Annotated in this window: 48 protein-coding genes, 2 pseudogenes and 1 riboswitch (2 of these 51 cut by a window edge); of the genes and pseudogenes, 24 read left to right on the top strand and 26 right to left on the bottom strand. The window is 58.1% G+C overall.

All coding sequences use genetic code 11. The features are described from left to right. A protein-coding gene (gene ltaE, locus AC1RMX_RS16855; RefSeq protein WP_493072571.1) for a low-specificity L-threonine aldolase crosses the window boundary here: on the bottom strand, positions 1-104 show its start. Its footprint begins 901 nt before the window's first position; 104 of the gene's 1,005 nt are visible here — the first part of the coding sequence; it begins with the start codon at positions 102-104; its stop codon lies off the left edge, out of view. A gap of 197 nt (positions 105-301) precedes the next feature. Beyond that, a riboswitch (FMN riboswitch) is annotated at positions 302-473 on the top strand. Between the two features lie 102 nt (positions 474-575). Here ltaE and AC1RMX_RS16850 point away from each other — a divergent pair. After that, a complete protein-coding gene (locus AC1RMX_RS16850; RefSeq protein ID WP_011335530.1) occupies positions 576-1,085 on the top strand; it encodes a 6,7-dimethyl-8-ribityllumazine synthase in 510 nt (169 codons plus the stop codon). A gap of 43 nt (positions 1,086-1,128) precedes the next feature. Here AC1RMX_RS16850 and astE read toward each other — a convergent pair whose 3' ends face one another. From astE to AC1RMX_RS16815, 7 genes are all read right to left on the bottom strand, one after another. Next, positions 1,129-2,139, bottom strand: a complete 1,011-nt coding sequence (astE, locus tag AC1RMX_RS16845; protein WP_192558775.1) for a succinylglutamate desuccinylase — start codon at positions 2,137-2,139, stop codon at positions 1,129-1,131. Positions 2,140-2,151: 12 nt separating this feature from the next. Next, positions 2,152-2,442 (bottom strand): topoisomerase II, encoded by a 291-nt coding sequence (locus AC1RMX_RS16840; RefSeq protein ID WP_192558776.1) that lies wholly within the window; start codon positions 2,440-2,442, stop codon positions 2,152-2,154. A gap of 62 nt (positions 2,443-2,504) precedes the next feature. Next, positions 2,505-3,851: an N-succinylarginine dihydrolase gene (gene astB / locus AC1RMX_RS16835; RefSeq protein WP_493072570.1), complete on the bottom strand. Its 1,347-nt coding sequence runs from the start codon at positions 3,849-3,851 to the stop codon at positions 2,505-2,507. A 73-nt stretch (positions 3,852-3,924) separates the two neighbouring features. After that, positions 3,925-5,394 carry a succinylglutamate-semialdehyde dehydrogenase gene (gene astD, locus AC1RMX_RS16830; RefSeq protein ID WP_493072594.1) on the bottom strand — a complete coding sequence of 490 codons (1,470 nt, stop codon included), beginning with the start codon at positions 5,392-5,394 and terminating at the stop codon, positions 3,925-3,927. After that, on the bottom strand, positions 5,391-6,416 hold the full coding sequence (gene astA / locus AC1RMX_RS16825) for an arginine N-succinyltransferase (RefSeq protein ID WP_096818101.1): 1,026 nt from the start codon (positions 6,414-6,416) through the stop codon (positions 5,391-5,393). The genes astD and astA overlap by 4 nt, the downstream gene beginning before the upstream one ends. Positions 6,417-6,467: 51 nt before the next feature. Beyond that, positions 6,468-7,487 carry an arginine/ornithine succinyltransferase subunit alpha gene (gene aruF, locus AC1RMX_RS16820; protein WP_096818103.1) on the bottom strand — a complete coding sequence of 340 codons (1,020 nt, stop codon included), beginning with the start codon at positions 7,485-7,487 and terminating at the stop codon, positions 6,468-6,470. A gap of 131 nt (positions 7,488-7,618) precedes the next feature. Then, positions 7,619-8,839 (bottom strand): aspartate aminotransferase family protein, encoded by a 1,221-nt coding sequence (locus tag AC1RMX_RS16815; protein WP_096818105.1) that lies wholly within the window; start codon positions 8,837-8,839, stop codon positions 7,619-7,621. A 306-nt stretch (positions 8,840-9,145) separates the two neighbouring features. On the opposite strand from AC1RMX_RS16815, the gene AC1RMX_RS16810 reads away from it, so the two are divergent. Next, positions 9,146-15,268 (top strand): dermonecrotic toxin domain-containing protein, encoded by a 6,123-nt coding sequence (locus AC1RMX_RS16810; RefSeq protein WP_493072569.1) that lies wholly within the window; start codon positions 9,146-9,148, stop codon positions 15,266-15,268. A gap of 50 nt (positions 15,269-15,318) precedes the next feature. Beyond that, complete coding sequence (locus tag AC1RMX_RS16805; protein WP_493072568.1) at positions 15,319-16,782, top strand: leucine-rich repeat domain-containing protein; 1,464 nt, start codon at positions 15,319-15,321, stop codon at positions 16,780-16,782. A 48-nt stretch (positions 16,783-16,830) separates the two neighbouring features. Here the strand turns inward: AC1RMX_RS16805 and argR are convergent, their stop codons facing one another. From argR to acs, 7 genes are all read right to left on the bottom strand, one after another. Beyond that, positions 16,831-17,811: a transcriptional regulator ArgR gene (gene argR, locus AC1RMX_RS16800; RefSeq protein WP_085709719.1), complete on the bottom strand. Its 981-nt coding sequence runs from the start codon at positions 17,809-17,811 to the stop codon at positions 16,831-16,833. A 111-nt stretch (positions 17,812-17,922) separates the two neighbouring features. Next, positions 17,923-18,687: an ABC transporter ATP-binding protein gene (locus AC1RMX_RS16795; RefSeq protein ID WP_016983952.1), complete on the bottom strand. Its 765-nt coding sequence runs from the start codon at positions 18,685-18,687 to the stop codon at positions 17,923-17,925. Between the two features lie 23 nt (positions 18,688-18,710). Beyond that, entirely contained in the window at positions 18,711-19,823 is a 1,113-nt protein-coding gene (locus AC1RMX_RS16790; RefSeq protein WP_432217503.1) for a succinylglutamate desuccinylase/aspartoacylase family protein, read from the bottom strand. Between the two features lies 1 nt (position 19,824). After that, positions 19,825-20,523, bottom strand: coding sequence for an ABC transporter permease (locus AC1RMX_RS16785; RefSeq protein WP_102621033.1), 699 nt, complete (start codon positions 20,521-20,523; stop codon positions 19,825-19,827). Continuing rightward, the gene (locus AC1RMX_RS16780) at positions 20,520-21,209 is read right to left on the bottom strand and encodes an ABC transporter permease (RefSeq protein WP_096818114.1); all 690 of its coding nucleotides are present in this window, start codon (positions 21,207-21,209) and stop codon (positions 20,520-20,522) included. Before AC1RMX_RS16780 ends, AC1RMX_RS16785 begins: the two co-directional genes overlap by 4 nt. A gap of 91 nt (positions 21,210-21,300) precedes the next feature. Beyond that, complete coding sequence (locus tag AC1RMX_RS16775) at positions 21,301-22,074, bottom strand: ABC transporter substrate-binding protein (protein ID WP_192558781.1); 774 nt, start codon at positions 22,072-22,074, stop codon at positions 21,301-21,303. Between the two features lie 560 nt (positions 22,075-22,634). Next, positions 22,635-24,590, bottom strand: a complete 1,956-nt coding sequence (gene acs, locus AC1RMX_RS16770; protein ID WP_114884931.1) for an acetate--CoA ligase — start codon at positions 24,588-24,590, stop codon at positions 22,635-22,637. A 463-nt stretch (positions 24,591-25,053) separates the two neighbouring features. On the opposite strand from acs, the gene AC1RMX_RS16765 reads away from it, so the two are divergent. The 6 genes from AC1RMX_RS16765 (at position 25,054) to AC1RMX_RS16740 (ending at position 34,050) form a co-directional block, all read left to right on the top strand. Then, positions 25,054-25,314, top strand: a complete 261-nt coding sequence (locus AC1RMX_RS16765; RefSeq protein WP_102621035.1) for a DUF2790 domain-containing protein — start codon at positions 25,054-25,056, stop codon at positions 25,312-25,314. A 561-nt stretch (positions 25,315-25,875) separates the two neighbouring features. Next, positions 25,876-27,123 (top strand): ribonucleotide-diphosphate reductase subunit beta, encoded by a 1,248-nt coding sequence (locus tag AC1RMX_RS16760; protein ID WP_096818122.1) that lies wholly within the window; start codon positions 25,876-25,878, stop codon positions 27,121-27,123. Between the two features lie 346 nt (positions 27,124-27,469). Continuing rightward, the gene (locus AC1RMX_RS16755) at positions 27,470-28,000 is read left to right on the top strand and encodes a BRO-N domain-containing protein (RefSeq protein WP_493072593.1); all 531 of its coding nucleotides are present in this window, start codon (positions 27,470-27,472) and stop codon (positions 27,998-28,000) included. 114 nt (positions 28,001-28,114) lie between these two features. Beyond that, positions 28,115-28,828: an HNH endonuclease gene (locus AC1RMX_RS16750; protein WP_493072567.1), complete on the top strand. Its 714-nt coding sequence runs from the start codon at positions 28,115-28,117 to the stop codon at positions 28,826-28,828. A gap of 595 nt (positions 28,829-29,423) precedes the next feature. Then, entirely contained in the window at positions 29,424-32,354 is a 2,931-nt protein-coding gene (locus AC1RMX_RS16745; RefSeq protein ID WP_493072566.1) for an ATP-binding protein, read from the top strand. Further along, positions 32,347-34,050 (top strand): response regulator receiver domain, encoded by a 1,704-nt coding sequence (locus AC1RMX_RS16740; protein WP_493072565.1) that lies wholly within the window; start codon positions 32,347-32,349, stop codon positions 34,048-34,050. The genes AC1RMX_RS16745 and AC1RMX_RS16740 overlap by 8 nt, the downstream gene beginning before the upstream one ends. Before the next feature lie 55 nt (positions 34,051-34,105). On the opposite strand, the gene AC1RMX_RS16735 is transcribed toward AC1RMX_RS16740, so the two are convergent. Further along, positions 34,106-35,266 (bottom strand): DNA cytosine methyltransferase, encoded by a 1,161-nt coding sequence (locus AC1RMX_RS16735; RefSeq protein WP_493072564.1) that lies wholly within the window; start codon positions 35,264-35,266, stop codon positions 34,106-34,108. A 484-nt stretch (positions 35,267-35,750) separates the two neighbouring features. Between AC1RMX_RS16735 and AC1RMX_RS16730 the strand changes: the two genes are divergently transcribed. Then, complete coding sequence (locus AC1RMX_RS16730; RefSeq protein WP_096818135.1) at positions 35,751-36,737, top strand: hypothetical protein; 987 nt, start codon at positions 35,751-35,753, stop codon at positions 36,735-36,737. Between the two features lie 3 nt (positions 36,738-36,740). Here the strand turns inward: AC1RMX_RS16730 and AC1RMX_RS16725 are convergent, their stop codons facing one another. The 3 genes from AC1RMX_RS16725 to AC1RMX_RS16715 all read right to left on the bottom strand — a co-directional run bounded on the left by AC1RMX_RS16725 (position 36,741) and on the right by AC1RMX_RS16715 (position 40,111). After that, positions 36,741-37,931, bottom strand: coding sequence for a hypothetical protein (locus tag AC1RMX_RS16725; protein ID WP_493072563.1), 1,191 nt, complete (start codon positions 37,929-37,931; stop codon positions 36,741-36,743). Positions 37,932-38,057: 126 nt separating this feature from the next. Further along, positions 38,058-39,299: a hypothetical protein gene (locus AC1RMX_RS16720; RefSeq protein WP_493072562.1), complete on the bottom strand. Its 1,242-nt coding sequence runs from the start codon at positions 39,297-39,299 to the stop codon at positions 38,058-38,060. Further along, complete coding sequence (locus AC1RMX_RS16715) at positions 39,296-40,111, bottom strand: sulfite exporter TauE/SafE family protein (protein WP_493072561.1); 816 nt, start codon at positions 40,109-40,111, stop codon at positions 39,296-39,298. Before AC1RMX_RS16715 ends, AC1RMX_RS16720 begins: the two co-directional genes overlap by 4 nt. A gap of 112 nt (positions 40,112-40,223) precedes the next feature. Between AC1RMX_RS16715 and AC1RMX_RS16710 the strand changes: the two genes are divergently transcribed. Continuing rightward, positions 40,224-40,991: an AraC family transcriptional regulator gene (locus AC1RMX_RS16710; protein WP_493072560.1), complete on the top strand. Its 768-nt coding sequence runs from the start codon at positions 40,224-40,226 to the stop codon at positions 40,989-40,991. 93 nt (positions 40,992-41,084) lie between these two features. Next, entirely contained in the window at positions 41,085-41,396 is a 312-nt protein-coding gene (locus AC1RMX_RS16705) for a helix-turn-helix domain-containing protein (RefSeq protein ID WP_493072559.1), read from the top strand. Between the two features lie 38 nt (positions 41,397-41,434). Here AC1RMX_RS16705 and AC1RMX_RS16700 read toward each other — a convergent pair whose 3' ends face one another. Continuing rightward, positions 41,435-42,487, bottom strand: coding sequence for an MBL fold metallo-hydrolase (locus AC1RMX_RS16700; RefSeq protein WP_493072558.1), 1,053 nt, complete (start codon positions 42,485-42,487; stop codon positions 41,435-41,437). Positions 42,488-42,701: 214 nt separating this feature from the next. Here AC1RMX_RS16700 and AC1RMX_RS16695 point away from each other — a divergent pair, with 214 nt between their 5' ends. The 5 genes and pseudogenes from AC1RMX_RS16695 to AC1RMX_RS16675 all read left to right on the top strand — a co-directional run bounded on the left by AC1RMX_RS16695 (position 42,702) and on the right by AC1RMX_RS16675 (position 46,603). Next, on the top strand, positions 42,702-43,310 hold the full coding sequence (locus AC1RMX_RS16695; RefSeq protein ID WP_096818148.1) for a TetR/AcrR family transcriptional regulator: 609 nt from the start codon (positions 42,702-42,704) through the stop codon (positions 43,308-43,310). Between the two features lie 147 nt (positions 43,311-43,457). Further along, positions 43,458-44,510: a diguanylate cyclase gene (locus AC1RMX_RS16690; protein ID WP_096818646.1), complete on the top strand. Its 1,053-nt coding sequence runs from the start codon at positions 43,458-43,460 to the stop codon at positions 44,508-44,510. 184 nt (positions 44,511-44,694) lie between these two features. Further along, positions 44,695-45,468 (top strand): annotated as a pseudogene (locus tag AC1RMX_RS16685) (PAS domain-containing protein); the annotation flags it as partial. Between the two features lie 87 nt (positions 45,469-45,555). Continuing rightward, the gene (locus tag AC1RMX_RS16680) at positions 45,556-46,014 is read left to right on the top strand and encodes a methyl-accepting chemotaxis protein (RefSeq protein WP_493072592.1); all 459 of its coding nucleotides are present in this window, start codon (positions 45,556-45,558) and stop codon (positions 46,012-46,014) included. A gap of 61 nt (positions 46,015-46,075) precedes the next feature. Further along, complete coding sequence (locus AC1RMX_RS16675) at positions 46,076-46,603, top strand: DUF1003 domain-containing protein (protein WP_096818152.1); 528 nt, start codon at positions 46,076-46,078, stop codon at positions 46,601-46,603. Here AC1RMX_RS16675 and AC1RMX_RS16670 read toward each other — a convergent pair whose 3' ends face one another. Next, a complete protein-coding gene (locus AC1RMX_RS16670; RefSeq protein WP_096818154.1) occupies positions 46,604-47,545 on the bottom strand; it encodes a LysR family transcriptional regulator in 942 nt (313 codons plus the stop codon). A 15-nt stretch (positions 47,546-47,560) separates the two neighbouring features. Here AC1RMX_RS16670 and AC1RMX_RS16665 point away from each other — a divergent pair, with 15 nt between their 5' ends. Beyond that, positions 47,561-48,268: a CTP synthase C-terminal region-related (seleno)protein gene (locus AC1RMX_RS16665; protein WP_493072557.1), complete on the top strand. Its 708-nt coding sequence runs from the start codon at positions 47,561-47,563 to the stop codon at positions 48,266-48,268. Then, a complete protein-coding gene (locus tag AC1RMX_RS16660; RefSeq protein ID WP_102621059.1) occupies positions 48,265-48,585 on the top strand; it encodes an antibiotic biosynthesis monooxygenase family protein in 321 nt (106 codons plus the stop codon). Before AC1RMX_RS16665 ends, AC1RMX_RS16660 begins: the two co-directional genes overlap by 4 nt. Here AC1RMX_RS16660 and AC1RMX_RS16655 read toward each other — a convergent pair whose 3' ends face one another. Then, positions 48,586-48,912, bottom strand: coding sequence for a DUF2025 family protein (locus tag AC1RMX_RS16655; RefSeq protein WP_085730336.1), 327 nt, complete (start codon positions 48,910-48,912; stop codon positions 48,586-48,588). Between the two features lie 215 nt (positions 48,913-49,127). On the opposite strand from AC1RMX_RS16655, the gene AC1RMX_RS16650 reads away from it, so the two are divergent. Then, positions 49,128-50,255: a glycerophosphodiester phosphodiesterase gene (locus tag AC1RMX_RS16650; protein WP_493072556.1), complete on the top strand. Its 1,128-nt coding sequence runs from the start codon at positions 49,128-49,130 to the stop codon at positions 50,253-50,255. Next, positions 50,255-50,938: a helix-turn-helix transcriptional regulator gene (locus AC1RMX_RS16645; protein ID WP_493072555.1), complete on the top strand. Its 684-nt coding sequence runs from the start codon at positions 50,255-50,257 to the stop codon at positions 50,936-50,938. The genes AC1RMX_RS16650 and AC1RMX_RS16645 overlap by 1 nt, the downstream gene beginning before the upstream one ends. 1 nt (position 50,939) lies before the next feature. On the opposite strand, the gene AC1RMX_RS16640 is transcribed toward AC1RMX_RS16645, so the two are convergent. Next, complete coding sequence (locus AC1RMX_RS16640; RefSeq protein ID WP_493072554.1) at positions 50,940-51,818, bottom strand: sterol desaturase family protein; 879 nt, start codon at positions 51,816-51,818, stop codon at positions 50,940-50,942. 154 nt (positions 51,819-51,972) lie between these two features. On the opposite strand from AC1RMX_RS16640, the gene AC1RMX_RS16635 reads away from it, so the two are divergent. Next, positions 51,973-52,278, top strand: a complete 306-nt coding sequence (locus AC1RMX_RS16635) for a PepSY domain-containing protein (RefSeq protein WP_065259299.1) — start codon at positions 51,973-51,975, stop codon at positions 52,276-52,278. 60 nt (positions 52,279-52,338) lie between these two features. Here the strand turns inward: AC1RMX_RS16635 and AC1RMX_RS16630 are convergent, their stop codons facing one another. The 3 genes and pseudogenes from AC1RMX_RS16630 to AC1RMX_RS16620 form a co-directional block, all read right to left on the bottom strand. Further along, entirely contained in the window at positions 52,339-52,782 is a 444-nt protein-coding gene (locus AC1RMX_RS16630) for a hypothetical protein (protein ID WP_096818166.1), read from the bottom strand. A gap of 112 nt (positions 52,783-52,894) precedes the next feature. Continuing rightward, positions 52,895-53,599, bottom strand: coding sequence for a methyl-accepting chemotaxis protein (locus AC1RMX_RS16625; protein WP_371858321.1), 705 nt, complete (start codon positions 53,597-53,599; stop codon positions 52,895-52,897). Between the two features lie 228 nt (positions 53,600-53,827). Next, a pseudogene (locus tag AC1RMX_RS16620) lies at positions 53,828-53,938 on the bottom strand (hypothetical protein); the annotation flags it as partial. 855 nt (positions 53,939-54,793) lie between these two features. Here AC1RMX_RS16620 and AC1RMX_RS16615 point away from each other — a divergent pair. Beyond that, positions 54,794-55,816 carry a transporter gene (locus AC1RMX_RS16615; RefSeq protein ID WP_096818170.1) on the top strand — a complete coding sequence of 341 codons (1,023 nt, stop codon included), beginning with the start codon at positions 54,794-54,796 and terminating at the stop codon, positions 55,814-55,816. Between the two features lie 247 nt (positions 55,817-56,063). After that, a protein-coding gene (locus tag AC1RMX_RS16610) for an inorganic phosphate transporter (protein WP_096818172.1) crosses the window boundary here: on the top strand, positions 56,064-57,671 show its 5' portion. Its footprint extends 6 nt past the window's final position; only the first 1,608 of its 1,614 coding nucleotides appear in the window; the start codon lies at positions 56,064-56,066; its stop codon lies beyond the right edge, outside the window.

Here is a 57,671-nt window from a genome sequence, read left to right as displayed (position 1 = left end):
TCTTCGCCATACACATCATCACCGGTGGCCGCAGCGGTCATCGCGTCGAGCATGGCGGGAGTCGGTTGGGTGACGGTGTCGCTGCGAAGATCGATAACACTCATGAACCTGGCCTCTAGTCAGCAGGGGAAATCCCTTTTCGTAGAGGAATTACTGCGGGCATGGCGCGGATTAATCAACCCTCGCGCAAGGAAAAGTCGTTTCCACGCTTCGAAAAATCCGATGGCAATCATCACAAAGGCGCAATGCACAGCCCGCCGATCTGTGTTAAAAACGCTGCGCCGCCCGATAAAGGGTGGCGAAACGTTCTCAGGGCGGGGTGCAATTCCCCACCGGCGGTAATTGCGCGCAATGCGCATAGCCCGCGAGCGCTTGGTGTCAGGCACGGCAAAAGCCGTGAGCGGCGGCAAGGTCAGCAGACCCGGTGTGATTCCGGGGCCGACGGTCATAGTCCGGATGAAGAGAGAACGGGATTGACGCCAAAGGGCCGTCCGCCGTGTTCGCGCGAGCGTGCGTACCCTTGAATCCCTTTCGATTCATAACGCCCTGTTTTTCACACAAACAGGAGTCAGAACATGCAACCCACCGCTATCGACAGCAAAAGCAAACACACTCACGGCGAGCGCGTCGCGTTCATCCAGGCCTGCTGGCACAAGGAAATCGTCGACCAGAGCCGTAAAGGCTTCCTCGCCGAAATGATCGCCCAGGGCTATCAGGAATCGGACATCGATTTCTTCGAAGTCGGCGGCGCCTTTGAAATGCCTCTGCACGCCAAGCTGCTGGCCAAGACCGGCCGTTATGCCGGTATCGTCGCGGCCGCCCTGGTGGTGGACGGCGGGATCTACCGTCACGAATTCGTCGCCCAGTCGGTCGTCAGCGGCCTGATGCAGGTTCAGCTGGAAACCGAAGTGCCGGTGTTCTCGGTATCGCTGACCCCGCACCACTTCCATGCCGGCGAAGAACACCAGAAGTTCTTCTTCGAGCATTTCGTGCACAAGGGTCAGGAAGCGGCGAAGACGTGCGCGGATACGCTGCAGAAAGTGCGTGCGTTGCGCCGCACCGAGCCACGCGCCGTAGCGGTCTGATGCAATAACGATCTCCCCCGCGCTGCGCGGGGGAGATTCAGTGTCAGGCCAACTGCGCGTCAGTGGTCGGCACAATCAAAATGCCCGCCCGCAGGCCGTTCTTGACCTTGGGATTGGGGAAGATGATCCGCGCGCCCTGCTCCTCGATGATCCAGCGGGTATTGGCCAGGTCTTCGGCCAGCACATAACCCACATCCAGTTCCGAAAAGTTTTCGATGTCCGCCGGCAGGTTCAGGCGGAACGCATCGCTGTGCTTGATGATTTCCCGGGCCACGCTGAACAGTTGCAGACCGTCCAGACCTTGCTCGGCCATCTCCGGCTCGGTACCTTCGATGATCTGCTTCAGACGGGTTTCCAGCAGCGACACATTGACCCCGGCGTTCTGCCCGAACGGCCGCGCCTTGCCCAGTTCCAGGGTGAAGGACTCGGCACCGAGCTTGTCGTAGGTGTAGGAGCTGAACACGATCGACGGCTTGTTCTGCAACAGCACCGCCTCCATGCCGGCCGCACGCAGACGGGACAGTTCAAGACGGGAATGCTGGCGACCTTCCTTCCACGGATACAGGGCGAACTGCTCGATCTTCGAACCGCGAATCGCCGTGTGCAGGTCGTAGTGCAGACGCTGACGATCCGGCACGCTGAAGAAGCTCGCCGCCAGGCGCTCCAGCTCGCAGGCGCGCAGGGCTTCGGAGCCGCTGCTTTGTTCGTGACGGCCGTTGAACAGCCGATTGACGTCCTGCTCGATGAAACGCTCGCCCTTGCGAATCGCTTCCGGGTTGCCGAACAGGAACAGAATGCGTGCGCGCGGCTTCAAGTCGCCGCGGGCGATGTCATGCAGCAACCGGTCGAGCAATTCGATCGGTGCCGTTTCGTTGCCGTGGATCCCTGCCGACAGCAGCAGGTCCAGGCCATTGTCGCGTGCTTCGGGTGGCCGGACTTCCAGCGCACCCTCGCTCAACCAGCGCATGCGCACGCCTTCGACAGTCAGTTGAGTCTTCTCCGCCGGTTCGCGGCCGGCGAGGGTCAGTTCAAGCAGTTTGCCGAGGGCGAGCATAGAGCGGTTTCCTTAGTGGTCGTGGTTGCAATCCGGGCCGTGCACGTGACCGTCATCGTCGCCGAGGTCAGCCGGTTCCATCTCCAATTGCAGACTTACCAGATTAGTCGCCAATGGGCGCAACAGCAGGTTGGCGTATTCAGCATCGCCTTCTTCGACGTCCACGCCGATCAACAGTTGGCCGCGGCCGTCCTGCTGGATCCACAGCTCTTTGCCTTGCCACATGACCGCGACGCGGGTGCAGGAAGTTTCCAGTTGCTTGCCGTCGGTGTCTTCAAGGATCAGCCGCAGGGAATCGCTCATGTCTTTTTTACGCTCTGTTGGGGTGACAAGCCGCGCGCCGCGTTCAGGCGGCGCGCCGGCCATCAATTGATCTGGAATGGATAAACCGCGCCCAGTTTAAGGATTTGCGTCAGTTCATCCAGTGCCGTCCGGCATTCAAGCAGCAATTGCGGGTCCGCCAGATCGCTTTCGCTCAGGCGGTCGCGGTAGTGCTTTTCAACCCATGCGGTCAACGAACCGTACAACGGGGCGGTCATGATAACCCCTGGGTTGACGGCCGCCAGCTCGGTTTCGTTGAGCGCGACGCGCAGTCGCAGGCACGCCGGGCCACCGCCGTTCTGCATGCTTTGCTTGAGGTCGAAGACTTTCACTTCGCCGATCAGGCCGCCGGAGCTGGTCAGGCCTTGCAGGTAATTCCACACGCGCTCGTTGCCACGGCACTCTTCCGGCACGATCAGCAGCATCGAACCATCAGGGCGCGACAGCAACTGGCTGTTGAACAGGTAGGAACGCACCGCGTCGTCCACGGTGACCGCCGAGCGTGGCACGCAGACCGACTGGAATTTGCCGCCGACCTTGGCCAGTTTGGCTTGCAGTTCGGCCAGCATCTGTTCGGTGTCGAGGAACGCGTCCTCGTGATAGAACAGCACCTCACCATTGCCTACCGCGATCACGTCGTTGTGGAACACGCCCTGATCGATCACCGCCGGATTCTGCTGCGCGTAGACCACGCCTTCGTCACGCAGGCCGTGCAGACGGGCAACGGCTTGCGAGGCTTCAAGGGTCTGGCGCGCCGGGTACTTTTGCGGCGCCGGGTAACGGGTGTCGAACGCACTGCGACCGAAGACGAAGAACTCGACGCCAGCCTCGCCGTACTCACGGCAGAAACGCGTGTGGTTGGCCGCGCCTTCGTCGCCGAACTGCGCCACCGCCGGCAATGCGGCGTGGTGAGCAAAGCGTTGCTGGTCAGCGAACATCGCACCGAGCACGCGGCTGGTGGTCGGGTGCTCGATGCTGCGGTGATATTTGCAATTGAGGTTGGCGGCGGTGAAATGCACGCGACCGTCAGCGGTGTCGGCACTCGGGCTGACCGTGGCGGCGTTGGCCACCCACATGCTCGACGCCGAGCAGCTGGCGACCAGCAGCGGCATCGCGTCTTTCGCGGCGCGCTCGATGACCTGGGCGTCGGTGCCGCTGAAACCCAGACGGCGCAAAGCGGCTACGTCCGGACGCTCCTGCGGTGCGAGAACGCCCTGCTGAAAGCCCATTTCCATCAGCGCTTTCATTTTCGCCAGGCCTTGCAGCGCCGCTTCCTTCGGATTCGAGGACTGCTGGCTGTTGCTCTGGGACGCAACGTTGCCGTAGGACAGACCACCGTAGTTATGGGTCGGCCCCACTAGACCGTCAAAATTGACTTCATAGGATTTCATCAGCGAGGCTCCACGAGAATCTGTTTTTATAGGCATCAAATAACAATCGAGTGCAATCGAGGCGCGACGCGCCTCACGCCATCTTCACGCCAGGCGTCAGGGCCGCCGGCATCACCAGGCTCGGGGTTTCCAGCGAGGCCACCGGGTACGCGCAGTAATCCGCCGCGTAGTAGGCACTGGCGCGGTGGTTGCCCGAAGCGCCGACACCGCCGAACGGCGCGCTGCTCGCAGCACCCGTCAGCTGTTTGTTCCAGTTGACGATACCGGCACGGCTTTCCAGCCAGAACTGCTGGTAGCGCTCTTCGGAATCCGACAGCAGGCCAGCGGCCAGACCAAACGCGGTGTCGTTGGCTTCGGCAATCGCCGCCGCGAAATCGGCGTAGCGGATCACTTGCAGCAACGGGCCGAACAGTTCTTCGTCGGAGCGATCGGCAACCGCCGTCACATCAACGATGCCCGGGGTCAGCAGCGCCGACTGCGCCTGTGGCTGAGTCATTGCCAGCAGCGACACTGCGCCATTGGCCAGCAGATGTGCCTGGGCATCCATCAACGCTTTCGCCGCGCCGAGGGAAACCACCGAGCCCATGAACGGCGCCGGCTGCTGATCGAACGCGCCGACCTCGATGGTCGAGCTCACGCCCACCAGACGCTTGAGCAGACTGTCGCCCCACGCGCCTTGCGGCACCAGCAGACGACGGGCGCAGGTGCAACGCTGACCGGCGGAAATGAACGCCGATTGAATGATCGTGTACACCGCCGCATCGAGGTCAGCGACCTGATCGACCACCAGCGGGTTGTTGCCGCCCATTTCCAGCGCGAGGATCTTGTCCGGACGACCGGCGAACTGCTGGTGCAGGTGATTACCGGTACGACTCGAACCGGTGAAGAACAGACCGTCGATGCCCGGATTCGCCGCCAGAGCGATCCCGGTTTCACGGGCGCCTTGCAGCAGGTTCAGCACGCCGGCCGGCAGACCGGCTTCGATCCAGCACTTGACCGTCAGCTCGGCGACTTTCGGCGTCAGCTCGCTTGGCTTGAACAGCACGCTGTTACCGGCCAGCAGCGCCGGCACGATGTGGCCGTTCGGCAAATGCCCAGGGAAGTTGTAAGGGCCGAACACCGCTACCACGCCGTGGGGCTTGTGGCGCAACACGGCGGTGGCGTCGCCCAATGGGCCGCTCTTCTCGCCAGTACGTTCGCGGTAGCTTTGCACCGAGATCGCGATCTTGTTGACCATGCTGGTGACTTCGGTCGCGGCTTCCCACAGCGGTTTGCCGGTTTCCTCACCGATGGTGCGGGCCAGCTCGTCGGCGTGGTTTTTCAGCGCGGCGGCGAAAGCCTCGAGCACGCTGATGCGATCTTCCAGGGTACGACGGGCCCAGCCCGGGAACGCCTGACGCGCAGCCTGCACGGCCGACTCGACCTGAGCGGCGGTGGCACCCTCCCCCGACCACAGCACTTGCTGGGTCACCGGGTTCAGCGATTGAAAGGTCTCGCCCTGACCGGCCAGCCACTCACCTGCGATGTATAGCGAATTCATTATTTCGACTCCCGAGCAGCGGACAACGCCACGGCGCGAACCTGATCGCCAGCGTTGAGTTGAAGACGTTTGGCGGTCAGCGGATCGACCACCAGCGTGCCGGCGGCCAGACGGGCCGGCGCAGCCGTGATGCGGCAGTCTTCGCGTTTGCGGTTATGGATGATGAACGGCGTGGCGTCTTCGCCCGGCGTGCCGATGGCCAGCACCAGCGCCTCGCTGTCACGCACTGCGCGGATCTTGCTGGTCTCGCACTCGATGGCCGGGCCGGCATCGAAGATGTCGACATAGCCCTGATAGCTGAAACCTTCGCTCTTGAGCATCGCCAGCGCCGGCTCGGTGTCCGGGTGCACCTGGCCGATGACGTTGCGCGCGTCCGGCGACAGGAAGCAGGTGTACAACGGGAATTTCGGCATCAGTTCGGCGATGAACGCCTTGTTGCCGACGCCGGTCAGGTAATCGGCCTGGCTGAATTCCATTTTGAAGAAGTGACGGCCCAGACTTTCCCAGAACGGCGAACGGCCGGCTTCATCCGACACACCGCGCATCTCGGCAATGATCTTGTTGCCGAACAGCTGCGGGAATTCGGCGATGAACAGCATCCGCGCCTTGGACAGCATGCGACCGTTGAGGCCGGTGCGGTAGTCGGCGTGCAGGAACAGCGAGCACAGTTCGGAGTTGCCGGTCAGGTCGTTGGCCAGGAACAGCGTCGGGATCTCGCGATAGATGTTCAGCTCCTGCGAGGCGCTGACGGTCAGGCCGACACGGAAGTTGTACCAAGGCTCGCGCAGACCGACGGCGCCGGCGATGGCGGAAATCCCCACCACGCGACCGTTGTCGTCTTCGAGCACGAACAGGTAGTCCGCGTCGCCACGGCCGGCTTCACCGCGAAAGGTCTTCTCGGCCCAGCCGACCCGGTGGGTCAGGCGCTCTTCGTTGGCCGGCAACGTGGTCAGGCCGGTGCCGGTGCTGCGGGCCAGGTCGATCAGAGCGGACAAATCGCTGCTGCGTACGGGACGAACAATCATGCTATCTCCTCAAACGGGCCGCCGTGGCCACCCGTGAAACTCGCTAAGGCGTTAAACCGCCACCAGGCGCACGCTGGCACCTTCACCGACGCCCAGGGCTTCGGCCGCTTCCAGATCCAGGGTCACCGGTTTGCCCGGCGCGTAATCCAGTTCCAGCAATACCGCGCGGTAATCCTGCAACTGGGCATTGGCCACCAGATACTGGCGCCCGGCACCTTTGACCGGCTCGCCGATCTTCACCGGCACCACACGGCTCTGGGCGATCGAACGGATCCCCGAGACGCGTGCATGCAGGGTCGGGCCACCGTCGAAAATGTCGATGTAGTGATCGGTCTCGAAGCCTTCGCGCATCAGGATGTCGAAGGTGATCTGCGCACGCGGGTGAACCTGGCCCATCGCTTCCTGAGCAGAATCCGGCAGCAGCGGCACGTAGATCGGGTAATGCGGCATCAGTTCGGCGAGGAACGTGCGGCTTTTCAGGCCACACAGACGCTCGGCCTCGGCGTAGTTCAAGTCGAAGAAGTTGCGACCGATGGCGTCCCAGAATGGCGAGTCGCCGTTCTCGTCGCTGTAACCGACGATCTCGGTCACCACCGAATCAGCGAACCGCTCCGGGTGACTGGCGACGAACAGCAGACGGCCACGGGAGTTGAGTTCCGAGAACGGCGAACCCACAAGCTCGCGCTGCACGTAGAAACTGGTCAGCAGACTGTTGCCGGTCAGGTCGTGGCATTGCGAGAGCACGTGGATCTTGTTGTGGATCTTCAGCTCGCGGGAGGCATGCACGAAGGTCTCGTTGCGAAAGCTGTAGAACGGCTCGGAATAACCGGCCGAAGCGACGATCGCCGAGCAGCCCACCAGTTTGCCGGTGGCGGTGTCTTCAAGGACGAAGAAGTAACTCTCTTCACCGTTGAAGCTCACTTCGGCAGCAAACGAGGCTTCGCTCGCGGCGATCTTGTCGCTCAGGCGTTCCACGTCATCCGGCAAGGAAGTGACACCAATCGGGCTGTCCGCAGCCAGACGCTGTACCTCGCCCAGATCAGCCATTTGCGCGGGGCGCATCACCAGCATGGTGTCACTCCTTTCTCAACTTCAGGTCGGCGAAAGCGCCGACTCGGGAAAAAAATGCCGGGCAGGCCCGGCACAGGAAAATTGTCCCGCCACCAGTCCATGACGACAGGCGGCGGGCGGTCTTGCATGAATCAGGCTTGGGTCAGTTTCGCTGCAGCACGTTCGAAGCGATCCAGACCGGCGTCGATATCCGCGTCTTCAACCACCAGGCTCGGGGCGAAACGGATCACGTCCGGACCCGCCTGCAGAATCATCAGGCCTTCTTTTTCAGCGGCGTTGAAGATGTCCTTGGCCTTGCCTTTCCAGGCATCGCTCAGCACACAACCGATCAGCAGCCCGAGGCCACGCACCTGGGTGAACAGGCCGTACTTCTCGCCGATCTGTTGCAGGCGGGTCTTGAACTTGTCGTGCTTGGCGTTGACGCCGTTCAGCACCTCAGGGGTGTTGATCACGTCGATCACCGCTTCGGCCACGGCGCACGCCAGCGGGTTGCCGCCGTACGTGGTGCCGTGCGTGCCGACGACCAGGTGCTTGGCCAGCGCTTCGGTGGTCAGCATTGCGGCGATCGGGAAACCGCCGCCCAGGCTCTTGGCGCTGGTCAGGATGTCCGGAACCACACCGTAATGCTGGTAGGCGAACAGGTTGCCGGTACGGCCCATGCCGGTCTGCACTTCGTCGAACACCAGCAGCGCGTTGTTCGCGTCGCACAGTTCACGGGCACCTTGCAGGTAAGCCAGCTCGGCCGGCAGTACGCCGCCCTCGCCCTGGATCGGTTCCAGAACGACCGCGCAGGTCTTGTCCGAAACAGCGGCTTTCAGAGCCGCCAGATCGTTGTACGGCACGTGGGTGATGCCGGTGATTTTCGGGCCGAAACCGTCGGAGTACTTCGACTGGCCACCGACGTTCACGGTGAACAGAGTACGGCCGTGGAAGCTGTTGAGCGCAGCGATGATTTCGTACTTCTCGGTGCCGAAACGGTCGAACGCAACGCGACGGGCCAGCTTGAAGGCGGCCTCGTTGGCTTCGGCGCCGGAGTTGCAGAAGAACACGCGCTCGGCAAACGTGGCGTCGATCAGCTTGTGCGCCAGGCGCAGGGCCGGTTCGTTGGTGAACACGTTGGACACGTGCCACAGCTTGTTCGCTTGCTCGGTCAAGGCACCGACCAGCGCCGGGTGCGCATGGCCCAATACGTTGACGGCGATGCCGCCGGCGAAGTCGATCAGCTCGCGGCCGGCCTGGTCCCAGACGCGGGAACCGGCGCCACGCACCGGAATGAAAGCGGCAGGCGCGTAGTTGGGAACCATAACCTGGTCGAAATCGGCGCGTTGTACCGCAGCGTGCTCAACGGACATCGGAGTCTCCTGATGAGGGCCACCCGCCTGAAACTGGCGAGCGATGGGGGGATTGTAAGGACAGTTTTCAGCCCGGCCTTGCCGCCAAGCGACAACTTCTTATAGCGCAAACCCCGGATTTTCCCGGGTTTACGGCAATGCGACATATAGCGTCGCAAAGGCGCAGTTTAAACTGCCGCCGGCCATTGCAGCACTCCTGCGAGCTTATCAATTACGAAGGCGCTTGCTGTCATACATATGTACCACCGGACACGGGATGCATTTTGCTCTGCTTGAGCTCCTTATCGACGCTCAAGGACGCCAACGATGTCTTCCACCACCGGGCAATCGCTCAACCCCGCTTCTCACTATGAACCGCTGGCCAAAGCGATCCCCGAATGGCTGGGCAAGGCCTCTCCCGCCCGACGCTCCGCATTGAAGAACAGCCGTCTCTCCCTCACCGACTCGCTCAAGGCAGCCCCGCGACCGCAGCACGATGCCCTCAGAAACGCCATCACCCAGCACATGACGGCACAAAATGCTGTCGATCAAATGCTCGACCGCGTGCAAAACGCCAGTACCTTCGCCGAGCCTCTGCTGACCGAGGCGCTGAAGTCGCGCTTCGACCTGGATCTGAATGTCAGGGAAACCTTTTTGCAGTTGTATATCCCCGTCACAGCGGCTGGCATGACCACCGGCACCCGGACGTGGACGGTGTCTCTGCTGGAGGCGGCACTGCATAACTTCGAGGTTGGCGAAACAGAAGCCGGTGCGTATGCCAGCGGCTCCTCGTTCATCACCCGCCCGTCGGCGACGGGGCAATTCGAAACGCTGGCGCCGCTCAATGCGAAACCCGGCATCCCGGCCTTTACCCGTCTTTGCCGGGAGCTGGATATCGGCGCCCGCTACAAGATCTATCTCGAGGAAAACCTCACGATTTCCAATCCGGTGGCGGCTGCGGTGCTGAGACACAAAGTCAACGCGACGCAAAAAACCGCACTGCGAGTCGCACTCAAGATGGCCCGGATGAAGGGCGATATCAGTGAAGCGAATCTGCTGTCGATTGAGAGCCTGCTGGATGGCGCAACCACCGTATTGATGAACGGCCAGCCAATGCGGTGCCACGACCTGACGATGATGTCGGTCGCCCTGACCGGGATCGTGATATTTGCGCCAGACCTCGAACGCACGAAAACCGCAGTCAGTGTGGTGGCTTACTTACCGGATGACCCGGAGCATCCGATCAAGGAGTACCGCTCCACCGCAGACCTCGCAAAAGAACTGATCCGGCAAATGCGCGGGACCGACTATCAGCGGTTCTTCAGCCGCTTTGTCGCTCACGAGCAGCGTGGACAATTCTTCGGCCAGCTCAAGCAACGTCTGAGCGAAGTGAAGTGGCACCCGCCCCAGGTCGGCAGTCAATTGCCGTCCTGGCACGAGACGCCCATCGAAAAGCCTGACCTGCAACTCGCTGTCACGCCCATCGTCGGCGATCTTTGGGAACATCTTTATCAGGGCAAGCTGAACAAGATCCTCAACGATGGGGCGGTGATTGCAGTTCCAACCGCAATGGTCGATCGCAATGCACGTTGGAGGCGCTGGGATTCGTTTGTCAGTGTCGCGGCGTCGATCCTGGAAATCGCCGCGTTCGTCGTTTTGCCGTTCGTGCCGTTTCTGGGCGAAATGATGATGGCGTACATCGCCTACCAATTGCTCGATGAGGTCTTCGAATCTGTCATTGATTGGGCCGAAGGTCAGACGACCGAAGCCAGCGAACATTTCTTTGCAGCGCTCGAATCACTGGTCCAGCTAGGCGCTTTCGGCATTGGCACTGGCATCGCCATGACTGAGCTGCCCAAGGTGTTGCCGGCCGAGGTGGTGGCGTTCATGGATCGCTTCCAGCCGGTGAAACTGCGCAACGGCAAAACCCTGTACTGGAAGCCGGATCTGCAAAGCTACGCCCGTGACATCGTGCCTGCGGCTGGTTCCACACCCGACGCGCAAGGCTTGCACTGGCATCAGGGTAAAAAACTGCTCCCGCTGGAGCAGGCGCACTTCGTCGTCAACGATCACGAGACACCCGGCAAGTTGCGGATTGAACACCCCGCGCGCACCGATGCCTATGAACCGATCGTGCGGCATAACGGCGAAGGTGCGTTTCATACCGAACTGGAAAATCCGCTGCAGTGGGACGGCGCCACCGTGCTGCGACGTATCGGCCCGCGCATGGAACCGTTCGCCCCGGCCCGGCGCGAGCGAATGCTTCAAGTCAGCGGCTACACCGAAGATGGCTTGCGCAAGATGCACGTGAATCAGGAGCGCGTGCCACCGTTGCTGGCCGACACCATCGAGCGCTTCAGGATCGATCAGGATCTGCAGACGTTCATCGAGCAACTGACCAGCGACGATCCAGCGATTTATCGCAAGGCCGATCCGTTGATCCAGCTTCAATTGCTCAACGAGCAGGGCTTGTGGCCGGACACCAAACGGCTGCGCCTGATCAATCCCCGGGGCGAAACGGTCTGGCAGTCCTCCGACAATGCGCAGCTCCCCCTGACAGACATTCACGCTGACCGGCTTATCGACAGCGACCTGCTCAAGACCTTGCTGCAAACCCTCGGCGAAGCCGAAATCCACGCCCTGCTCGATGAAGCGCTCGGACAGAAAATCGCCCTCGATGTACGCAGTCGTCAACTCAGGATCCGGCTCGCGCAGATCGCCGAACAGCAGCGCCCTGCTCTGTTCGAACAACGCTATCAATCACTCCAGCATCACGATACCCCGCTGGTGAAACAAGTGGCCCGGCACGTACCGCAACTGCCTGTCAGGATAACCGAAGAACTCATTCACACCGCCACCGGCACCGAGCTGCTGCAACTGGGCGAAGGCGCGTTTCCAGAGCGTCAGCAGCGACTCTCTGAAAACGCCCTGCACGAATTGCGGATCACCCGCGCCTATGAAGGACTGGAAATCGATTCGGTGCACAACCCGGATTCCGAAACCCTGGCACTGCACAGTCTGCCGCTGCTGCCGGGCTGGTCAGACGCGGTGAGTCTCGAAGTCCGCGACCAGTCGTTTGCAGGGAACAGGCTCGACACCACCGGCCCCGTGGGTGCTGCCATCGAGAAAATTCTGGTGCGCCGGGCCGACGGCACCTGGCAACCGTTCGACCAGGCCGGACTGGAACTGCACGGCCCGACGGATTTCTACACCAGCGTGCTGCAAGCCTTGCCCGATACACAGCGCCGGGCAATGAACCTGCAAATCGGCGAAGGGCAGAAACTCCGGCAGCTCATACGCGACAATCCCCTGCCACGCGCCAGCCTGCGACTCACACTGGCAGTCGAAACCGCTCCCGCTGCCGACGTCGACCCCCTTCGCCTGCTGGGCGCTGAAGGTTACTCACGCAATCTGTCACCCGACGACTCACCGCCTACCCTGGAAACCCGGGTGCGCGATGTTTTTCCCGGCATCACGCAAGAAGGCCTGCAGGCGATGGTGCTGCACCTGCAAAGCCATCTGGAGAATCCGATTGCCGAGCTGTCGCGCCTGCGCCTCGAATACGCACGCCTGGAAAACGATCTTGACCAATGGCGCCTCCAGGAAGTGCGGATCGATCCCGCGACCGGCCAGGAACTGTCCCTCGCCCGGCGGGCAGCCGCAGGGCGTGACCGACAAGTGTTCGCCCGCACACTGCTCAGTTGCTGGCGCCGGGAAACCCAGGAACGCTTTGGCTATCGCATGCGCTTCACCGAGCCTCTGCTGGGCGACCTGCCGGTGCTGACGGCGGACTTCAGCCATGTCATCAGCCTGGAATTGAGCGGCAGCGGAACATCTGCAGGCATCGAGACTTTCATAGGCTGCTTCCCTCGATTGTCCCGTCTCGACCTGCAGAACTTCGACCTGCACAACTTGCCGCAAGCCATCACGACCCTGCCCACCCTGCGGCAACTGCGGCTGCGTAAATGTGGAATCATCCTGACCCCGGAAAACCAGGCGCTACTGACATCACTCAACGAACTGGTGGAGCTGGACCTGAAGGACAACCCGCTGGGAACGAGCTTCGACGTGACCTTCATGCCTTCGCTGACCTACCTCAATCTGTCGCGCACCGGGATTGCCGAAGTGCCCGTCGGCTTGATCGATCACCCGCAGATCAGGAGCGCCTGGCTGACCGACAACCAGATCACCACGCTGCCCACAGCGCTGTTCGAGTTCTCGCCCACCGCCGGGGCCGGATACGATTTTTCCGGCAACCCACTCTCCGCCGCCGCGCGCGAACGGGTGAAAACCTATTTCACCCGCACAGGCGTCAATTTCGGCGTTCGCGCCGAACAGGCCGACATTGTTCGTACCAGAGCGCTGTTTCCGGACATCGACGAGGGCCAGGCCAGCGGCCTGATTTATCGCTTGCCCGGCTCACTGATTCAGGGCCGTCTGCAACTGACGGCGTGGGAAACCGAGTTGGCCACGCTGAGTACCGAGCTGACTCGCTGGGCCAGGGACATTCCCGACCGCGACCCGAACAGCGGCGTGATGCTGGAGGCCAACGAACGGTTTACCGAACAGGATGCGCGCGAGACCTTCGCCGGCAAGCTGCTGCGCCTGTGGCGTCACCGCTCGAAAATCCATCCTCACGCCAGGGCCGATGTCTTCACGGCCGAAGCTACGTTTATCGGCGACCTGCCGCAAATGAGCGCCGACTTCCACCACCTCACTGCGCTGACCCTCAACGGCAACAAAGGCCTGCGCGGCAATGCACCCTTCCTCAAAAGTTTTCCCCGGCTCAAGCGGTTGTTTCTACGCGATGGTGAACTCGATCAATTGACCCAAACCCTCACCGGGCTGCCGATGCTGGAGGTATTGGTACTGGACAACTGCGGCGTGAGTTTCACCGCCGAGTCACTGACGGCGCTGGCCGCGATGCCCAGACTCGAATCACTGGAACTGCCACGAAATCCGTTGGAACTGGTACCCGACCTGCAAACCCTGAGTTCTCTGACTTACCTTGACCTGTCGCGTACGGGCCTGCTGGAAATCCCGCCCGGCCTGATCGATCACCCGAAAATCAAGACCGCGATCCTCAGCGAAAACCAGATCACCGAACTGCCCGAGGCACTGTTTGAGTTATCGGCCCAGGCTGGTGACGGCTACGACCTGTCGAACAACCCACTGACCCTCGCCACTCGAGAAAGGATCAAACAGTACTGCCGTGAAACCGGCCAGGATTTCGCCGTCCTCGCCGACGCGGCCGATATCGAAACCACCCAGCAGCTGTTCCCCGACCTCGACGCGCAGGACGCCAGCGATGTGTTCTACAGCTTGCCGGGCTCACTCGAGGATAGCCGTAGCCAGCTGCGGCACTGGCAGGCAGAAATCCGTCAACTGAACGCCGACCTTGCGCGATGGGCAACGACAGGGCCAAGCACTCATCCGACCACGGGGCAATTGCTTAACCCCCGGCAGTTATTCGTGATGCAGGCGAACAGAAGACAATTTGCTCAGCGGATCGAAGAGTTGTGGCGTTTCCGCCTGACTGAGAAACCCACAGAACGAGGCAATGTACTGATCGCGGAACTGCCTTTCATCGGCGAGCTTCCCGTGCTGTCAGCGGACTTCAGCCACATCGCCAAACTGACCCTCGACGGTAACCCGACTCTGAGCGGCATCGATGCCTTCCTTTCATCCTTTACCGGCCTTCGTCACTTGGAACTGCACGAATTCAGACTGGAGCACTTGCCCCAGGCGTGCGAGCGCATGCCCTCGCTGGAACGTCTGGTACTGGAGTACTGCGAGCTGACCCTGACGCCACCCACCCAGGCTCGCCTGTCTTCGATGGCCCGATTGCAGTTCCTCAACCTGAGCCATAACCCGTTGGGCGCCACACCGGAGTTGAAGAAATTGCCGGCGCTGATCCATGTGCGACTGATCGACACCGGATCAGCGAACTGCCCGACAGCCTATTCGACCTTCCCGTGCTTTCGCCCAACCAGTTCATTCTGGGCGAAAATCCGTTGTCACCCGCCACGCGCGAACGAATCAAAAGCAGCTACCAGCGCAACCGGCAAAACTTCGGGGTGTCGATGCCCCAGGCGGATATCGACCGCGTGCTTGCGCTGTTTCCCGCGCTGGACGCGGAGCAAGCGAGTCGAATGCTCTACCTGTTGCCGGGAACACTTGATCAAGGTCGCCTTCAAATCGCTCAATGGGAAACGGAATGGCAGCAGCTGGATGCGACGCTCAACCGTTGGGTCGGGGACATTCCCACACAACATCCTTCAACCGGTGCCCAGTTCACTGATGAGGAAAAAGTCGTTGAGCGCTCCGGGCGCGATCAGTGTCGCCGGGATCTGCAAGCATTCTGGCGCGCCCGCTCAACAGCCCAACCCGAGGCGCGATCGGACAGGCTGGTTCTCAACCTCCCCTTCATCGGTGAGCTGCCAACGCTGAGCGCAGACTTCAGCCACGTCGCAACCCTGTCGATCACCGGCAATGCCCAGTTGCGTGCCGGCGATGGATTCCTTGGCGCTTTCACAGGGCTGAAAACCCTGGAACTGCGCGACCTGGGCTTGCAACAAGTGCCGGATTCATTCCGGCGCATGCCTGCCCTGGAAAGTCTGGTACTGAGCAACTGCGCGGTGGTGTTGGATACCAAAGGTCGCGCCACTCTCGCCTCGCTGACGCGCTTGAAGAAACTCGATCTCTACAACAATCCGCTGGGGTTGGCTCCGGACATCCGTTCCCTGCCGGCGCTGGATTTTCTCGATCTGGCCGGTACCGCGATTGCCGAGGTACCCATCGGGATGATCAATCATCCGGAGCTGGAAATCGTCATCCTCAACAACAATCGCATCAGTGAGATTCCAGACGAAGTTTTCAACTTGCCGGCGGAAATCGGCAATGGCTACGACTTCGGCAACAACCCCCTGAGCCCTGCGACTCGTGAACGGGTCAAAGACTACTTCAGACGCACCGGCGGTGATCTCGGCGTGCTTGCCGAAGAAGCGGATCGAGCGCGGGTGCAAACGCTGTACCCCGCGCTGGACAATGATCAGGCCAGCACTTTCATCTATCGCCTGAGCGGAACGTTGGCCGACGGTCGCCAGGAAGTGGCGCGTCGGGAAACGGCGCTGAGTGATCTCACCCGCAGCCTCACCCTTTGGAGCGACGAGATTCCGGCGAATCCGCTCAACGGCCAGCCACTGTCGGAAACCGCACGATTGCGACAGGAGCAACTGCGCTCACAGTTCGCCGAAGCGCTGCTGACCTGCTGGCGCAAGATCCCGATAGAGGATTCAAGTCTGGACAGTTACGGGTTCAGCCATACCGTGAGTTTCATCGGCGAACTGCCGACACTGGGCGCCCCATTTCCCTACGTGCCAGACCTGTTCCTGGTGGGTGATGGCCACTCATCACGGCTCGGTCGTTTCCTCGAAGCCTTTACCGGCCTCGACAGCCTGGCAATCCGCGAATTCAATCTGGGCGATATTCCCAAGGACGTCTTCACCATGAACCGGCTGACCGCGCTGAGCCTGCCGGACTGCGAAATCCGCCTGACACACGAGTCCGTCGCGGCACTGGCGGGGATGGACAAACTCGAAGTGCTCAACCTGCGCAACAACCCGCTGGGGCTGACGCCGGACGTGAGCAACCTGCATGGTCTGACCGATCTGGACTTGAGTGATACCGGGATCACCGAGATACCAAAAGGGACGCTGGAAAACCTGTACTGGAACGAGCTTGACCTGTCCGGCAATGCGATCACTGACATACCGGAAGAAATAATGGATGTGCCCGCGACGGTCGGTGACCGCTACGACTTGCGCAACAATCCGCTGTCACCCCAAAGCCTGGCCCGGGTTCGGGCTTACTATCAGGAAACGGGTAACAACCTGAACGTTGCCAGCATCGACGGTACGCCGAGACTGCCGGAAATGAGGCCTGATCTGGAAATCGAAGACTGACCGAGACAGCGCCATGGCAGCCAAAGCCATGGCGTCGTTGGCAGCGGATCAACCGCGCTCTGGCGGCACCGACGACAGTTCGAACGGGCTGCTGCTGCGCCGCTGGTTGCGGTCTTCCCGTGGCGTGGCGCCGAAGAAGTTGCGATAGGCGCTGGAGAAATGCGGCCCCGAGGAGAAACCGCACGACAGGCCGATCTGGATGATCGACTTGCTGGTCTGCATCAACATCTGCCTGGCCTTGTTCAGGCGCAGTTCCAGGTAGTACTGGCTCGGCACGCGGTTGAGGTATTGCTTGAAGATCCGCTCCAGCTGGCGACGGGATACACACACATGCTGGGCGATTTCGTCGGTGGTCAGCGGCTCTTCGATGTTGGCTTCCATCAGCAGCACGGCTTGCGTGAGCTTTGGATGGCTGGAGCCGAGACGGTTCTGCAATGGAATCCGCTGACGCTCGCCGCCTTCACGAATGCGTTCGACCACCAGTTCTTCGGAGACCGCACCGGCCAGTTCAGCACCGTGATCACGGGCCAGCACCGCCAATAGCAAATCGAGTACCGACATGCCGCCGCACGCCGTCAGGCGATCGCGATCCCAATCGAACAGATGGCTGGTGGCGATGACTTTCGGGAAGCGTTCGGCGAAGTCGTCCTGCCAACGCCAGTGCACAGCAGCGCGATAACCGTCGAGCAGACCGAGTTGCGCCAACGGATACACACCGGCCGACAGACCGCCGATCACACAACCAGCGCGCACCAATTGTTTCAGCGCGCTGCTGAGTGCCGGCGCCAAAGTCGTCGGTGGCTCGTCAGCGAGCAGGAACAGTTTCTGGAAGTTTTCGAGCTTGCCGGCCCAGGGTTCGCCGGGCAGTTGCCATTCACCTTCGGTCGGTGCTTCGGCCTGCAGGAACGACAATTCGTAAACCACGTCCGGATGCACACGCTGGGCAACACGCAAGGCCTCCTCTGCCAGCGCCAAAGTCAGAGCTTTAGTGCTGGGCCAAATCAGGAAACCAATTCGATGGGCAGTCATGGCGGGCGATCCGAAACGTAAACAGAGGGAAAAACCGAAATCGGCTGCAACCAAATTAGACCATCTGGCGCGCTGCGCAGCATGACCTAATTTGGTGCATAACGGGAGCGATTACTTGAGGCTGCCCGAGAGGAATTGTTGCAAACGTTCCGATTGCGGATTGACCAGCACTTCCCGCGGGTTGCCGCTTTCTTCCACGACGCCTTTGTGCAGGAACACCAACTGGTTCGACACTTCACGGGCGAAGCCCATTTCGTGGGTCACCACCACCATGGTGCGGCCTTCCTGAGCGAGGGCCTGCATGACTTTCAGCACGTCGCCGACCAGTTCCGGGTCGAGGGCCGAAGTCGGTTCGTCGAACAGCATCACTTCCGGTTCCATCGCCAGCGCACGGGCAATTGCCACACGCTGCTGCTCACCACCGGACATGTGCCCCGGGAACGCGTCTTTACGATGAGCCACGCCCACCTTGTTCAGGTAGTACTCGGCTTTTTCGCGAGCTTCGGCCTTGGACACGCCCAGCACGTGAACCGGCGCTTCCATGATGTTTTCCAGCGCGGTCATGTGCGACCACAGGTTGAAGTGCTGGAACACCATCGACAGGCGCGAACGCATGCGTTGCAGCTGTTTCGGATCAGCGGCTTTCAGTGCCCCGTCCTTGTTTGCCACCAGCTTCAACTCTTCGTTGTTGAGCAGGATCTTGCCCGCGTGCGGCTGCTCGAGCAGGTTGATGCAGCGCAGGAAAGTACTTTTGCCGGAGCCACTGGAGCCGATGATGCTGATCACATCGCCGGCGGCCGCTTTCAGGGAAACGCCCTTGAGCACTTCGTGACTGCCATAGCGTTTATGCAGGTCTTGGACTTCAAGTTTGTACATGCGGTCGGTTCTCACAAAAACAGTCAGTCGTTGAGCAAAGGGCCGTCGCGCAGCGCATCGCGCCCCGCCACTTTGGCCAGCCAGAAACCGGGTTGGGCGTAACGCAGCCGCTCAATGGCAAACAGCACCCCGGACGTACCAGCACACACCGTGCTGACCCGATCCGACAGCGGATCGATCACTTCAAAAATCTTGTCACCGGCTTCAACCCACTCGCCGGGCTTGCGCAGAAAACTCACCACGCCAGGATGCGGCGGCAGGAGCAGTTCCGTGCCTTCGAACGGCATGCCTTCGCACGGTTCGCGCACGGCGCTTGGCCACTCGCCACGGATCAGGCCTTGCTCGGCGAGGAACGCCAGAATGCCTTCTGCCCAGGCCTCAGCCTGTGCAGGTGTGGTGTCAGCCTGACCGCCGAGTTCAACGGTGGTCGCCAGGCACGCCAGTGGAATCTGCGCGTCCGGGAACAGGCGCGACAGACGCAGCCACGGCAGCGAACAGGCTTCGTCGAACGAGCTGCCACCGGAATCTTCCGCCAGCAGGCCGACCTTCACGTCCAGGTGCGCAGCGAGCGAACGCCACTGCGGCCAGTGTTGCGGCAAGGCATACATGTGCAGTGCGGCTTCGCAGTCGCAATGCAGGTCCAGCACCACATCGGCGGTGGCGGCATGTTGCAGCAGGATGCGCTGCATGCCTTGCAACTGGCTGCTGGCCTCGGGCAATGCGGCCAGGTGATCGGCCATCGCCTGACGGATCAGACGGATGTTGGCGTGCGGATCATCACCGAGTTGTCCTTGAAGCTTAGCGGCCACCGGCGCGCTGAGCTCGACGAAATCACGGTTGAAATTCTTGCCGCTGCCGGCCTCGAAGCGCCCTTGGTGGTTGCCTTGCAGCAACTGGCCAAGACCCAGCGGGTTGGCCACCGGCACCAGTTCGATGACGCCGTTGAGCAGGCCTTTGGCTTCGAGTTCGCCGAGGCGTTTTTTCAGTTCCCAGGCAGTGCGCATGCCGGGCAATTCGTCAGCGTGGAGGCTGGCCTGAATGTAGGCCTTGCGCTCACCGCTACCGAAGCGAAACACCGAAATCCGGCGCTCGCTGCCCAGGTGGCTCCACGGCAGAACGTGGTCGATGCGTTCCATATCAGTGCTTCCTCGGGGCCAGGTAGCTCAGCCAGCGACGCTCGGCCAGCTTGAACAGGCGCACCAGAATGAAGGTCAGGCACAGGTAGAACACGCCGGCGGTGATGTACGCCTCGAACGGCAGGTAGAACTGCGCGTTGACGGTACGGGCCGCGCCGGTGATATCGATCAGGGTCACGATGGAGGCCAGACTGGTGGTCTGCAGCATCATGATCACTTCGTTGCTGTACTGCGGCAGTGCCCGGCGCAGGGCCGATGGCAACAGGATGCGCTGGTACATCTTGAAGCGCGACATGCCCATGGCCTTGGCCGCTTCGATCTCGCCATTCGGCGTGGCCTTCAGGCTGCCGGCGATGATTTCGGCGGTGTAGGCGCTGGTGTTGATCGCGAATGCCAGGCACGCACAGAACGTTGCGCTGGACAGCCACGGCCAGAGGAAGCTTTCACGCACCGTTTCGAACTGGGCCAGACCGTAGTAGATCAGGAACAGTTGAACCAGCATCGGTGTGCCGCGAATCACGTAAGTGAAGAGCCACGCCGTCATGTTGACGACGGCATTCTTCGAGACGCGCATCAGCCCCAGCGGCAGTGCCGCGAGCAGACCGAAGAACAGCGACAGCGCGAGCAACTTGAGGGTGGTCACCAGACCGCCGAGGTACAGCGGCAGGGCCTCCCAAATGACGTTGTAGTCGAAGATCATAGATCAGCCGCCCTTACGCCTACCGAGTAGCGCTTCTCAAGGTGACGCAGCGCCAGCAACGAGACACTGGTGATCACCAGGTACATCGCCGCCACTGCGAGGAAGAAGGTGAAAGGCTCGCGGGTGGCGTCGGCCGCCTGCTTGGCCTTGAACATCATGTCTTGCAGACCGACCACGGAAATCAGCGCGGTGGCCTTGGTCAACACCAGCCAGTTGTTGGTGAAGCCCGGAATCGCCAGACGAATCATCTGCGGCACCAGCACCCGGAAAAACACCTGGACACTGCTCATGCCGTACGCCATGCCCGCTTCGGCCTGACCTTTGGGGATCGCCATGAACGCGCCACGGAAGGTTTCCGACAGGTACGCACCGAAGATGAAACCGAGGGTGCCGATACCAGCGGCCAACGGGTTCAGGTCGATGTAATCGTCATAGCCGAGCATCGGTGCGACGCGGTTGAGCAAGTCCTGGCCGCCGTAGAAGATCAGCAGGATCAGCACCAGATCGGGAATCCCGCGGATCACCGTGGAATACAGATCGCCCAGCCAGGCCAGCCAGCGCACTGGCGACAGGCGCAATGCGACACCGATCAGCCCGAGAACGATGGCCAGGGCCATGGACGACAAGGCGAGCTGAAGCGTCAGCCAAGCGCCATCGAGGATGACAGCCCCGTAGCCTTTCAACATGATTCAGGTCCTCGAAAGTTGGGATGAAAAAATGGCGCAAACCGCAGAGATCCTGTTGCTTGCGCCATTTCGGACGGGTCGAGCGACGTCTTTACTTGCCGTAAATGTCGAAGTCGAAGTACTTGTCCTGGATTTGCTTGTACTTGCCGTTTTCGCGGATGGCCGCGATGGCAGAATTGATCTTGTCTTTCAGGGCGTCGCCCTTGCGCACCGCGATACCTACGCCGTCGCCGAAGTATTTGACGTCGGTGAAGGCCGGGCCGACGAACGCGAAGCCTTTGCCGGCGTCGGTTTTCAGGAAGCCGTCATTCAACAGCGTAGCGTCAGCCACGGTACCGTCGAGGCGACCGGCGGCCACGTCGAGGTAGATTTCGTTCTGCGAGCCGTATGGCTTGATTTCGGCACCCAGCGGGGCCAGGACTTCGCGGGCGAAACGCTCGTGGATCGAACCACGTTGTACGCCGATGTTCTTGCCCTTCAGCTCGGTCAGGCCTTCGCTGACAGCGGTGCCTTCTTTCATGACCAGGCGAGCCGGGGTGTTGTAGTACTTGTTGGTGAAGTCCACGGACTTCTTGCGGTCGTCAGTGATCGACATGGACGACAGGATCGCGTCGATCTTGCGCACTTTCAGTGCCGGGATCAGACCGTCGAATTCTTGCTCGACCCACTGGCACTTGACCTTCATTTCTTCGCACAGTGCGTTGCCGATGTCGTAGTCGAAACCGACGATGCTGCCGTCCGGCGCTTTGGAAGCAAATGGAGGGTAAGCCGCTTCGATACCGATCTTCAGAGGCTTTTCATCGGCGAATGTCGGCAGGGACAGCACGGACAGTGCCAGGGCGCCAAGCAGCACAAGTTTCTTCATCTTGGGACTCCATCGGTAAAGGGCAAAAACGGCAGAGTGAGCGACAGCCCAATATGCGAATGGGTGAATCGGGAAAGCGGTGCTGCATCTGTGGGAAATTTCCCATTGAAACCGTCAGCGATTTCAACACGAGCCACGACGAGCGAGTGATCGGCATTCTAACGACAGGCCCGAAGCCGATATTTCTTCAATGCGACAACTAATTACAGATGCACCGAGAAACCCGCTTGAGCACATTGACAGCTCCGCAATTTCATGCAAGAGCGAAAGACAGTGAACCGATCTATGCTGCAAATTGCGGGCCTATTATTCGCAAACCCTTCTAATCCGGCAAGCGCGGGGTGATGTCTTATTTTTCACAGGGTGTTTTGAGGCCCTGAAACAGGGCGCGGCGTTTCCCATCGCCCCGTTGCGGAGCAGACGGTTACACATTCAGTTACTTGAAGCCTGACGGGTAACAGTGGGAAGTGCCTGACGGATGAAACCGATAATTATTGAAAAACAAAAAGCCCCGCCCGGCGTGATGCCGGACGGGGCTTTTCAGCCTTCAGACCCGCCGCTTACGCGACGTTCATGGTCTTGTGCGTATCGATCAGATGCTGCACCACACCCGGATCGGCCAGGGTGGAGATGTCGCCCAGACCTTCGTATTCGGCCGTAGCGATCTTGCGCAGGATGCGGCGCATGATCTTGCCCGAACGGGTCTTCGGCAGCCCCGGCGCCCACTGGATCACGTCCGGCGAAGCGATCGGGCCGATCTCCTTGCGCACCCAGTTCTTCAACTCCAGGCGCAGCTGCTCGCTCGGTTCTTCGCCATTCTTCAGGGTGACGTAGACATAAATGCCCTGCCCCTTGATGTCGTGCGGCACACCGACCACCGCCGCTTCGGCGACTTTCGGGTGAGCGACCATCGCGCTTTCGATCTCGGCGGTACCCATGCGGTGGCCGGACACGTTGAGCACGTCGTCCACACGACCGGTGATCCAGTAGTAACCGTCGGCATCGCGACGAGCACCGTCACCGGTGAAGTACATGCCACGGAAGGTCTTGAAGTAGGTGTCGACGAAACGATCGTGGTCGCCGTACAGGGTGCGCGCCTGACCTGGCCACGAATCGAGAATCACCAGATTGCCTTCGGCTTCGCCCTCAATGATGTTACCGAGGTTGTCCACCAGCGCCGGCACCACACCGAAGAACGGACGCGCTGCCGAACCCGGCTTCAGGGTATGAGCGCCCGGCAGCGGGCTCATCATGTTGCCGCCGGTTTCGGTCTGCCACCAGGTATCGACGATCGGGCAACGGGACTTGCCGACGTTCTTGTAGTACCAGTCCCAGGCTTCCGGGTTGATCGGCTCGCCCACCGAACCGAGCAGGCGCAGGCTGCTGCCGTCCGCGCCTTCAACAGCGGCGGTGCCGGAAGCCATCATCGCGCGGATCGCGGTCGGCGCGGTGTAGAGGATGTTGACCTTGTGCTTGTCGACGATCTTCGCCACCCGGGTGATGTCCGGGTAGTTCGGCACGCCTTCGAACAGCAGCGTGGTCGCGCCGTTGGCCAGCGGGCCGTACACAATGTAGGAGTGACCGGTGACCCAACCAACGTCAGCGGTGCACCAGTAGATTTCGCCCGGGCGGTAGTCGAACACGCGCTCGTGAGTCATGGCCGCGTACAACAGATAGCCGCCAGTGGTGTGTTGCACGCCCTTCGGCTTGCCGGTGGAGCCGGAGGTATAAAGGATGAACAGCGCTTCTTCGGCGCCCATCTCTTTCGGCGCGCAAACAGTGCCCGCCACTTTCATCAGGTCTTCGTACCAGATGTCGCGATGCTGGTTCCACTTGATGTCGCCGCCGGTGCGTTTGCACACGATGACTTTCTGGATGCTGCTGGTTTCCGGGTTGGTCAGGGCGTCGTCGACGTTGGCCTTGAGGGAAATCTTCTTGCCGGCACGGATGCCTTCGTCAGCGGTGATCACCACTTTCGAGCGGCAGTCGATGATGCGACCGGCCAGGGCTTCCGGCGAGAAACCACCGAACACCACCGAGTGAATCGCGCCGATCCGGGTGCAGGCCAGCATGGCGACCACGGCTTCGGGGATCATCGGCATATAGATAGTCACCACGTCGCCGCGGTGCACGTCCTGGCCACGCAGGGCGTTGGCGAACTTGCAGACTTGTTCATGCAGTTCGCGGTAGGTGATGTTACGGCTTTCGGAAGGATCGTCGCCTTCCCAGATGATGGCGACCTGATCGCCGCGCTCGGCCAGATGACGGTCGAGGCAGTTGTAGGAAACGTTCAGGGTGCCGTCGGCAAACCACTTGATGTCGACATGATGGTCGTCGAACGAAGTCTGTTTCACCGTGGTGAAAGGCTTGATCCAGTCGAGGCGCTTGGCTTGTTCGCGCCAGAAGCCGTCAGGGTTGACGACCGACTGTTGGTACATGGCTTTGTAGGTCGCCTCGTCGGTCAGCGTATTGGCCAGAACCTCGGGGCGAACGGGATACAGGGAAGCCGCACTCATCTTTCCTACCTCGGTGTAATAGTTGTTTTTGTATGACCCTGTTGTAGCCGGGGCGCCCGTATAGAACCATTCGACGATGGTAGTAACAAGCCCCTACAAAACATCCAGATACCCCGGAGACGCGCGGCCAATACCTTTGCGAAACACCCTGCAACCCTTGCGGGATCTGGTCTGCAAGCGATTCTGGCGAGTCGATTACTCAGGAAAGTCGCATCACCGACATCACGATATCCGCCGATTGTTACCAAATCTGCCAAAGGTGTTTATCAAAACCGAGTCTGTTTACCCCCACCCCACCTCCCTAGAATTCACCTCGCCGACAAGGCAAAGCGATTAACAACGTTACAGCCCCCACGAAGGCCGTTAATCCAGCTCTTAAGTAACAAACCAAAACGATGAAGTTCCACACGCAACCCCAAAAAGGTTGCGTGACCCCATTCGACCTCAAGAAGGTAAATTTCAAATGAAAGCTTTATTGGTTCTGGCCCTCAGCAGTCTGTGCGCAACCGCCATGGCAGACGAGGTCCCGACTGATGTCGCACAGCAACAACCGGCCATCGAGGAATACACTTACTCCACTCACCTGGACATCGCCAACGTTGTATCGATGAGCGAAGTTCCGAATGTCTGCGAAGTGGTTCCGATGAAAATGGAGTACGACGACTCCACCGGCCAGCGCCACATCCTGCGTTACAGCGTGATGGGTAACGGCTGCACCAATTGATGGTTTGAGACTGCACCGAATCGGATCACTCAGCGCAACATCGAGGGTCGATTCCAGCCCGGCTTCGGTCGGGCTCAGTTGTGTTTGAAGGGACGTAAAAGGGTTGCAAAACACAAGATATAGTGAAAAACGCGGTTTTTTGCTCGTTTTTTGAGCAACCAATCACACGCAGAAAAATTAATGAAAAAAAATTCTCCGGGGCCAATCCCGGCGAAAGCCCTGTAAACCCTCGCTCCGATCGAAATCACCCCAGCGCTCGACCGCCCTGCGCTGTTTCGCCCTCCCCCACGCCGGTGTTTTTTTCCCTATAATGCCGCCCAATCGGGTCAGCAATATTCCCTTACAGGGATCAAAGCCATTCTGAAGCCCCGCAGCAGCGACAACGCTGACCTGCGCCCATCAGAGGCTCTCGGAAACCCGTACAAAATTCTGTTTTATTGCCTGCCTTAGCTGCTGCAAAAAACGATTCCTTAAGATCCAACGCGGCCAGTACGGTCGTGTGAAAAACCAACCATCAGTTTTCACACGGGCATCTGGCCCTCACGCAGGAGACGACACGTCATGCTGAGCTGGGACGAATTCGACAAAGAAGACAGTGAAGTAGCCGTAAAAGGCGCCAACGCCGGCCACGCTACCGAAGCCAACATGGACCGCCTCGACAGCGCCGGCGGTGCCGCTGCTCTCGAAGCCCGCGCCGTAACCGCTGCTGACTCGGCCGCCGTGGCCCGCGCCAAGGCTGCACTGGATTCCCTCGACGTCGCCGAAGGCCTCGCCGAACTCGAAGGCTCCGCCGCCCGTGTCGCCGTTGACGAAAAGCGCATGATCAACTGCCGCGCCGACCTCAACCAGCTCGTGCCATTCAAGTACGACTGGGCCTGGCAGAAATACCTGGACGGCTGCGCAAACCACTGGATGCCGCAAGAAGTCAACATGACTGCCGACATCGCCCTCTGGAAAAACCCGGAAGGCCTGACCGACGACGAGCGCCGCATCGTGATGCGCAACCTCGGCTTCTTCTCCACCGCCGACTCCCTGGTTGCCAACAACCTGGCCCTGGCCGTGTACCGCCTGATCACCAACCCGGAATGCCGCCAGTACATCCTGCGCCAGGCGTTCGAAGAGGCGATCCACACCCACGCCTACCAGTACTGCATCGAATCGCTGGGCATGGATGAAGGCGAGATCTTCAACATGTACCACGAGATCCCGTCGGTCGCGAAAAAAGCCGCCTGGGGCCTGAAATACACCCGCGCCATCTCCGACCCGGAATTCAACACCGGCACCGTCGAAACCGACAAAGAACTGCTGCGCAACCTGATCGCCTACTACTGCGTTCTGGAAGGCATCTTCTTCTACTGCGGCTTCACCCAGATCCTCTCCATGGGCCGCCGCAACAAAATGACCGGCGTCGCCGAGCAGTTCCAGTACATCCTGCGCGACGAATCCATGCACCTGAACTTCGGCATCGACGTGATCAACCAGATCAAAATCGAAAACCCACACCTGTGGGACGCCGAAATGAAGGAAGAAGCTTCGCAGATGATTCTGCAGGGCACCCAGCTGGAAATCGAATACGCCCGCGACACCATGCCTCGCGGCGTACTGGGCATGAACGCAGCGATGATGGAGGACTACCTGAAGTTCATCGCTAACCGTCGTCTGTCGCAGATCGGCCTTAAAGAAGAATATCCAGGGACGACTAATCCGTTCCCTTGGATGAGCGAGATTATGGACTTGAAGAAAGAGAAGAATTTCTTTGAGACTCGTGTGATCGAATACCAAACTGGTGGTGCTCTGAGCTGGGACTAATCGTCTCGCTCACCACGATTTGACGATTGCTGCTTGAGTCGTCGAATTGAGAAAGCAAAAAGCCCCGATTTGATCGGGGCTTTTTTATGGGCGACTGGTTGCCCTTTTCCGTCCCTACGTTGCAGAGTTCAATCTCCTATAGCACTTACAGCCGCTTCGCATTGAAGCCAACTGCAAGCACCTCTAAGCTCAATTGCAGGTGCCTAAGAAACACCCAACGTAGAAAGCTTGGCCAGTTACACAGACGTACATGTCGTCGGTGGAGCTGCCCCGCTCGTTGGGATTTCTTAAGTCCACTCTACGTTGGGGTCAGGCCCTCCAAAAATCTAACGTAGAGGTAATGGATATGCCCGATCCTTTTTCTGTAACAGTCTTCTCTCGTCACAACCTCGCACTACACGCCCTTCTGCTCGAAAACCAAACGTGGTTCTGCGCTCGCGATGTCGGCCGCTTGATGGGTGTCCATCTGTGCGAACGCATGGTCAATAAGCTAGACAAGGATCAACGTCGCGTTTTGTGGATTGAGTATTTTCGGCAACCTGAAAAGCAACTGATGCTCAGCGAGTCCGGTGTGTATGCGCTGCTGGTGTACCACTACGTTCCCGGGAATCGGTTGTTACGTGAATGGCTGACTCATCAGGTGGTACCGGCCTTGCGTGATGCAGAACACTCGGGACATTCAGATCGGCCGATGTTGAGTTTGTTAGATTGGCCGGAGATGTCATTGAGTCTGCTGCATTGGCAGGATGAAGGCTGGATTCGACTGCGGGATATGCCTTATCTGCTGAACGATCAGACGCAACGGCGGACACCGGGGAAGCCTTGGTGGCGAAAGGTTGCGCAGGTGCTTCAGTCTTCGAGGCACTCCATGGGCTAGTGACGGTGATTGTAGGACTTCGCGAGATCCGTCGTTATTTTCTGTAGGAATTTTCGTAGACATCAGTGATGGCCACTCAGTATCGTCCGAGGGTTTTCAACCCTCGGCGATTTTATGAGCGACAAGAAAAGAGACACTGACTGGACTGTTGCTGAGATTGAGGCAGCGGTTGGCACCTATCTCAAAATGCTTGAACTAGAGCTCGCGGGTCAAAAATTCAACAAGGCCCATGAGAATCGCGTGCTACGCGCATCAGCCTTGCCGACTCGCACAAAAGGCTCTGTAGAATTCCGAATGCAGAACATCTCCAGAGTCCTCATGATGATGGATCGGAAACCCATTAAGGGTTACAAACCGGCGAAAAACGTTGGTTCGAATGTTGAACACTTAATTCAAACAGCTCTCAAAAATCACGGCTTCCACCCGGGCGACCCTGCTATTCCGACCGCCGACGAAGAAACACTAGAGCGCCGAGCTGTTGCGATTCAGAAGAAAAAGATAAAAGAGCCGCCTAAAGGTATTAAAAAACCAAAGAAAGCTGCTAGCTCTCGCACGGTTTATGTTCGCGATCCCGAGGTCAGAGCCTGGGTACGAAATGAAGCTGATGGGCATTGCGAAGGCTGTGGTGAACCTGCCCCATTCCAAAAGCTTGATTTGCCTTTTCTCGAAATTCACCACGTTAAGCCGCTTGCGGAAAAAGGCTCGGATCAAATATCGAACGCTGTGGCGCTATGCCCAAACTGCCACCGACGCTGTCACCATTCGAACGACAGTAAGGATTTCACCGAGTTGCTTTACCGGACGCTGAAACGATTGAAGCGAGAGTAATTGGTCCGCACAAAAAACTGAGGCATGAGGATTTATCTCCTAGAAGCTGCGCAGTAATCGGCAAATAACTTGATCTCAATGACCCCGCGCAGGGGCCTGGAGAAGACGGCTCCATTGCGAAGGCGGTGAATTCCTCAGAAAATCGATAACCTCACAACTCCAAGGATGGTGTTTGGGCTTTGGTATAGACATCAGGAAGGCAGGTTAACGATTACGAATCGTTAACCACAACGGCCGACGAGAAAGCAATTTTTTTGATTTTTCAGCGACTTAGAACGTAAGAACCACCAATTCGCTAACTTCGAGGTTTACCCGTAAGCAATACATTGATAGCGTCAGTAGGTACATTCGCTCGTTAAAGGGCAAAAGGGATATGTGACTAGGGAAGATGAGATGGAACAAATGATCATGACCATTCAAAATTCATCACTTTTTATAAGCTCAGCTGAGCCCTTACCTGCAGGTAACTCACCAGCCAAGACCACTAATAGCCTGCGAGTGGCACCAACGCTGAAATGTGGAACCTCAATAAAAATTTCAATACAGCTTAGCACTCTACAAGCCCGAAAAAATCGGCAAATGATGAGATTTATATATGTCTAATTCAGTTGCCTTTCAAACCAGGGCACGAACGATTGATCACCTTGGTAGAGAACAGATTGCTGACGTACCTACCGCCGTAAGTGAACTATGGAAGAACGCATATGATGCTTATGCGCATAAGGTAGCACTGCACATCCACGGCGGAGAAAAACCTGTAAGCGTTATTATCGATGACGGTCACGGGATGACCATGTCGCAATTTATCGATAAATGGCTAGTAGTAGGTACAGAATCCAAAGCAGGGGTCGATGAAGTTCCAAGAGCTTTTCGAAAAGGACTTTCATTAAGACCAAAGCAAGGTCAAAAAGGAATTGGTCGCCTCTCCGTAGCAGCGCTAGGTTCCACCGTACTAGTGATATCAAAACAAGCTGGAGAACCCTATGTATGCTGCCTGATAGATTGGAGACTATTCGAAAACCCATACTTATTAATGCAGGATATCACTTTACCTGTAATTAATTTCGATGACAGATCAGAGCTACCCAAGCTTGTGCCGGGAATGATAAAAAAACTACTAGAGAATCTGGATGGAAATTCTGGCTCCGACGGGCGCTCTCTAAGACTCAAAAGTGCATGGAAAGAATTTGATGAATCTCAAACGCATGATGGGTCAACACTCGCGGCTCCTAGCGAGCAAATAAAAAGCGCACTGAACAGTTATATTTTTTCAGAACACTTTTTATCCGATTGGGACGTTTGGTCGCTCAAGGCCGAGTCAGGCACGGCGATGATAATTACCGAATTAAATGCTGCTCTAGAGGCCTGGGTAATTGATCCTCGAAAAATAACAGACGAAACTGAATCCATCAAAGCATCACTTATCAGAACCCTATCTGGATTTTCCGACCCTTATGTTGAAAATGATGACATTTTAGACTACCGGGTGGTTGTACATGGAAATGACGGCGAGAAAGTGGTTGTGGGCGCCAAAGAAATCTACGGAATAGAATACTTGCACTCGCTCGACCACTGCATCGAAGGAGACGTTGATGAATATGGAGTATTTAGAGGAAAAATTAGAGCTTTTGGAAAATATCAAGGCGAAGTTGAACTAACACCTTCTCACCCAGTACCGACATCACCTAGGGAACGAGTTGGGCCGTTCTCAATCTGCCTAGGATCGTTTGAGGGGAATGCTAGGTCCAGTACACTTCCTCCTGCTGTGCATGCTCAGGTTATGGCAAGAGCAGAAAGCCACTCTGGCCTCAACATTTATCGAGATGGTTTAAGAGTCATGCCATATGGCCGACCAGAAAATGACTTTTTCAAGATTGAAGAGCGGCGACAGATGAATGCTGGCCGGGAGTTTTGGGCAAGCCGTCGAAGCTTTGGTCGTATTGCCCTTACTCGCTCTAAAAACCCCAATCTAAAAGACAAAGCTGGTCGAGAGGGAGTCATTGACAACACTGCAAGTCGCGCAATACAAATACTTGTAGTTGATTTATTAAAAGTAACGGCGCGACGATACTTTGGATCTGACTATGAACGCCGCGATGAATTGATCGGAGAGATTCAAGCGGAAAATGATGCTGCAGCGCTTAAAGCAAAATCAGCCAGGACAGGACAACTTAACTCTTTCAGAAAGTCTGTTCGAGAGTTATCACCAATTTTGGAAGAGAATCTGGAATCGCTTGAAATCTTAAGCAATGCGGTTGCTGATATAGTCAATCGTCAAAACGCCGAAGAGTTGTGGTCTATATCTAGCAGAGTTGAGGCATTGCAAGATGTACGCGCCGACCTCAAGCTACCACCTAAGCCTAAAAATCTTGGAAAATTCGAAGACCGCTACAGAGAATACAGAGCTACCTTTTCAGAATTCTCTGAAAAGGTAGAGGCATTAAAAAATTTATGGTCGACAGAAACCGAAAGACTTAGCGCACGCCCTGCAATTGACATCGCTCGCTCTAAACTAGGCAGCAATCAAAAATTCATAAGCGACAGACTTATTCGATGGAAAAAAGGCATCTTAGACGCACTAAAATCAGAGATTGATCGATTTGATTCTTGTGTAAATAACGATCAAAAAGAATTCTATAAAAAGTCAGCGCCGTTACTACTTGATTTGGAACAGGGCCGTACACCGCTTCGTATAGTTTTACAAGAAATGGACTCTATTCGTGACGATCTAGTTTTAAGATTTTCGGACCAGTATGATCCTTATTTAAGAAGTCTTCGGCAGCTGTCAGAAGGGGTTGACCTGGATGGGGTGTTTGCCTACGCCGGTGCTAGAACAGAGACGTTAGAAAAAAAACTTGAGCAAATAGAAGGCCTGGCACAAATCGGAGTAAGTGTCGAAATTCTCAGTCATGAGCTTCACTCACTTGATAGACGTCTCGAGTCAGGCTTGAAGTCTTTGCCGAAAGAAGCCCAGAAAACCAATGCTTACATCGCTGCGGATGAGGCTCGAATGGAGCTAGTTGAACGACTCAGCTTTCTATCTCGACTTCAAGTTTCTGGGGCGGACGTCAAACAAGAAATAACCGGCATTAACATTGAAGAGTATCTCCGAGCGTTCTTCGGAGCAGCTCTCGCAAGCGCTCATATCTCATTAGTCGTAACGGATGAATTCAAGAATATTGCTTTCACAGAATACCCCTCACGAATCTACCCAGTTTTTATAAACCTGGTTAATAATTCCTTGTACTGGGTTTCAAATCGCGACGAGAGAGTAATACAGTTGGCAGTGAAGGCAGGTGCAATAGTACTTAGCGATTCCGGCCCAGGAATAGATGAAGACGATGTCAGCAATCTATTCGAGCTATTTTTCACACGCCGAGTACGAGGTAGAGGTGTAGGACTTTATCTTTGCCGACAAACCTTAGCGGCAGGTGGCCATAAAATATCATACATCACGGACGGTGACTTTAAATTACTGCCCGGCGCTAACTTTACAATTACTCTACGGAATGGATTCGATGCCTAATGTATCTGCTGAAATGCTCAAGGAAGCATTTATTGATCCGATTCGATTTGCACTATTGGTCGACGACGAGTTTCCGACCTATATGGAGATGATCAGCCCGCCAGATGGCAAAAGGTTTCAGCTGAATCGGGCAGGAGAGCTTTTCGAGTTTTGCAGACAGCGCGGCTGGTTATGTGATGTAGACAATGTGGCTGCTGTAGCGATGCAATTCGAACGAGAGAAAAGCCTCAATCAATCGGATCTGCTGATACTTGACTTCCACCTAGATCCCAGCAAACCTGACGACCCGAGCAAGTCTATAAGTATTTTGCAGGATCTCGCTAACTCTGACCATTTCAATCTAGTGATAATCTACACAAGTGCGGAACCCAGCAGAGTTTTGCGAGAAGTAGCCTTTTGTCTGGGGGGCGGAGTAAGCTCCAGCGCTGAAGAACAGGACTCAACCACTCGCATAATAGAGGACATGGAAGAGTCCGACTACGACGACGCCTTGTCAGCACTATCTATTGACATAATTGAAAATTACCTACTAGCACGAAGACCGAATGGTAATGCGAATGAGCTGCGTGCAATCTTAAACAGGCTGCAGATACCACCACGAAACCACAACTCTGTCATCAATGGTCTTTGCGAAGACTATTTTAGTAGGGACTTAGAGAGAGAAGTTCTTCGCAGGCGCAACGGTAATGAAAAAATTGAAGCTAGCTTTGGACGGCCTACAGACTGCAAATGGGTTTCGCAAGGTAATCTTTTTGCAGTAATCGTTAACAAGTCCGAGGGAGCTTCTGTTTTAGAGCAACGCCTTCATCAGGCACTAATCGAATGGTCCCCCTCTCCATTGCGGGTTTTAATGGTCCATGCTCGCGCATCCTTGGAACGTGCAGGGACCATTTCAGATGAAAAAGTTCTTGATACGCCGCGCCGTCAAGCTGGATGGCTATTGCGCATTCTACTTGCTCGCACTGAAGAGGAAACCCAGCGTTACATGCAAGAACTCTACGGTAGGCTTTTCGAGCGCTTAGTTAGCTCAATTGAAAGCAAAATGATTGCATTTGGCACAAGACTCATTCACTTAAATGGGGAAGAGCCGGTTGCAGTGGCCACAAGAATGTCATGCGCAGGTGAGCTCACGAAAGAACAAGCATACCATGCACTTAATGAGCACTTATGTTCGGACAACTACAAAGAGCTAGTAATGACTACTGGTGTTGTTTTCCGTACCAGTAAAAATGCGGTGTACCATTATTGGTTATGTGTATCTCCTGCATGCGATCTGGTGCCCGGGCAGAACGCTGGGGGGTGGGATGGAGATCTTCATCCATTCAGGCCAATTTCTGCAGTTAGACTAACTCCTGTGAAGAACGCCGCAGCACTGACTCTAAAACTTCAAAATGCCGAACAAGGTAGAAATATATTTATTTATGTTGATGGCGAGCCAGTAGCACTAGAAGTTGCTAACGAAGAATCTCGACAAATGAAAATAGAAGTCCTTCTACTAGCAGATGAAGGCATCGTAGTAGACTCAAAATTTAACGGCTTCAATATTAACAAACTTGGGGGCACACCCAGTATCAACCCAGCAATTTTCGAAGTAGTTGGCGTTTTAAGGGCAGATTATGCAAATAAGCTACTTGCAGACTCAGGGCATCAAAGATCTAGAATAGGAGTAGACTTCGTTAATTTACCAACTCACTAATTATAAAACTGGGGAGCTGTACGCTCCCCAATTTTCGTTATGTCGGAAACTAATCTTAAAATGTCGCCTGATTCTGAATCATCGCAGCGGAAAGATGTTTCAGCAGGACCTTCGCCAATTTAATTGGTACGGCGTTCCCAATCTGGGCGCCGCTTGCCATAAGGCCACCTTGAAAAACGAAATCCTCAGGAAAGCCCTGTATACGAGCGGCCTGTCTAACTGTTATTCCGTGATTCTCTACTGGATGAACAAATCTTCCTTTAGATGGATTGATACAGGCAGTAGTCATGGTTGGTGCTGGTTTTGTAGGATCAATCCGACCGTAAACATCGGTATGTCCGCTGTGCTTAGTATGACACTTCAGAACCCTACCAGACTGGGAGCGACTTCCGCCATTAATTGGAGTATTTTTGAAAAGTTCCACTAACGCGTCTGTATGGTTCATATGGACGTTATTGGGGTCGCCCGCAACGGCTGGCCTAAAAGCTGTTTCAGCTGATAACCACGGAGACTTTCCAACTTTTTCCGATTGGGGGGCGTTTGGTGAAGCATGAGTTGGTGCAGGAGGCCACTCTACCGAAAGTGGACGTCTTTTATCTATACCAAGAATAAAGACACGCTTACGATTTTGCATCACACCATAATCGCAGGCATTAAGAATAACTGGCTCAGCAATGTAATATTCGGCCTCCCGCCCCATTTCATAGAATTGCTCAAGATATTCTTTATGTCTAGGCCAAAGAAGACCCGGTACATTTTCAACCAAAAAGACTCTAGGACGTAGCGCAGCAACGTATTCGAAATACCTACCAAGCAACTTATTCCGAGGATCCCCTACACCAGCATTGTTAATCCTATGTCTAGAAAATCCTTGGCAAGGAGGGCCTCCTACAATAATATCGCATTGACCCGGCTTTAACTTCCAATGCTTCATAGCGTCTTCTGGGTCCAGATGCAAAATATCCTTATTTAAAAGCAAGTCTGGAAAATTAGTTTTGGTTGCAATATTGGCGTGATAGCTACTGCTGGCATTTTTGTCGATTTCAAGGGCACCTACGACGCTAAGACCTGCCTGGATAGCACCCAAAGAGAATCCACCCGCTCCTGAAAATAGATCAACAGTCAGAATATCTTCAGGTTTGAGACAACGTTGCATATGCGTGACATCGCTTTGCGCGGAACCTAGATAATTCGACTTTTCACCGCCCAAGGTCAATTGGCAATGCTCCATCATTAGGCTCACTAAAAATTGTCGATTTTAGCTCACCATCAATGCCCATGTCATTTTTAATGGAAGCTGAAGTCGGTCAGCCCGTTGCAAGTCATCGGCAATCACTGCAGTGAATTACACAGCATTGCTGAAATTACGCCGCCGCGATCATTTCTGGCATTGAAATTGCATAAAATAACATTTTGAACCGTAAATTTATCCCTTTCAGAGCTTTGCACTCCTTTCAGGGAAGATGTGTGAGAAAGTTTCAGATACACCTTTCAGTACAAGACAACGTTTTGCCATGTCAGCAAGACACATTAGCATCACCTGAGGATTGCATGATCTGTGTATCAAATGTTCGGTAGCTCATTCCAGTGACTCTGTTGTTTATGATTGGCCACTGCCTATATCTCTTGCTCTACTGCATCACCTGTACCCCCCCTCCCTCTATTAATACCCTCCCCCACTCAAGGACCCGAGCCCCACCATGAAATTCGACCTCGCCTACTGCCTCAGCCTCGACGACAAGTTGTCGATCTATGACGTTCGCGATCTCAATTTCGATGAGACGGTGGCGTTCGATTCCGCCAAGGAGCATTTCCAGTGCCCCAACGACGCCTGTCGTGCGGCGTTCGATGCTTCCAACGAGTTGGGTACGTTCAACGCCAAGAACGTGAATTACGTGCGCACGCCGCACTTCAAGAATCTGCCCGGTACGCAGCATGTGGCGGGTTGTCCGTATGTGAGTTTGAAGACGTCGGCGTCGGGGGTTGAGGCGGCGGAGGGGGAAACGGATGACGGGCGTGAGGAGCATTTCCCGTCGGAGTTGTTGCTGACGCGCCGTGAGTATGTGCGCAAGCCTGCCGCGCCTGCGGGAGCGGCGGATGTGTTGCGGGATGATCCGGTGCGGGTGGCGACTGCCCCCTCAAAAGAGTCGCCGAGTCGTGAGACGGCGCCGGACAAGACCAGTGTCTTCGCTCACCCCGTGGAGTGTTTTGTGTCGAACTTCGCGGACAAGGATTTGCTCAAGCGCATGCCGTTGAAGATTGGCGAGCATACGGCGCCGTACAGTTCGTTCTTCAAGAAGATCGAGTACTTGATGGACAACAAGGGGCTGATTTACTGGGGCCGGATCAAGAAAATCGAGGACTTCCACAGTGCCAGTTTCCGGATCGATTTCGAGGACAAGGTCTGGTTCAAGAAGCCGGATGACAGCAAGAAGAAGCCTTATCCGGTCAGTGTCTATCTCAACAAAAAGCTGATCGACAACTACCGCAAGCGCAAGGCGTTTCTGGAGGAGATCAAGCACGCCATCGACAGTGATAAGGAGTTGTTCTGCTTCTTCTATGGTGTAACGCCGGAGTTGAAGCAGGTGCCGGGCAAGAAGAACCCCGAAAAGCCTTTCGAGGTCTTCAATGCCAATATCGAGAACCTGGATCACTTCATCATTCGTGAAGCGCCGGGTCTGGCGTGACGGTTAGCCCTGGGGCAGTTGCAGTTTGACGGCGCCGGGGTGTTGCTTGATCAGGGAGTACGGCAGGATCGACCAGTCTGGTCTATCGCAAGAACGTTGTACGCGGGCGAAGTAAGCGCCCAGGTATAAGCCTTTCGCAGTGAAGTACCACGGCGAAGAACCCCAAACGCTTTCTTCCGTGAAGTCGCAATCGTCATCTTGCGTCGGCTTCTTCATTTCTGCGGGGTACAGGGCGGTGAATTGCTTGATCAGCCAAGGCACCAGCTCTTTGTTTTCATACTGATAACGCGCGTCACTTTCAGCCGAGCTCAAAGGCTTGTCACCCAGGCTGTCTCGTTCGGCATGCAGCAGTGGCTTGCCCTCACCTACCCACAACACATCTTCGAGCGACAACGGATGACCAGTGCTCACATCAATGTTGAGGGGTGAATCACCGAAGTCCGGATGCGCGCCACCGCAGAAATAGCTGGTCGAGATGTTCAGGCTGACCACGGCAGGCGAAATCATTTTGGGTTCTGCGTCCTGCATGAACTCGACGTATTCCCCGCCCTGCAGTTGGCAACCGTGATAGCGGATGACCTCATTCCACAACCGTCCAAGCAACTGCTGGTTAACCCGTTGCAGATCATCTTTTGGCAGACCGGACTCTACGCTGAACAGCGAAACCTTTGACTCCGGCTCTGTCCACCATTGCAGGGTGTAACCCATGAAGTCTTGTTTCTTCAGCGGTTTGAGCTTGAGTCCCTGTAGTCGCAAATACTCATACGGCTCGCCGTTTGGCAGCGCGGCGATGAAGGGCAGCGTAGAAGTTGTCGGCGCTGGAAGCCTGGCCTCGGAAAGTTGCACTGTGAGCTTCTTGCCCTTCGGACTTTGCCACTCGCCCTGCCAGCCAGTGGCCGTTTCTTCCAGTTTCAAAGTTGGCAGTGGCTTGTCGTCACCGTAGCGATTATTGCCTTCAACCAGCGTCAGGGTGCTGTCCTGCAATGACCCGCTGAGGGGCAGGTCCCGATGGTATTTTTCGTAGAAGTAACGACCGGTCACTTCATCCGGTTGCTGGGTATTGAGCTCAACCACAATCGGCGTTTTGCCCAGCTTGCCGGTGAACACGCGCCGACCATCTTCGGCATGGGCAGTGGAAATCAGTGTGAACAACGCCACGGCATATGGCGCCAGGCGTAACAGTCCCTTGAGCATGGATCGGTCCCTGAATGAGTCGGAAGTTGCGCCGGACATTGATTGCCGGCGCTGAAAAGTTCGCGGTGGATTATGGCGAGGTTGAGCACTGTAATCGAGAAATGTAAGTCGAGATGCAACGATGCGTCATGGCAGTTGCAGCGCAACACCACCCGGATGCTGTTTGACGACGCTGTATGGCAGAACACTCCAGTCGACGAATCCGCATACTGCCGCGACATGCGGATACGACGGATCAAACTTGATGCCCTGCTCAGTGAAGTACCAACCCATGAATTGCCAGGGATCGCTCTCGTCGTAGTGACAGTCGTTATCGCCCTCTGCGGTGACGGTCATTTGCCGGGGATACAGTTTCAGCAGCTGTGCGACCAGCCAGGGTGCCAACTCTGTAGTCCGGTATTTCGACCAGGCATCAGAAGAACCGGGTGAACCTGCATTGAAATCATCGTGTTGTTCATAGTGCAGCGGCTGACCTTGCCCTACCCACAAGACGTCCTCGAGCGTCAGTGCCTGACCGGTTGTGGCATCGAAGTTGAGCGCGTCGTTGCTTTGGTCCGGGTAGGCGCCGCCACAGTAATAATCCGTTGAAATCCGCACACTCATTACCGAAGGCGTCATCCACAGAGGTTGGCTGGATTGAGAGTAGTCACCCGAGCAACTGAAATAAGCCATTACCTCCCCCCACAATCGGCCCATCAATTGTTGGTTGATACGTTGAAGTACTTGCGGGGAATAACCGGACACCACTTCAAAAAGCGAAGCTTGTGATTTGGGCTCGCTCCACCATTGCAGTGTGTAGCCCATGAAAGTTTCGGTTTTGCCCTTTTGCAGTTTCATTCCTTGCAGCCGCAGATACTCGTAAGGAGCCTTCTCACGCAGGCTGACGATATAGGGCAATGAGTCGACGGGGGCTTGCGGAATCATTGCGGGCTGCAACTCAACCTTGAGGGTTTTCCCGGCCGGATTACTCCACTCACCGGACCAATTGCTCCCGATCGCCTGTAAACGAAGCGTTGGACGGGAGTCCCCGTCCATCATCGAACCTTCGCGGAGTTCGAGCGTGTCCCCATCCCTGGAACCTTCGAGCTCCAGATCCTTGCGGTACTTCTGGTAGAAGTAACGCCCCTCTCCCGTTCGGGTATTCATCTCCAGAACGATCGCCGTCTTGCCCAACGTTCCCGTGTAAACCTGCGTAGCGTTTTCCGCCCATGCCAGGGGATGGAAAAAAACGGCGAGTACCAAAATGCCGGAAAGGCGCAACAATCCGTGAAACATCAATTCTTCCTTGAGCAAGCGGGCAAATGCCGCAAAAAGTGACCGCGGATTATGTCGATGTTGTAACAGGGAATCGAGCTTCGTCCAGATCAACTCACGCTCATGCTGAGCATCACAATCACCAGCAACCCGATATAAACCCAAGCATGCACCCGATCCGGTATCCGCCCGATCCACGGCGTCGCCAGTCGAATCCCCAGCATCGAGCCCAGCGTCAGCACCGCGAACGCCAGCAGATCCACATACCCGATAAACCATGGCCCAAGGGGTGTCTCGCTGAACCCCGCCATCAGCATGTACGTCAGGGTTCCTGCCAGCGCCACCGGCACGCTCAACGGGTTGGCCATCGACGTCGCTTGGGACATGCTCAACCCGCAACGCCGCAACAACGGCACGGTCATGACGCTTCCTCCTACACCGAGAAACGTCGCGATGGCGCCAATGCCTACACCACCGCCGGACGTTTCCACCGTTCCTAATCGCCGTGGGATGACGCCTTCGGACTGTGTGAGAAACCCGCGTCGCAGCAGGCAATCGACAATCGTCACGCCGAGGTAGGCGATGAAGGCATAGCGAATGACCTCACCGCTCACCCAGACCGCTGCGACTGCGCCGACAACCGCGCCCAACCCGATGAACCCGCCCAAGGGCCACAGGTAATCCCGGATCAGGTTGCCGGCGCGGCGGTGTTTGTCGGCCGCTATCAAGGCGTTGACGATCATCACGCAGGTCGAGGTGGCGACGGCGATGTGCATGGCCGATTGACCAATGGGGTCGTCGACGCCGTGGCTGACGCTGAGCATGCGATATAGCAGCGGCACAACGACGAAGCCGCCGCCGAAACCGAAGAGCACGGCGGTGACGCCAGTCAGGCAGCCGAAGAGTGTTAGCAGGAGGTAGAACATGGCGCGTCGTCCGTTGGTGGGGAGCGGTCGACGATAGAGCGGCGGCGCTTGGCCTGCCTCAGCAAGTCAGCCAATAATGTTTGCGTTTACGCCAATCGCTGGATGCCGCTCGATGCGCAATGTTTCGATCAACCTGCTGGATGACACACCACGCCCGGTGGTGGCGATCGGTACGGATTATTCCCACGGCTATCTGTTGCCACGTCATACGCATCGGCGGGCGCAATTGTTGTACGGCGCGACCGGGGTGATGCAGGTCAGCACGCATGACGGCAACTGGGTGGTGCCGCCGCAGCGGGCAGTATGGATTCCACCGGGGGTGGCGCATGAGGTGTTGATGCTGGGGGTGAGCACTCGCAGTTTGTATATCAAGCCGGGGGCGGTGGATCTGGGTGAGCGTTGTCAGGTGATCAGTGTGTCGCCGTTGATGCGGCATTTGCTGATGGAGGCGGTGGAGCTGCCGCTGACGTATGACCTGGCCGGGCGTGACGGCGTGCTGATCGATTTATTGCTGCATGAATTGGTGCGCAGTGCCCCGCTGCCGTTGCATATCCCGCTGCCGTCTGACGGAAGACTGCTCGAACTGTGTCAGACCTTTCTGCATCAGCCGAACGCCCACCAGTCGCCCCTGCAATGGGCCGATCAGCTGCACGTAAGCTTGCGCACCTTCAACAGACTGTTCCGGCAGCAGACCGGCCTGAGTTTCAGTCAATGGCGCCAGCGCGCCTGCGTGGTATTGGCGCTGGCACGGCTGGCGGCGGGTGAGGCGGTGACGCGGATTGCCCTGGACTTCGGCTATGACAGCCCGGCGGCGTTCTCGACGATGTTTCGTCGGATCCTCGGTCAGGCACCGTCCGTCTGGTTGGAGGCGGCGAACTAGGGCAAATCAAAAAATGCGTTTGATCCCGGCCGAAAACAACTGTACAAAAACACAGTACATTTTCCATCAGCACTCTCGAGCCCGGAGCACACCATGGCCTCTTCAGCGATGAACCTCATCCTCGAACGTATCGCCCTTTTCCAGTTCACCCCGACGCATTGCGCCCAGGCCCGAGGGATGTTGGGCTGGAGCGTGGAACAGCTATCGCGGGAGGCAGGGGTTTCGGTAGACGATATTCAGCGATTCGAGGCGCAGCAGGACGTGGCGGATTCGGCGCGGCTGGCGTTGACCTATCGGTTTGAGGCGCAGGGGCTGGTGTTCTTTCCGGGGTTTGCGCCAGGGCGTTCGACAAGCAATGGTTCGACGGTTGAATCGGTGCGTGGGGACTATGCGATGGCGGAGTGATTCGGTCCGCCTCATGGAGGCGAACCTGCGTCAGTGAGTCAGGCCCCTTGCACCACCGCCTCACTCGCCCCTTCAACCGCCAACCACCACGCATGCCCGCGTTGCGGCTGTGCCAGGTTAAACGCCTCGCCCATTTGCGGGGTGGTAATGGAAACGCTGCGCTCCCAGGCCAGTGCAAGAATGCGATCAAAGGGTTCGTGCCACGCATGCATCGCCAGATCGAACGTGCCGTTGTGAATCGGAAATAACCAGCGACCCTTGAGATCGATGTGGGCTTGCAGGGTTTCTTCCGGTTGCATGTGCACGTGGGGCCATTCGACGTTGTAGGCGCCGGTTTCCATCAGGGTCAGGTCGAACGGGCCGTATTGTTCGCCGATGCGTTTGAAGCCATCGAAGTAGCCGCTGTCGCCGCTGAAGAAGATTCGTGTATCGCCATCGATGATCACCCACGAAGCCCACAGGGTCTGATTGCCATCGAACAGGCCACGGCCGGAGAAGTGCTGCGACGGGGTGGCGATGAAGCGGATGCCGGCGACTTCGGTGCCCTGCCACCAGTCGAACTGGCGGATCTTGCTGGCATCGATGCCCCATTTGACCAGCGTGTCACCGACGCCCAGCGGGGTCAGGAACACGTTGACCTTGTCCGCCAGTTTCAACACCGCTTCGTAGTCGAGATGGTCGTAATGGTTGTGCGACAGGATCACCGCTTCGATCGGTGGCAACTCGTCGATGCTGATCGGTGGCTGATGGAAACGTTTCGGGCCGGCCCATTGCACGGGCGAGGCGCGCTCGGCGAACACCGGGTCGGTGATCCAGAATTTGTCTTGCAGCTTCAGCAGCAAGGTCGAGTGACCGAGGCGAAAGACGCTGTGATTGGGGGCGGCGATCAGGTCGGCACGGGTCAGCGGCTGCACCGGAATGGCCGACGCCGGACGGGTATTGCGCGGTTTGTGGAAGATCATGTTCCACATGATGCGCAGCATCTTGCGCACACCTTCACGTTGCACTGGAGCGTGGTTACGGAACGTCCCTTCTGCCTGGCGCGAAGCTTCAGGTACAGGACTGACCGCGGAAGAAATTGATTTGGCCATGACTGAATGACTCCAGAAAAACCGTGCAATTCACGGTTTTCCACGGTGGGACGATAAATGGCCAAGGCACGCACGCATCAGCCGGACATCTGGTTTTAGGTTGCACCGATTAACGCAACATTACACTGATCGGTGTACTTTCTAGGTTGCATCAAACCGGATGACAAGTAAACTGCCGAGTGTAATTTCATCTATTTCCTGCCGAATCGAATTTATGACAGCTCCAACGCGCCTCACCGACCGCAAACGCGAAGCCATCATCCTGGCGGCCATCACCGAATTCCGTGCCAACGGTTTCGAAGTCACCAGCATGGACAAGATCGCGGCCACCGCCGGGGTGTCGAAGCGCACGGTGTACAACCATTTTCCGAGCAAGGAAGAGCTGTTCGCCGAAATTCTTAACCAGTTGTGGGCACGAATCAGCACCGAGCAAGCCGTGTCGTATCAGCCTGATCACCCCTTGCGCGATCAATTGCGAACGATGCTGCTGGCCAAACTGCAGATGATGGCTGACGACAATTTCATGAATCTGGCCCGTGTCGCCATCGCCGCCGCGATCCACTCGCCCGAACGCGCACAGAACATGGTGGCGCGCATGGGCGAGCGTGAGGAAAGCGTGACCGTGTGGATTCGCGCCGCTCAGGCAGACGGTCGGCTGAAACCGGTCGACCCGGAATTCGCCGCGCATCAGGTACAGGGCCTGCTCAAGTCTTTCGCCTTCTGGCCACAGATTTCCATGGGCCAACCGGCGCTCGACAACGCAACGCAAAATGCCGTGGTCGAATCGGCACTGGACATGTTCCTGGCCTGTTATCAGCTCTAGATCGAGCCTGCGCCACGATTAAATGGCTCACAAGGACACTGAATTTTCCCGCTGGAATAAATGACAATATCTGTCATTGACCGATGAACGGTCGCTCTGAAGAATTACACTGGAAAGTGTTTCAGAATGAATCTGGCGAAGAACCTCATGGATAACCAACGCGGCAAAGGCTTGTCATTCGCCAGACGCATCTACCTGCCACGCGCCATCGGTTTGGGCGTTGGCTTCTTCAGTGTCGGCGCCGCGCTGTATCCGTTGAACATGCCGGCTTGGCTCTGGGCGCTGTTGCTGTTCAACGGTTTTCTCTGGCCCCACGTCGCCTATCAATGGTCGACCCGTTCGGCCTTCCCCTATCGCGCCGAGCGTCGCAACCTGCTTTACGACTCGGTGTTCGGTGGTTTCTGGACCGCGTGTTTCCAGTTCAACCCGCTGACCGCCGTGACCATTCTGTCGATGATGACCATGAACAATGTGGCCGCCGGTGGCCGGCGGCTGTTCCTGCTCGGCGCCCTCGCCCAGGTGATCGGCGTGCTGTTGGGCTGGTCGGTGTTCGGGGTCAAGTTCAACCTGACCACCACGCAAACCCAGGTCTGGGCGTGTCTGCCGATGCTGACCCTTTATCCGCTTGCACTGGGGATGGTCTGTTACCAACTGGCGATCAAACTCGCCGAACACAAACGCACCTTGAGCGCCCTGAGCCGTACCGACAGCCTCACCGGCCTACTCAACCACGGCGCCTGGAAAGACCTGCTGCACCTCAAGTTCCAGCAGTGCCGCGACCACAACAGCCAAGCCACCCTGGCACTGATCGACATCGATCATTTCAAGGTGATCAATGACAGTTACGGGCACATCGTCGGCGACGCGGTGCTGCAACAACTGAGTCGCGAACTGAAATCCGTGCTGGATGAAAGTGAGCTGGCCGGGCGTTACGGCGGCGACGAATTCTGCGTAATCCTGCCCAACCTGCCGCTGAGCAAAGCCGAAGCCCTGATGGAGCAACTGCGCCAGGCTCTGCATCAGTACCGCCATCCCGAGGTGCCCGAGTTGCGGGTCAGCCTGAGCATCGGACTGGCGCGTTTCCAACTGACCTGCCCGGACGCCCTCGACTGGCTGGATGACGCCGACAAAGCGTTGTACACCGCCAAGCACACGGGCCGTAACACGATCAGCGTAGCGTTGAGCCGTTCCAGCGCCTGACAAGCGTTGTACAAGATCCAGATCAACCACTTTCTTGTACAACTTTATAAACTTTGTATAAGATCGAACTGTCAGCCTGGATGCTGGCACTATGAAGTCAACGCCGAACGTCGCCAGCATCTTCGGCCTGCCGCCGCGGGAACAGGGACAACACCTCTAGCCCTATTTCCGGAGCGCACCCAGTATGTTTTTCAATCGCCAGAAGTCTGTTGTCGACGACCTGCAACACACCCTCGCCCAGCAAACCGGCCTGCTCGAAGCCATCGACCGCTCCATGGCGGTGATCGAGTTCAATCTCGACGCGGTGGTGTTGCGCGCCAATGACAACTTTCTCAAGACCACGGGCTATACCGCCGAACAGGTGATCGGCCAGTCCCACCGCCAGTTCTGCCCACCGGAATTTGCCCGCAGCAGCCAGTACACCGAGCTTTGGTCGAAGCTGAAAAACGGTCAGTTCCAGTCCGGCACCTTCGAGCGCGTCGACAGCCAGGGCCGGCCGATCTGGCTCGAAGCCAGTTACAACCCGATCAAGGATGCTTCGGGTCGTGTGGTGAAAGTGGTCAAGTACGCCATGGACGTCACCGCCAAGGTGCAGCAGGAAAGTGAAGCCAACGCCAAGTTGCAAGCCATCGACCGCGCCATGGCGGTGATTGAGTTCGACCTCAATGGCAACGTTCTTACAGCCAATCAGAATTTTCTGACACGCATGGGTTACACGCTCGCCGAACTCAAAGGTAAACATCACCGCTTGTTCTGCACTGCAGAGCTGGTCAACAGCAGTGCTTATGATGACTTCTGGCGCCGGCTCAATCAGGGTGAGTTTTTCCACGGCCAGTTCGAACGCGTCGACAAGCGCGGGCAAACCGTTTGGTTGGAAGCCAACTACAACCCGGTCTACGATGCCGCCGGCCGCTTGTGCAAAGTGGTGAAGTTCGCCTCGGACGTCACCGCCCGGGTCGAGCAGCACGAGCAGGATGCACGCAGTGCCAGCGCCGCTTATCACATCTCTGTCGCCACCCGAAAAGTCGCCGAGCAAGGCACGCAAGTGATCCAGCAAACGGCCAGCGAAATGCGCGAGATCGCCGAAGACATCGCCGAGTCTTCGAACCTGATCGCACAACTCGGCGAACGCTCCGAACAGATCACCACCATCGTCAACACCATCCGTGCGATTGCCGATCAGACCAATCTGCTGGCCCTGAACGCCGCGATCGAAGCGGCACGGGCCGGCGAGCAAGGTCGCGGTTTTGCCGTAGTGGCCGATGAAGTGCGGCAACTGGCGGCACGCACCAGCGGCTCGACGGCGGAGATTTCCAACATGATCGGCCTGATCCAGAGCGAAACCCGTCAGGCGATCAAGAGCATGGACGGCACTCGTGGACGCGCGGCGCAAGGCGTCGAACTGGCGGATCAGGCGGGGACGGTGATTCTGCAGATTCGCGATGGCGCCAGCGAAGCCGTGGAAGCGGTGAGCATGTTTGCCAACGAGCGTGCGCCGGGATAAGGCCAACACGGGCGACGCAGGGCTATAGTGACTCAACGTCCCAAGCCTTGCCGAGCCCGTCATGACCACCGAAAAAAACGAATCCGCCGCCCCTGTCGATCACCTGCGCTTCCACCGCCCCCACGCCCACCTCAACACAACCTTCGGCAACGACAAGTTCGCCTTGCGGGCCGAGGCGTTTGCGCGATTCTTCGGTACGCCGACCTTCCTCGGCGCGCAGACCCTGATCGTGGTGCTCTGGGTGTGCCTCAACATGTTTGGCGTCACGAACTTCGACGTCTATCCGTTCATCCTGTTGAACCTGGCGTTCAGCCTGCAATCGGCCTATGCCGCACCGCTGATTCTGCTGGCCCAGACCCGTCAGGCCGCACGGGACAAGGCGCAATCCGACGCCGACGCGCAGCATCGCGAAGCCTTGGCCGTGGCCAATTCCGAGCGTCAGGCGCAGGCCGCAAAGAACACCGCGCAGTTGCTGGAACTGCTGGAGCAGAACACCCGGCTCACCGAAATGACCAAGAACCTCACCGAGCGCATCGAAGGCCTGACCCGCGAACTGCACGATCACATGCGTCAGAATCCACAGGCCTGATCACGGCAAACGCAGCGCCCGTCCGAGTTCATCGAACAGCGTGACCACCGAGCGCAACGCACGGCAGTCCGGGCGGGTCAGCAGCCAGAGCGCGGTGTCGTAACCGTGCAGCGGTTCGCTCAAGGCTCGCAGGCCTTCGGTGATCAGAAAGTCCGGTAACGCCGCGACGCCGAGCCCGGCACGCACCAGCTCCGTCACCGACAACATGCTGTTGCAGCGATAGCCCGGTGTCACGCCCGGCAAGTGCTGGCGACGCCAGACGACAGTCGGGTGATCGGGCAGGAAATCGTCCGGGGCGATCCAGGTCAGGGCGTTCAGATCGACCGCTTCAACATTTTGCAGATAACGCTCGCTGGCACAGACCCGGTAGGAAATCTTCGCCAGCTCCCGTCCGACCAGGTGCTCCGGTGGCGTGCGCGTCAGGCGCAAGGCGATGTCGGCGTCGCGACGGCTGAGGTTGGCAAAGTCGTTGGAGGTGCTCAGTTCGATGGTCAGCGCCGGGTAGTTCGGCATGAACTGCGCCAATGCCGGCAGCAGCAGACCCTGCAATACCGAGTCGGTACAGGTCAGGCGTACCGTGCCGCTGATCACTTCGCCGCCCTGCTCCACGCCGATTCGCGCTGCTTCCAGTGCCTGCTCGGCGCGCTCGGCCTGCTCGGCCAAAGTCTGCGCAAGGCTGGTGGGCAGGTAACCGGCGCGGCTTTTTTCGAACAGTTGCTGACCGAGCGCGGCTTCCAGTCGGCGCACCGCGCGAAACACCGTCGACACGTCAACCTTCAGCAGCTGCGAGGCCCGGGCCAGAGAGCCGCCGCGCACCAGGGCGAGAATCAGCGCCAGATCCGGGAAGTCGAGTCGATAGTGCGTCGCTGCATTAATCACTTGGGGAAACGCCCATATTGAGTGCGTGAACGCCAATCTATAGTGAGCGTCATCCCTCAACAAGCACAGCGAACACTCATGGAATCCAGAGCCCTGCGCATCGCCCTGATCGGTGACTACGACCCGCAAGTCACCGCCCATCAAGCCATCCCCGTCGCCCTCGGGCTTGTGGCGGAACACATCCGCCGACCAGTCGATTTCGAATGGCTGTCCACTGAGCAAATCCACCTCGATACGCCGCTCGAAGGTTTCGACGGTTTCTGGTGCGTCCCGGCCAGCCCTTACAAGAGTGAAGCTGGCGCGCTGCGAGCCATCCGCTTTGCCCGCGAACAGCAGCGCCCGTTCCTCGGCACCTGCGGCGGTTTTCAACATGCGGTGCTGGAGTTTTCCCGCAACGTACTGGGCTGGGCCGATGCAGAGCATGGCGAAACCTCGCCCGATTCCAGCCGTGCGGTGCTCACGCCGCTGACCTGCTCGCTGGTGGAAGCGGTGGACAGCATCCATCTGGTGCCCGGTTCGTTGATCGCCAAGGCGTACGAAACGTCCGAGATTCGCGAAGGTTATCGCTGCCGTTTTGGTGTGAATCCGCAGTTCGAACGCGAATTGCTAACCCATGACCTGCACGCCGTGGGCCACGATTCGGCGGGCGATCTGCGCGCCATCGAACTGAAAAACCATGTGTTCTTTGTCGCGACGTTGTTCCAGCCGGAACGTGCAGCGCTCAAAGGGCAATTGCCGCCGCTGGTGCGGGCGTTTGTCGAAACCTGCGCGGAGCAACGGGCATGATCGCCGAAACGCCAGAAGCGCCGTACTACGCGGTGATCTTCACCTCAACCCGTACCGAAGGTGATCAGGGATATGCCGAAGCTGCCGAGCGCATGGTTGAACTGGCGCGCGAGCAACCGGGATTTCTCGGCGTGGAGTCGGCCCGAGGGGCGGATGGGCTCGGGATCACGACATCCTATTGGAACAGTGAAGCGGCGATTCTGGCGTGGAAACACCATCCCGAGCACCAGGCGATTCGCGAGCGCGGACGTTCGACCTGGTACTCGGCATGTCATACGCGGGTGTGCAAAGTGGAGCGCGATTATCGATTCGGATAGTCAGCCCTTCACCAGACTGCGCACCGCCACAATCTCCGGCACTTCGCGCTTGCTCATGTAAACGCGCAACGGCTCGGTGATGTTGATCCGGTCATCGATGTGCTGATCGAGCAGCAACTGGATCAACTCGCGCTTGAGGGTCATGGTCTGTTCGGTGGCCGGTGCCCAGACGAATTCGCTGGCGGGAATGATGCCGTCATCGGCCACGTCCATGCCGAACGAGTCTTCACTGAAACGCACGATGTACTGGCCGGTCTTGCGATTGAGGCCGACAAAACCCTTGAGGTCGTCGGCCGCCTGGCAGATGAGTTGGGATGTGATGCGCATGGTAAACCTCACAAGAGTGATCGAAGGTTTACACGCAGGGCATTGAGGCACACCCTCTGCCGGGGTGGTCGCCGTGGCCAAGCGTACTGCAAACAAACGCACAAAAGTGCGGAAATTTTCGCTTTCAGTACGTTTATGTCGGTCTTGCGATAGCACGTTTTCGTTTGAGTTGCTAAAAGGGACATCTTCGAAAATACCTGCGAAAGGACCTCGACATGCCCGCCACGTTTACCAAAAGCGCTCTGCTGCTGAGCCTGATGCTCGGCCTCGGTCAGGCCCATGCTGCCAGCCAGCCAAACCCGGTTGCGCTCGCTGCCTCCGAGGGCATTCCGCACCCGGCGGTGATCGCCCACCGTGGCGCCTCCTTCGATGCACCGGAGTCCACCGCAGCCTCCTACAAACTGGCCCGCGACCTCGGCGCCGACTACCTGGAAATGGACCTGCAGCGCAGCAAGGACGGCGTGCTGTTCGCCCTGCATGACAACAACCTGCAACGCACCACCGACGTCGCCAGCAAGTTCCCGGACCGCAAGGACAGCCCGGCCAACGCCTTCACCATGGCCGAACTAAAAACCCTGGATGCTGGCAGCTGGTACAACAAGGCCTACCCGGATCGCGCGCGTCCGTCCTACGCCGGCCTGAAGATTCTGACCCTGGACGAAATCATCGACATCGCCCAGGCCAACCCGCAGCACAAGCCGGGCCTGTACATCGAGACCAAGGAACCGCAACTGTTCCCCGGCATCGAGCACGACCTGAAGGAAAAACTCCAGGCTCGCGGCCTGCTGATCCCGGCCGGCGCCAAGCAGCCAAAAGACGCCACCAGCGTCGGCGCGGGCAACGGTAAAGTGATCCTGCAAACCTTCGAGAAGAACAGCCTCGAACTGCTGCAAAAGGAAATGCCGCAGGTGCCGAAGATTCTGTTGCTGTGGGTTGGCGAAGGCAGCATCGAGCCGAAATCCAAAGTGACCTTTGCCGACTCCGGCGAGAAGGACAAGAACACGTTCTACGGCAAACAAGAGCCGAAATCCGAAGCTGAATTCAAGCAATGGGTCGACTACGCCAAGGCTCAGGGCGCCATCGGCACCGGTCCTTCGGCCAAGCTGACCCACGGCGGCGATCAGAGCTATTCGGACCTCGTGCAGCCTTGGATGAACAAGTACACCCACGACAAGGGCATGCTGGTGCACGTCTACACCGTCGATGAGCCGGTGGACTACGAGAAAGTCATGGCTGCCGGCGTCGACGGCATCTTCACCAACCGTGCCAGCGAACTGCTGAAGTTCTACAAACGCCCGGCCGCCGCCAGTGCGGATCAGGTGTTGAAGAACAACGGTTTCTGATGCAACCGGACACCCCGTGGACAGGCCGCCTCTGGCTGGGGCACGACTATGGCCTGATCCACGGGATGTCGGGGCGCACTGCGCCCCACTCCCACTACGCTCACCAACTGATTCTTGCGCCTGACCGGCCGTTGACTGTTCTGGTCGAGGGCACACCTGTCACCACTTCCCGCCTGCTGATTACGTCCCAGACTCGCCATGCGATTGTCGAGGCGCCGGACCCTGTGTTCACCGTGTACGCCGAACCGTTGCGGTTTGAGGCCCAGATGTTGCGCGATGCACTGTTCGACGTTGATTTGTCGCTGACCGCACTGGATCACGCCATTGGCCAATGTCCGCGACGTGAGTTGAGCGATCCGCGAATCGAACGGGCCCTCGCCACCGTCGATGCCTCGCTGTCGAGCAAAGTTGCCGCCAGCGCCGTGGCGGATTCCGCCCACGTATCCATGAGCCAGTTGCAACGGTTGTTCGTCAGCCAGGTCGGCCTGCCCGTGCGGCGACTGGTGTTGTGGCGACGATTGCGACTGGCGATGGCTTTAATAATCGCCGGCAGCCCGGTGACCAACGCAGCCCACACCGCCGGGTTTGCCGACTCCGCGCACTTCTCCCGCAGCCTGAAAAAACTCTTCGGTGTGACTGCGCGTCAAGCGCTGCAACACATCGAATTGCGTCTGCTGGACTGACTCAACGTCTCAAGCCCTCCGGCACTTTCGGTTCCTTGCCCAGCGTTGCCGGTTCGAACGGATCGAACAACTGCGCCATATAGTCCCGTGGAAAATCCGGACGACTGCCGATGCCCAGATCGCCCGCGCCGATCCGGTAATTCTCCGTGTAAAAACCGGTGCCCAGCAGCCAGTCCCAGAGGGTAAAGAACAGCCCGAAATTGACGTCACCGGCGCGCCCGTACTTCATGTGATGAAAACGGTGCAGCGGCGCCCAGGCGAAGATCCAGCGCAGCGGGCCAACGCGCATGTCGACGTTCGAATGCTGCAGCAACAGCTGGATTGCAATGGCGAATGCCAACAACACCGCGACCTCGGACGGAATACCCAGCACCAGCAACGGCAGCAGCCCCGCCGTCGCCTCCAGCAATTGATGCAGCGGATGTTTCATCAAACCGTTGAACCCGTAGAGCCGTTCGACGCTGTGATGAATCGCGTGCAGCCGCCACATCCACGGCACGCGATGGCTGGCGTAGTGCATCAGGCTCACGCCCGCATCGGCAATGAAAATCGCCAGGCCGACTTGTAGCCACAGTGGCCAGCTCGACGGCCAAGCACCGTCAATCGCAATCAGCGTCACCAGCCCCGGCAATGCCAGCAGGCCGAGGGAGTTCAACGCTTCGTTGATCAACGCGTGGAGCATGTCGCGACGGCGATCGCCGGTCGGGCGGTTCCAGTTCATTTCATAAGGCAGCAGCCATTCGGCCGCGAACGACACCGCCAACGCCACAGCAAACAACGGCAACAACCACAGTAGCGAATGCCCCGCCAACCCAATCCCGCCGCCGATGAATCCAAGCCAGAACAACGGCGCATACAACCACGAAAAAATGCGTTTCATGTCCACCTCCATTAATCGAAGGCAGAGCATGAAAGTTACCCGCGAACGGCGATTGAACAAACGACGCAAACACCCACGGCGTTTTTTTAAGGGTGAATTAAGTTGCGGTGGCTAACCTGAACTCACTTGAACGAATCACCCAAAGGAATAACCGATGAAAACCTTGACTGCCCTGTTTACCGCTGCCGCCCTGACCCTCACCGCTGGCCTGGCCCAGGCTGACGTTCGCGTCGATCAGATCCCTGAGCTGGTCAAGTCCGGCAAGATCAAGCCACTGGAAGAATTGAACAAGATTGCCCTGGCCCTGCACCCGGGCGCGACCATCGTCGACACCGACCTGGACAACCATTTCAACGGCTATGAGTACGAAGTCGAGCTGCGTACTGCCGATGGCAAAGAATGGGACGTGGATCTGGATGCGGCAACCGGCAAGGTCCTGAGCAACAAGCAAGATCACTGATTGCACCGCAAGACAAAGCCGCACGATTTTCGGATCGTGCGGCTTTTTTGTGTCCGAAAGTTATGCCGAGGTACTGACCAGCGAACCCGACGTACTCGAATCAGATTGCTGCAACGCCGCCAACAACGCCGCCGTCGCCGTCTGCAACGAAGCCGACGTCGTCGCGATCTGCGATTGCGCAGCCGCAACATCCGCCGCTTTAGCGTCCTGACTTTCCTGCTTGGCCTGGGCCGCTTGCAGCGCCTGTTGCTGTTCCTGCAATTGCTTTTGCAGCTCGGCAATCTGCTTGCGCAGTTCTTTCACCGTATCCGATTCATCGCTGCTGGAGCTGCTGTCCCCCGATGGTGCGGCACCGCCGCCCGCCGCCACTTTGCTGGTGTCGGCCTTCACACCGGTACTGGCCGCTGCTGTGGTCGAGGTGTCGTCGCCCGTGTCGGCAATCGAGGTTTTGCTGGTGGGTGTGGTGACGGTCTGATTGATCGAAACAGACGTGATGCTGACCATGGGAAATCTCCAATGACGGTTATGAATAACCGGCCATCGGCGGCGGCCTGCACGAATTGAGATCGACTGTGTACCGACTCGGTAACCGGGCCGGTACACAGTCACTGGCGGGTCAGACGCTCAGGCGAGCGGTGACGTCGTTCAGTTGGCCGGACAGGCCGTGCAGGTTCTGACTGGCGCTTTCGGTGCGCTGCACGTTGTCGAGGTTGGTGCTGGCAATCGACGTGATCTCGGTCAGGTTGCGCGAGATGTCTTCGGCCACCGACGTTTGCTCTTCGGCCGCCGTGGCGATCTGGCGGTTCATGTCGCGAATCGCTTCCACCGCGTGGGTGATGCGCTCGAGCATGGCGCCGGCCTGAGTCACTTGCTCGACGCTTTCATCGCTGCGGGTCTGGCCGCTGTCGATGGCGTGGGCTGCATCCACCGCGCCGGTCTGCACGCTCTGGATGATCTGGTTGATCTCGATGATCGACTCCGCCGTACGCTGCGCGAGGTTACGCACCTCATCGGCGACCACCGCAAAACCACGCCCGGCTTCACCGGCACGGGCCGCTTCGATGGCGGCGTTGAGCGCCAGCAGGTTGGTCTGCTCGGCGATCCCGCGAATCACTTCCAGCACCTTGCCGATGCGACCGCTGTCGGCTTCCAGACGACGGATGACCGTGGCGGTGTTGGCGATTTCGCCGCGCATCTGGGTGATGCTGTGGATGGTGCTCTGCATGACCTTCTCGCCCTGTTGCGCGGACTGGTCGGCATCGTCGGCAGCACGCGCTGCATCGGCCGCATGACGGGCGACTTCCTGGGCGGTGGCGGACATTTCGTTCATCGCCGTGGCCACCTGATCGGTGCGGTTGAACTGCTCGTTGGTACCGCCGGCCATCACGGTGGCGATGGCGTTCAACTCGCCGCTGGCGCTGTCCAGATCCTTGGCGCTGCGCTGCAGGTGGTTGAAGGTTTCAGCGAGGAAATCACGCAGGGTGTTGGCCGCGGCGGCCAGGTTGCCCAACTCGTCCTGACGGCTGCTGGACACACGCTCGACCAGACGGCCCTTGCTCAACTGGGTGACGTAGTCGATGAGCTTGCGGATCGGCTCGACCAGGTTGCGGTTGACCAGCCACAGGCTCAGCAAACCGATCAACAGGCCGGACGCGAGCATCACCAGAATCCCCAGCAACACGGTGCGATCAGCACTGGCACTGATCAGCGCCGACTGTTCGGTGCCCTGCTTGCGCAGTTCGCCCACCAGTTCGCTCATCTGGTCGCTGGCGGCGCGGTCGACGCCTTTGACGGCGGTGTCGCCCGCGGTCGGATCGGCACCGGCAGCTACGTAGGCATCGCGACCTTTCTGGTAGGCGGCGCCGAGCAGACGGTGTTCTTCACGCAGGCGCTCGATACGGGTTTTCAGCGCAGGCTCGAGGCCTTTCTGATTGGCCAGTTCACCGAGGATGTTCTGCACATCGCGCTGGCGATCTTCGAACTGGCCCCAGTACTTGGCCAGGTCTGCCGGTTGTTTGCCGCGCAGCAGGACGTTTTTCCACTCCTGCACCTGCACCTTGAATTGCAGGTTGGCTTCGTCGATCAGTTGCGACGTGTGCAAGGGGCCGGCAATCAACTGGCTGTAGTTCTGCACGCCGTTGGACAGGAAATGAAAGCAGGCCAGCGCGATCAACAGCATCGCCAACAGACTGCCGCTCAGCAGGGCGAGAATTTGCGCTCTCAGGGATTTTTGCAACATCGCAGGTACTCATGACAGGGATGAGGCACGTCCGGTAAGACGTGAATTGTGGCCGGACATCCGTGTCGGCGAACCTTGGCTCTTGGCCGAAGGCGCGCAACCTAACTCATGCGTGATCGGCGTGCCAGAGGGCTTCTTGAGAAAAATCCGACCGCCGGTAAGGCATTGATTCTGGCGTCATTTAGCTGTCACCAAAACGTCACACTGCATTGCAATGATGCGGCTCAGGTGAATCTGCAAATCCCGCGACAGACGCCCTCCTCCCAGCGAGACTTCATGAACCACAGCCTCGATATCAGCCATCGCGATCCAGACCTGTTCGGCTTGCTCTACGGTTTCCGTTTCCGCCCCGGTGAGCGCGGTCGCGAAGTCGACTCGGCGACCGCTCTGCGCTGCCTGCAGGACGACAGCGATAGCGATGAGTTTCTCTGGCTGCACCTGAACCTGGCGCACGCCGCGTGCGAGCGCTGGATGAAAAGTCATCTGCAATTACCCGAAGAGTTTTTCGAAGCGCTGCATGAAGGCTCGCGCTCGACCCGTATCGAGCATGTCGATTCGGCGTTGCTGGCGGTGGTCAACGACGTGGTGTTCAACCTCAGCAGCATGGTGTCGTCGGACGTGTCGACGCTGTGGGTCTGCGTGCGCAGCAAACTGATCGTCAGTGCGCGCCTGCAACCGCTGCACTCGGTGGACAAGCTGCGTTCGTCGGTGAAGGCAGGCGAGTGCTTTCGCTCACCGTCGGAATTGCTCGTGCACTTACTGCGCGACCAGGGCGAAGTGCTGACCCAGATCGTGCGCAAGACCAGCATGAGCGTCGATCAGGTCGAGGACGAGTTGCTGTCCTCGCGACTGTCGACCAACCGCGCCGAACTCGGCGCCAACCGACGGGTGCTGGTGCGCCTGCAACGACTGCTGGCGCTGGAGCCGGGTTCGCTGCTGCGCCTGCTCAATCGACCGCCGCCCTGGCTGCAGAAGGAAGACGTGAAGGAGCTGCGCAAGTCCACCGAGGAGTTCGCACTGATCATCAACGACCTCACGGCCCTCGGCGAGCGGATCAAGTTGTTGCAGGAAGAGATCGCCGCCAACCTCAATGAGCAGAGCAACCGCACACTGTTCACCCTGACCGTGGTGACGGTGCTGGCGCTGCCGATCAACATCATTGCCGGTTTCTTCGGCATGAACGTCGGCGGTGTGCCGCTGGCCACTGATCCGGAAGGGTTCTGGATTCTGGTGGCGCTGGTGGTGACGTTTACCGTGATTGCCGGGCGCTGGGCGTTTCGCAAGCGCGGGGATTACTGAGCGCTGCCGAGCGCCGACACGCTCGTTCCCACGCTCCGCGTGGGAATGCATCAGGTGACGCTCTGCGTCACAGGGACGCGGAGCGTCCCGGGCGGCGTTCCCACGCAGAGCGTGGGAACGATCAGTCACTATTAAGCAAGACCAGCGGCGCGGCTAATCCGCCAAACACTGATCTGCCGCAGTCTCTCTGTAATATTTAGCAACGATCATGGGCAACACTCCTTCCCCCGCTCAGGATTGTCCTCCCATGGCTACTCCCTCCCTGACCGCCAGCCCGGCCTCCGCCCCCAGCGGCAGGCCGGCGCTCGACAAGAAAACCGGCCCCTTCACTTACGTGGTGTTCTTCGCCGTGCTGGCCATGGGGATGCTGTTCACGGCCTACAGCCTGATGCACGACATGCACGAACTCGGCACGGTGGTCACCACCTGGACCCCGTTCCTGCTGCTCGGCGTGGCGCTGTTGATTGCGCTGGGTTTCGAGTTCGTCAACGGTTTCCACGACACCGCCAACGCCGTGGCCACGGTGATCTATACCCACTCGCTGCCACCGAATGTGGCCGTGGTGTGGTCGGGTTTCTTCAACTTCCTCGGCGTATTGCTTTCGAGTGGCGCGGTGGCGTTCGGCATCATCGCCCTGCTGCCGGTCGAGCTGATTCTGCAAGTCGGCTCGTCCGCCGGTTTCGCGATGATCTTCGCCCTGCTGATCGCCGCGATTCTGTGGAACCTCGGCACCTGGTGGCTGGGCCTGCCGGCCTCTTCGTCGCACACGCTGATCGGTTCGATCATTGGCGTCGGCGTAGCGAATGCCCTGATGCATGGCCGCGACGGTACCAGCGGTGTGGACTGGGCCCAGGCCACCAAGATCGGTTACGCACTGCTGCTGTCGCCGCTGGTGGGTTTCGGTTGCGCGGCGCTGTTGCTGCTGGCATTGCGCGCGTTCGTGAAGAACCGCTCGCTGTACAAGGCCCCGGAAGGCAACACCCCGCCGCCGTGGTGGATTCGCGGTCTGCTGATCCTGACCTGCACCGGTGTGTCGTTTGCCCACGGTTCCAACGACGGCCAGAAAGGCATGGGCCTGATCATGCTGATCCTCGTTGGCACCCTGCCAATGGCTTATGCGCTGAACCGCACCATGCCGGCGGATCAGGCGTTGCAGTTCGCCGCCGTGGCTGAAGTCACCCAACAGGCGCTGGTAAAAAGCGCACCGCTGCCGGCTCCGGCCGATCCGCGTCCGGTGCTCTCGGATTACGTGCGCAGCAAGCAGGCCACGCCGCAACTGGTCCCGGCCCTCGCCGCGCTGACCGGTCATATCGGTGAAGAAGTCAAAGGCTACGGTTCGCTGTCGAAAGTCCCGGCCGAGGCCATGGGCAACGTGCGTAACGACATGTACCTGGCCAGCGAAACCATTCGCCTGATGGACAAGAACAAGGTCGGCACCTTCGACGCCGACACCACCAACAAACTGCAACTGTTCAAGCAGCAGATCGACAACGCCACCCGGTTCATCCCGCTGTGGGTGAAAATCGCCGTGGCGATTGCATTGGGGCTGGGCACCATGGTCGGTTGGAAGCGGATCGTGGTCACGGTCGGCGAGAAGATCGGCAAGACCCACCTGACCTACGCCCAGGGCGCCTCGGCTGAAACCGTGGCGATGCTGACCATCGGCGCCGCTGACATGTTCGGCCTGCCGGTGTCGACCACCCATGTGCTGTCCTCGGGCGTGGCCGGGACCATGGTCGCCAACGGTGGCGGCCTGCAGATGAAGACCATCCGCAATCTGCTGATGGCGTGGGTGCTGACGTTGCCGGCGGCGATTCTGCTGTCAGGCAGTCTGTATTGGTTGTTTACCCAGATC

Source organism: Pseudomonas sp. GW822-FHT03F04 (assembly GCF_058801405.1).
Note: the sequence above shows the minus strand (reverse complement) of the source record. Positions and strands in the feature narration are given on the sequence as shown.

Excerpts from the sequence above, each read along its gene's own strand:
- AC1RMX_RS16850 (WP_011335530.1), top strand. The coding sequence starts at position 576 with ATGCAACCCACCGCTATCGACAGCAAAAGCAAACACACTCACGGCGAG.
- astE (WP_192558775.1), bottom strand. The coding sequence starts at position 2,139 with ATGCTCGCCCTCGGCAAACTGCTTGAACTGACCCTCGCCGGCCGCGAA.
- AC1RMX_RS16840 (WP_192558776.1), bottom strand. The coding sequence starts at position 2,442 with ATGAGCGATTCCCTGCGGCTGATCCTTGAAGACACCGACGGCAAGCAA.
- astB (WP_493072570.1), bottom strand. The coding sequence starts at position 3,851 with ATGAAATCCTATGAAGTCAATTTTGACGGTCTAGTGGGGCCGACCCAT.
- astA (WP_096818101.1), bottom strand. The coding sequence starts at position 6,416 with ATGATTGTTCGTCCCGTACGCAGCAGCGATTTGTCCGCTCTGATCGAC.
- aruF (WP_096818103.1), bottom strand. The coding sequence starts at position 7,487 with ATGCTGGTGATGCGCCCCGCGCAAATGGCTGATCTGGGCGAGGTACAG.
- AC1RMX_RS16815 (WP_096818105.1), bottom strand. The coding sequence starts at position 8,839 with ATGTCCGTTGAGCACGCTGCGGTACAACGCGCCGATTTCGACCAGGTT.
- AC1RMX_RS16810 (WP_493072569.1), top strand. The coding sequence starts at position 9,146 with ATGTCTTCCACCACCGGGCAATCGCTCAACCCCGCTTCTCACTATGAA.
- argR (WP_085709719.1), bottom strand. The coding sequence starts at position 17,811 with ATGACTGCCCATCGAATTGGTTTCCTGATTTGGCCCAGCACTAAAGCT.
- AC1RMX_RS16795 (WP_016983952.1), bottom strand. The coding sequence starts at position 18,687 with ATGTACAAACTTGAAGTCCAAGACCTGCATAAACGCTATGGCAGTCAC.
- AC1RMX_RS16790 (WP_432217503.1), bottom strand. The coding sequence starts at position 19,823 with ATGGAACGCATCGACCACGTTCTGCCGTGGAGCCACCTGGGCAGCGAG.
- AC1RMX_RS16785 (WP_102621033.1), bottom strand. The coding sequence starts at position 20,523 with ATGATCTTCGACTACAACGTCATTTGGGAGGCCCTGCCGCTGTACCTC.
- AC1RMX_RS16780 (WP_096818114.1), bottom strand. The coding sequence starts at position 21,209 with ATGTTGAAAGGCTACGGGGCTGTCATCCTCGATGGCGCTTGGCTGACG.
- AC1RMX_RS16775 (WP_192558781.1), bottom strand. The coding sequence starts at position 22,074 with ATGAAGAAACTTGTGCTGCTTGGCGCCCTGGCACTGTCCGTGCTGTCC.
- acs (WP_114884931.1), bottom strand. The coding sequence starts at position 24,590 with ATGAGTGCGGCTTCCCTGTATCCCGTTCGCCCCGAGGTTCTGGCCAAT.
- AC1RMX_RS16765 (WP_102621035.1), top strand. The coding sequence starts at position 25,054 with ATGAAAGCTTTATTGGTTCTGGCCCTCAGCAGTCTGTGCGCAACCGCC.
- AC1RMX_RS16760 (WP_096818122.1), top strand. The coding sequence starts at position 25,876 with ATGCTGAGCTGGGACGAATTCGACAAAGAAGACAGTGAAGTAGCCGTA.
- AC1RMX_RS16755 (WP_493072593.1), top strand. The coding sequence starts at position 27,470 with ATGCCCGATCCTTTTTCTGTAACAGTCTTCTCTCGTCACAACCTCGCA.
- AC1RMX_RS16750 (WP_493072567.1), top strand. The coding sequence starts at position 28,115 with ATGAGCGACAAGAAAAGAGACACTGACTGGACTGTTGCTGAGATTGAG.
- AC1RMX_RS16745 (WP_493072566.1), top strand. The coding sequence starts at position 29,424 with ATGTCTAATTCAGTTGCCTTTCAAACCAGGGCACGAACGATTGATCAC.
- AC1RMX_RS16740 (WP_493072565.1), top strand. The coding sequence starts at position 32,347 with ATGCCTAATGTATCTGCTGAAATGCTCAAGGAAGCATTTATTGATCCG.
- AC1RMX_RS16730 (WP_096818135.1), top strand. The coding sequence starts at position 35,751 with ATGAAATTCGACCTCGCCTACTGCCTCAGCCTCGACGACAAGTTGTCG.
- AC1RMX_RS16725 (WP_493072563.1), bottom strand. The coding sequence starts at position 37,931 with ATGCTCAAGGGACTGTTACGCCTGGCGCCATATGCCGTGGCGTTGTTC.
- AC1RMX_RS16715 (WP_493072561.1), bottom strand. The coding sequence starts at position 40,111 with ATGTTCTACCTCCTGCTAACACTCTTCGGCTGCCTGACTGGCGTCACC.
- AC1RMX_RS16710 (WP_493072560.1), top strand. The coding sequence starts at position 40,224 with ATGCGCAATGTTTCGATCAACCTGCTGGATGACACACCACGCCCGGTG.
- AC1RMX_RS16705 (WP_493072559.1), top strand. The coding sequence starts at position 41,085 with ATGGCCTCTTCAGCGATGAACCTCATCCTCGAACGTATCGCCCTTTTC.
- AC1RMX_RS16700 (WP_493072558.1), bottom strand. The coding sequence starts at position 42,487 with ATGGCCAAATCAATTTCTTCCGCGGTCAGTCCTGTACCTGAAGCTTCG.
- AC1RMX_RS16695 (WP_096818148.1), top strand. The coding sequence starts at position 42,702 with ATGACAGCTCCAACGCGCCTCACCGACCGCAAACGCGAAGCCATCATC.
- AC1RMX_RS16690 (WP_096818646.1), top strand. The coding sequence starts at position 43,458 with ATGGATAACCAACGCGGCAAAGGCTTGTCATTCGCCAGACGCATCTAC.
- AC1RMX_RS16675 (WP_096818152.1), top strand. The coding sequence starts at position 46,076 with ATGACCACCGAAAAAAACGAATCCGCCGCCCCTGTCGATCACCTGCGC.
- AC1RMX_RS16665 (WP_493072557.1), top strand. The coding sequence starts at position 47,561 with ATGGAATCCAGAGCCCTGCGCATCGCCCTGATCGGTGACTACGACCCG.
- AC1RMX_RS16660 (WP_102621059.1), top strand. The coding sequence starts at position 48,265 with ATGATCGCCGAAACGCCAGAAGCGCCGTACTACGCGGTGATCTTCACC.
- AC1RMX_RS16655 (WP_085730336.1), bottom strand. The coding sequence starts at position 48,912 with ATGCGCATCACATCCCAACTCATCTGCCAGGCGGCCGACGACCTCAAG.
- AC1RMX_RS16650 (WP_493072556.1), top strand. The coding sequence starts at position 49,128 with ATGCCCGCCACGTTTACCAAAAGCGCTCTGCTGCTGAGCCTGATGCTC.
- AC1RMX_RS16645 (WP_493072555.1), top strand. The coding sequence starts at position 50,255 with ATGCAACCGGACACCCCGTGGACAGGCCGCCTCTGGCTGGGGCACGAC.
- AC1RMX_RS16640 (WP_493072554.1), bottom strand. The coding sequence starts at position 51,818 with ATGAAACGCATTTTTTCGTGGTTGTATGCGCCGTTGTTCTGGCTTGGA.
- AC1RMX_RS16635 (WP_065259299.1), top strand. The coding sequence starts at position 51,973 with ATGAAAACCTTGACTGCCCTGTTTACCGCTGCCGCCCTGACCCTCACC.
- AC1RMX_RS16630 (WP_096818166.1), bottom strand. The coding sequence starts at position 52,782 with ATGGTCAGCATCACGTCTGTTTCGATCAATCAGACCGTCACCACACCC.
- AC1RMX_RS16625 (WP_371858321.1), bottom strand. The coding sequence starts at position 53,599 with ATGTCCGCCACCGCCCAGGAAGTCGCCCGTCATGCGGCCGATGCAGCG.
- AC1RMX_RS16615 (WP_096818170.1), top strand. The coding sequence starts at position 54,794 with ATGAACCACAGCCTCGATATCAGCCATCGCGATCCAGACCTGTTCGGC.